Genomic DNA, 55,239 nt, shown 5'->3' on the forward strand with positions numbered 1-55,239 from the left:
TGTTGAGTTCTCAAGGAACGGACGCTTCCTTTGTACTCACCGAGACCCTTCAGTCTCCGGCTTTCCTCCGGGCGCTTCCCTTCGGTGTTTCCAACCTTACCAGATCCGTTTTCCGTTCCGTTTCCGATCGGAATTTGTTTCCGGTACCCGTTGGAGGGGCCTTTGCCTTTCGGCGGTCTTTCGACTGCCCTTCGGCTGGACCGACTTTATCAGAGGATCTGATGTCGGATTTTCCGGCCTGTCGCGGGGCTCCGAGCACATGCGTGCACGGGTTTCCCTCAGGCGGAGCCGTAAACGTACTGGAGCGGGGCGCCGCGATGCAAATCGAGGCGCCCCGCTCCTCACGCGTGTCAGACCTCGACGACGACCGGGAGGATCATCGGGCGCCGACGGTACGTGTCGGAGACCCACTTGCCCAGCGTGCGGCGGACGAGCTGCTGCATCTGGTGCGGCTCGACCACGCCGTCCTGCGCCGACTTCTCCAGGGCGTCCGTGATCTTGGGAAGCACCGCGACGAACGCGGAGTCCTCGATGCCGGAGCCACGAGCCTGGATGTGCGGGCCCGCCGTGATCTTGCCGGTGCTGGAGTCGATGACCGCGAAGACGGAGATGATGCCCTCGTCTCCGAGGATCTTGCGGTCCTTCAGGGCCGGCTCGCCGACGTCGCCGACCGAGAGGCCGTCCACGTAGACATAGCCCGCCTGGACCTTGCCGGAGATCTTCGCCTTTCCGTCGACGAGGTCGACGACGACGCCGTCCTCGGCGATGACGATGCGGTCGTGCGGGACACCGGTGAGGGCACCGAGCTCGGCGTTGGCGCGCAGATGGCGCCATTCGCCGTGGACCGGCATCAGGTTCCTGGGCTTGCAGATGTTGTAGAAGTACAGGAGCTCGCCCGCCGAGGCGTGGCCGGAGACGTGGACCTTCGCGTTGCCCTTGTGGACGACGTTGGCGCCCCACCGTGTGAGGCCGTTGATGACGCGGTACACCGCGTTCTCGTTGCCAGGGATGAGCGACGAGGCCAGGATCACCGTGTCGCCGGAGACGATCCGGATCTGGTGGTCGCGGTTGGCCATCCGGGACAGCGCCGCCATCGGCTCGCCCTGCGAGCCCGTGCAGACCAGGACGATCTCGTCGTCCGGCAGGTCGTCGAGCGTCTTGACGTCCACGACGAGCCCGGCCGGGACCTTCAGGTAGCCGAGGTCCCGGGCGATGCCCATGTTGCGGACCATCGAGCGGCCGACGAAGGCCACCTTCCTGCCGTACTCGTGCGCGGCGTCGAGGATCTGCTGAATGCGGTGGACGTGGCTGGCGAAGCTGGCCACGATGACGCGCTTGCGGGCACCGGCGAACACGCCTCGGATCACGTTCGAGATGTCGCGCTCGGGCGGCACGAACCCGGGGACCTCGGCGTTGGTCGAGTCGGCGAGGAGAAGGTCGATGCCCTCCTCGCCGAGCCTGGCGAAGGTCGGCAGGTCGGTCAGGCGCCGGTCCAGCGGCAACTGGTCCATCTTGAAGTCGCCGGTGTGGACGACCATGCCGGCCGGGGTACGGATGGCGACGGCCAGCGCGTCCGGGATGGAGTGGTTGACCGCGACGAATTCGCAGTCGAAGGTGCCGAGGCGCTCGCGGTCGCCCTCCGCCACCTCGAGCGTGTACGGGCGGATGCGGTGCTCCTGGAGCTTCGCCTCGATCAGCGCGAGGGTCAGCTTGGAGCCGATCAGCGGGATGTCCGGCTTCTCGCGCAGGAGGTACGGGACGCCTCCGATGTGGTCCTCGTGCCCGTGCGTGAGGACGATGCCCTCGATGTCGTCGAGGCGGTCCCTGATGGATGTGAAGTCCGGCAGGATCAGGTCGATTCCGGGCTGCTCCTCCTCGGGGAAGAGCACTCCGCAGTCGACGATCAGCAGGCGGCCGCCGTACTCGAAGACGGTCATGTTGCGCCCGATCTCGCCGAGGCCGCCCAGCGGTGTGACGCGCAGGCCGCCCTTCGGAAGCTTCGGGGGGGCGCCGAGTTCAGGATGCGGATGACTCAAAAGACTCTCCTCACCACACACGCCACGTACCTGTGGGCACGTGGCGCGCGTGACGTTTCGTGCAGTAGCAGTTGTCTGTGGTGGTTCTACTTGCTTGCTTGTTCAGTTGATCGATTCTGTTGATTCAGTTGTGGAGCTTTTTGAAGTCTGTGTCAGAGCTGTACCCCGCCGGCGGCAAGATCGATCTTGAGCTGGGCGGTTTCCTCGGCGGTGAGCCCGACGAGCGGCAGCCTCAGCGGGCCCGCGGGCAGGCCCTGGAGATCGAGGGCGGCCTTGGTCGTGATCACGCCCTGCGTGCGGAACATGCCGGTGAAGACCGGCAGCAGCTTCTGGTGGATCTCCGTGGCCTTGTGCACGTCGCCCGCGATGTACGCGTCGAGCATGGCGCGCAGCTCGGGGGCCACGACGTGTCCGACGACCGAGACGAAGCCGCATGCGCCGACGGAGAGCAGCGGGAGGTTGAGCATGTCGTCGCCGGAGTACCAGGCGAGGCCGGAGCGGGCGATGGCCCAGCTGGCGCGGCCGAGGTCGCCCTTGGCGTCCTTGTTGGCGACGATGCGCGGGTGCTCGGCGAGACGGACGATCGTGTCCGTGTTGATCGGTACGCCGCTGCGGCCCGGGATGTCGTAGAGCATCACGGGCAGGTCGGTGGCGTCGGCGATCGCCGTGAAGTGACGCAGCAGGCCGGACTGCGGGGGCTTGTTGTAGTACGGCGTGACGGTGAGGAGGCCGTGTGCGCCGGCCTGCTGGGCGGCGTGGGCCAGCTCGATGCTGTGCCGGGTGTCGTTGGTGCCGACTCCGGCGACGACATGGGCGCGGTCGCCGACCGCGTCCACGATGGCTCGTACGAGATCGGTTTTCTCCGCGTCGCTGGTGGTCGGGGACTCGCCCGTGGTGCCGTTGACGACCAGGCCGTCGTTGCCTGCGTCGACCAGGTGGGCGGCGAGTCGCTGCGCGCCGTCGATGTCGAGTGCGCCGTCCGCCGTGAAGGGCGTGACCATGGCGGTGAGGACCCTCCCGAAGGGGGTCTGCGGAGTCGAGGTCGGAGCCATGGGTAACACGCTACTCGCTGCTCACGGTCAGGTGCCCCCTCGGGGGACGCGACAAGTCACGACAAAGGTGGAGCCCGGCACTGCCTGCTCGGGGGTTCAAGCAGTGCCGGGTCCGTTTGATCAGGCTAGATGAACTTTACGAAATGCTGCAATACGGACACTTCGGACGGCTCATCCGTACATATGTTGGAACCGGGAGGTCCTACGGCGCCACCCGGCCGTTGGCGTTGAACGCCGCGTACGTGAGCGGCATGAGCCTGGCCCACTCCGCCTCCATCTTCTCGCCGACCATCTCGATCTCACGCTGCGGGAAGGACGGCACCTTGGCGAGCTCGTGCTTGGTACGCAGACCGAGGAAGTGCATCAGCGAGCGTGCGTTGCACGTCGCGTACATCGACGAGAACAGGCCCACCGGGAGCACCGCGCGCGCGACCTCGCGGGCCACGCCCGCCGCCAGCATCTCCTGGTACGCCTCGTACGCCTGGCGGTAGGAGTCCTCCATCACGCGCGACGTCAGCTCCTGCTGGCCCTGCGTGCCCTCCACGAAGCGGTACTTGCCCGGGCGGCCCTCCTGGACGAGCTTGCGGTCGGCGTCCGGCACGTAGAAGACCGGGTCAAGCTCCCGGTAGCGGCCCGATTCCTCGTTGTACGACCAGCCGACGCGGTGCCGCATGAACTCGCGGAAGACGAAGATCGGGGCGCTGATGAAGAAGGTCATCGAGTTGTGCTCGAACGGGCTGCCGTGCCGGTCGCGCATCAGGTAGTTGATGAGGCCCTTGGAGCGCTCGGGGTCCTTCGACAGCTCGTCGAGGGACTGCTCGCCCAGCGTCGAGACACGGGCCGCGAAGAGCACGTCCGCGTCGCCGGCGGTGTGCTTGACCAGCTCGACGGTGACATCGCCTCGGAACGTCGGCTTGAGGTCTTCGGCAGGGGTTTCGGTCACGGCTTGGGGGTCCTTCCCATCATCTCGCTCGGGCGGCGCCCACTCTACGGGCCCGCACTGACAACCGGTCATCGCGCGCTCCTCACGACAATCCGCTGCGAAGACAACGAACTTCGGTGAATTCGGAGAAAGAGGGCACCTTTTGGTGCGTTCGCGCGTCTGTGTAGATGAACACACTTCGTTCGAGTCCGTTGAGGAGAAGCGAGTCCCATGTTTCGTCGGCGCGAGCCCGTACCGTTCGCCTTCGTCGCTGAAGCCGACAAGTTCCGCAGCAATGTGGCGCCACCGGAGCGCGAGCGGCCGTCGGCCGGGCAGATAGCCGGCCGTGCCCTGGTCGGGCTGACGGTCGTCGCGGGGCTCGTGGGCTCCCTGCTCCTTGCGATGCCCGCGCTCTCCTCCGACCCGTCCCCCGCGCACGTACAGCAGTCGGAGGCGGCCGACGGCCGGTGACACGGCGTCGGCGACATACCCCCTTGGCCCGCCCGACTGGAAGGGTGCGGCGGGCCTGGGTAGCCTCACCGGGCACAAGCCCCATCAGCGTGGATCGAGTGAGGACCCGTCGTGCCCCTGCCCTTCCTGACGGCCGACCGTGATTTCGGCGGATCCGATGAAAGCGCCTCCACCGCGCTGCCCTTCGACGACCGTGACCAGTGGCGTCGGCCGTACCGCCCGGGGCCGTACCGCGTCGGTGCCGCCGCCCTCTTGTTGCTGCTCGCCTCGTACGTGCTGTCCGCCGCGGTGATCATCGCCCTCGCCCGGGACGTGCCCGCGGCCGCGCTCTGCGGTGGGCTCGCGGTGGTGATCATCGCCGTGGCCGTGCGCGCGCTGCGGATGGGGACCTGGGTCAACTCCCGCGGGCTGCGGCACGTCGCCTTCTTCTCGACGCAGACGGTCGACTGGGGGCGAGTCACGTCCGCGCGCACGGTCCAGCAGCCGGTGCGCTGGCTCGGGCTGCCGCGCACCGTGCAGGGCCAGGCGCTCGTGCTCGTACGGCGTGATCGGCAGGACGAGCAGACGACGCTGCTCACCACTCACAACGCGGACTTTCTCGGCCGCTTCGAGGCTTTTGACCGCGCCGCCGACAGCGTCGAGGCGTGGGCCGACGAGTACCGGCCGCGCCGCTGACCGCTCGTACCGGTCGCTGCCCCTTTCTCGTTTCCCTCGCTTCCGCCGACCTCGCCGTCAGGCCATCGGCGTGCGACCCTCTTGCAGTGCGATCGCGCGCTGCATCGCCTTGCGCGCGCGTGGCGTGTCGCGGGCGTCCCGGTAGGCGACGGCGAGGCGGAACCAGCAGCGCCAGTCGCCCGGCGCGTCCTCCGTCTCGGCCTTGCGACGGGCGAAGACCTCGTCGGCGGAGTCCCGGTCGATGCGCCCGTACTCGTCGCGGCGGAGCTCGTCGACGGGCAGTCCGCCCTCCGCCTCCAGGAGCCGGGCCAGCCGGTTGGCCTTGGTGACGAACCGGGTGTTCGCCCACAGGAACCAGCTGCCGATGAGCGGCATGACCAGCACGGAGACACCGAAGGTGATGGTCAGCGCCGTGCCCTGCTGGATGAGCATGACGCCGCGGTCGCCGGCCAGGACGAAGTAGACGACCAGGACGGCGGCCGTGACGGCATACGTGATCTTCGCGCGCATCGCTCGGTCTCAGCCGTTCAGGTCGAGGAAGTGTTCCAGGCCGAAGGTGAGACCGGGAGTCGTCACGACCTTGCGGGAGCCGAGCAGGATGCCCGGCATGAAGCTGCTGTGGTGCAGCGAGTCGTGCCGGATGGTCAGCGTCTCGCCCTCACCGCCTAGGAGGACCTCCTGGTGGGCCAGGAGGCCACGCAGCCGGACGGAGTGGACCGGGATGCCGTCCACGTCCGCGCCGCGCGCCCCGTCGAGGGCCGTGGCCGTCGCGTCGGGCATGGCCGGGCTGCCCGCCTTCGCCCGCGCGGCGGCGATCATCTGGGCCGTGCGCGCGGCGGTGCCGGACGGGGCGTCGACCTTCTTGGGATGGTGCAGCTCGACGACCTCCACGGACTCGAAGTAGGGCGCCGCCGCTTCGGCGAACTTCATGGTCAGAACGGCACCGATGGAGAAGTTCGGGGCGATCAGGACGCCCGTCTCCGGGGAGGCCGCGAGCCACTCGTTCAGCTGCGCGAGGCGGTCCTCGGTCCAGCCCGTCGTGCCGACGACCGCGTGGATGCCGTGGGTGACGCAGAACTCCAGGTTCTCCATCACCGAGTCGGGCGTGGTCAGTTCGACGGCGACCTGGGCGCCGGACTCGACGAGCGTCTTGAGGTCGTCCCCGCGGCCGAGTGCGGCGACCAGCTCCATGTCGTCGGCGGCCCGCACCGCCTTGACGGCCTCGGAGCCGATGCGGCCCTTGGCACCCAGGACCGCCACGCGCAGCTTGCTCATGTTCTCCCAGTTCCTTACGTGCGAGGTGTTACGCGACCGCTTCGTGCAGGCGTGCCGCCTGCTTGTCCTTGAGCGGGCCGATGACCGACAGGGACGGGCGCTGTCCCAGGATGTCGCGGGCGACCTCGCGCACCTCGTCCGGGGTCACCCCGGCGATGCGCTCGAGCATCTCGTCGACCGACATCTGCTCGCCCCAGCACAACTCGCTCTTGCCGATACGGTTCATCAGCGCGCCGGTGTCCTCCAGGCCGAGGACCGTGGAGCCGGAGAGCTGGCCGATCGCACGGCGGATCTCGTCGTCGCTCAGGCCGTGCTGTGCGACCTGGTCGAGCTCGTCGCGACAGATCTTCAGCACGTCGTGCACCTGGCTGGGGCGGCAGCCCGCGTACACGCCGAACAGGCCGCAGTCGGCGAACGCCGACGTGTACGAGTACACGCTGTACGACAGGCCGCGCTTCTCCCGGACCTCCTGGAACAGGCGCGAGGACATGCCACCGCCGAGCGCCGTGTTGAGCACGCCCATGGCCCAGCGGCGGTCGTCGGTGCGGGCGATGCCCGGCATGCCGAGGATGACGTGAGCCTGCTCGGTCGTGCGGTCGAGCAGCTCCAGGCGCCCCGCCGCGCGCAGGCGCTTGCTACCGGCGCGCGGGCCGACGGGTGCCGCGTCGGCGCCGTCGAGCGCGCCCGCCCTCTCGAAGGCCGCGCGGACCTGGCGTACGACCTTGGCGTGGTCGACGTTGCCCGCGGCGGCGACGACCAGGTGCCGGGGGTCGTAGTGCTTCTTGTAGAAGCGGGCGATCTGGCCGCGGCTCAGCGCGTTGATCGTGTCGACCGTGCCGAGGACCGGGCGGCCGAGCGGCGTGTCGCCGAGCATGGTGTGCGCGAACAGGTCGTGCACGCAGTCGCCCGGGTCGTCCTCGGTCATCGCGATCTCTTCGAGGATCACGCCGCGCTCCGCGTCGACGTCCTCCTCGGCGATGAGCGAGCCGGTCAGCATGTCGCAGACGACGTCGATGGCGAGCGGCAGGTCGGTGTCGAGCACGCGCGCGTAGTAGCACGTGTACTCCTTGGCGGTGAACGCGTTCATCTCGCCGCCGACCGCGTCGATGGCCGCGGAGATGTCGAGGGCGCTCCTGCGGGAGGTGCCCTTGAAGAGCAGGTGCTCCAGGTAGTGCGTCGCGCCGTTGAGCGTCGGTGTCTCGTCGCGGGAGCCGACGTGGGCCCAGATGCCGAAGGTGGCGGAGCGGACGGAGGGCAGGGTCTCGGTGACGATGCGAAGGCCGCCCGGGAGGGTGGTCCTGCGGACGGTGCCGATGCCGTTGGCGCCCTTGATCAGAGTTTGGGTACGGGCGACGGCCCGCCCCTCCGAAGAGGTGCGGGCCGTCGCCTCGGTGCTACGGGACGTCACTTGTCGGCGTCGTCCTTCTTGTCCGCGCCCTTGTCCTCGCCGTCCTCGTCGTCGAGGACCGGGATCAGGGACAGCTTGCCGCGCGAGTCGATCTCGGCGATCTCGACCTGGACCTTCTGGCCCACACCGAGGACGTCCTCGACGTTCTCCACGCGCTTGCCGCCGGCGAGCTTGCGGATCTGCGAGATGTGCAGCAGACCGTCCTTGCCCGGCAGCAGCGACACGAACGCGCCGAACGTCGTCGTCTTCACGACGGTGCCCAGGTAGCGCTCGCCGACCTCCGGCATGGTCGGGTTGGCGATGCCGTTGATCGTGGTGCGGGCGGCCTCGGCGGAGGGGCCGTCGGCGGCACCGATGTAGATGGTGCCGTCGTCCTCGATCGTGATGTCGGCGCCGGTGTCCTCCTGGATCTGGTTGATCATCTTGCCCTTCGGGCCGATGACCTCGCCGATCTTGTCGACCGGGATCTTCACGGTGATGATCCGCGGCGCGTTCGGGGACATCTCGTCGGGGACGTCGATCGCTTCCATCATCACGTCGAGGATGTGGAGGCGGGCGTCCTTGGCCTGCTTGAGGGCGGCGGCCAGGACGGAGGCCGGGATGCCGTCGAGCTTGGTGTCCAGCTGGAGGGCGGTCACGAACTCCTTGGTGCCGGCGACCTTGAAGTCCATGTCGCCGAAGGCGTCCTCCGCACCGAGGATGTCGGTGAGGGTCACGTAGTGCGTCTCGCCCTCGATCTCCTGGGAGATCAGACCCATGGCGATACCGGCGACCGGAGCCTTCAGCGGCACACCGGCGTTGAGCAGCGACATGGTGGAGGCGCAGACCGAGCCCATGGACGTCGAGCCGTTGGAGCCGAGGGCCTCGGACACCTGGCGGATCGCGTACGGGAACTCCTCGCGCGTCGGCAGCACCGGCACGAGCGCGCGCTCGGCGAGGGCGCCGTGGCCGATCTCGCGGCGCTTGGGGGAGCCGACGCGGCCGGTCTCGCCGGTGGAGTACGGCGGGAAGTTGTAGTTGTGCATGTAGCGCTTGCGGGTCACCGGGGAGAGGGTGTCCAGCTGCTGCTCCATGCGGAGCATGTTGAGGGTGGTGACGCCCAGGATCTGGGTCTCGCCGCGCTCGAACAGGGCGGAGCCGTGCACGCGCGGGATGGCCTCGACCTCGGCGGCGAGCGTGCGGATGTCCGTCACGCCGCGGCCGTCGATGCGCTTCTTCTCCTTGATGACGCGCTCACGCACCAGCGACTTGGTCAGGGAGCGGTACGCGGCGGAGATCTCCTTCTCGCGGCCCTCGAACTCCGGCAGGAGCTTCTCGGCGGCGAGCGCCTTGACGCGGTCGAGCTCCGCCTCGCGCTCCTGCTTGCCGACGATGGTGAGCGCCTGGGCGAGCTCGGGCTTGACGGCGGCGGTCAGCGCCTCGAAGACGTCGTCCTGGTAGTCCAGGAAGATCGGGAACTCACCCTCGGGCTTGGCGGCCTTGGCGGCCAGGTCCGACTGGGCCTTGCACAGGACCTTGATGAAGGGCTTGGCGGCCTCGAGACCGGCGGCGACGACCTCCTCGGTCGGCGCCTGGACGCCGCCCTTGACCAGCTCGATGGTCTTCTCGGTGGCCTCGGCCTCGACCATCATGATCGCGACGTCGCCGTCCTCCAGGACGCGACCGGCGACGACCATGTCGAAGACGGCGTCCTCGAGCTCGGTGTGCGTCGGGAAGGCGACCCACTGGCCGTTGATCAGCGCGACACGGGTGCCGCCGATCGGGCCGGAGAAGGGCAGACCGGCCAGCTGCGTGGACGCGGACGCGGCGTTGATCGCCACGACGTCGTACAGGTGGTCGGGGTTGAGCGCCATGACCGTCTCGACGATCTGGATCTCGTTGCGCAGGCCCTTCTTGAAGGAGGGGCGCAGCGGGCGGTCGATGAGGCGGCAGGTGAGGATCGCGTCCTCGGAGGGCCGGCCCTCACGACGGAAGAAGCTGCCGGGGATCTTGCCGGCGGCGTACATCCGCTCCTCGACGTCCACCGTCAGGGGGAAGAAGTCGAGCTGGTCCTTGGGGTTCTTCGAGGCCGTGGTGGCCGAGAGCACCATGGTGTCGTCGTCGAGGTAGGCGACGGCCGAGCCGGCGGCCTGGCGGGCCAGGCGGCCCGTCTCGAAGCGGATGGTGCGGGTGCCGAAGGAGCCGTTGTCGATGACGGCCTCGGCGTAGTGGGTCTCGTTCTCCACTAGCGTGTTCTCCGTTACTTTTCGTCTGATTTCGTCTTTTGCCCCGCCACCCGTGTGGCGGAGGGGCTTGGTGGAGAAGCGCGCCGTGGTTGCGGGCCGGTCTTCGATCGAAGCACCCGGGGATCCACTTGCGTCTCCGGGGGCCACTACCGAGGACCGGCGGCGGCGCGGGTGCGCTTCTCGCGTATGCGTGTACTCGTGTCTCGCGTACTGGTTGTTCTCGAGGGGTATGCGTACGGCACCAGACTACAAAGCGCCTGTGACAGTGCGCACGTACAGCAAAGGGAGCGGCCCCCTCGAAGTGGGAACCGCTCCCTTCACGGCGTCTTATCGGGCGCCGGCCGCACCACGACGGATACCGAGGCGCTCGACCAGCGTACGGAAGCGCTGGATGTCCTTCTTGGCCAGGTACTGCAGCAGGCGGCGACGCTGGCCGACCAGGATCAGCAGACCACGGCGGGAGTGGTGGTCGTGCTTGTGCGTCTTGAGGTGCTCGGTCAGGTCCGAGATGCGGCGCGAGAGCATGGCGACCTGGACCTCGGGGGAGCCGGTGTCGCCCTCCTTGGTCGCGAACTCGGTCATGATCTGCTTCTTCGTAGCGGCGTCGAGAGCCACGCGTACTCCTCGTAGTGTTCTTCAAAGCCACCGAGTGCCCCTGGTCCACTTCTCAGGGGAGCTTCCATGACTCGGGAGGCGGGGATCCGCTGGGCGCTGCTCCCAGATGCTCCGGGAGCGCGTACACAAACGGCCGTCACCCACAGTACCAGCCGCCGGACGCGCTCCCGACCAGGCGGCCCTCCTAGCTGGTCATGGCCCGCGCCGACGTGTACACGTCGAAGACGGCGAGGGCGAGTGGGATGAGCGTGAGCAGCACGAAGGTCTCGGCGATCTCCAGGAAGCGACCCCAGAACGGGGTGACGCCGCGCCGCGGGGTGACCAGTCCGATCGCGGTGACCAGGGCGGTGGCCGCGCCGATGGCGGCGGTGATCCAGACCGAGCGGATGTCCAGACCGGTCGTGTCGTGCTTGAGCAGGGCGTCGTGCACGTAGCTGTACGGCGGGTGGAGCGCGAGACCGAGACAGAGGAAGATCAGGGCGGCGAGGCCCGCGGCGAGTGTGGCGCCCACCTGCGCCGTGTAGCGGAACAGGTGGGCCCGCATCAGCAGGGCGACACCGGTGGCCAGGGCGAGCAGCTGCGCCCATACGTCGCTGGAGAAGCCCAGGACGATCGAGGCGCCCACGGAGACCAGGGCGCAGCCGCCCACCAGGCCGACGAGCAGCTCGTGGCCGCGGCGCGCCTGCGCGGCGACACGGTCGGCGTCGATGACCTCGTGCGCGCCGGCGGGCTCCAAGGTGGTCTCGTAGCCGGCGCGGCCCTGGCTGGGCGGGTCGAAGCCGATGGGCAGCCGGGCGAAGCGCATGGACAGGCCGGGCAGGAAGGCGAGGGCGCTGACCGCGAGCGGGGCGCAGACGGCGGCCGTCTCGATGGGCCTGAGGTGGGTGAGGATCGCGACGAAGGTCGTGAGCAGGCCGATGAGCGACGCGAAGACGAACGCCACGAACGGCCCGTCGCCGCCGGGCGACACCAGGGTGAGCACCACGGAGGCGACCAGGACGGCCGCGCAGGCGAGCAGGAACTGGAGGCGGCCGATGCCCTGCCCGTCGGCGAGCGGCAGCAGGCCGGAGCCCGCGACCGCCACGTTCGGCAGGGCGCCCAGGCCGAGGGCGACCGCCGAGCCGCGGTCGTCGTACACGCGCGCGCGTACGCAGGCCAGCGTCACCAGGAGGAGACCGGCGACGGCGGCGAGGATGCCCTGGAGGCCGTGCATGTCGTGGCGCACGTGGAGGCTGGTGATCTGCGAGCTCCACGCCACGAAGGCGATCAGGGCGGGCAGTACGCCCCCGGCCACCAGGCCCGCCGCGCGCGTGAGGTCACCGCTCCACAGGGAGCGGTCCTTGGTCACGGCGGAGGCGACGGCCTCGGAGACGTCGTCGAAGACGGCGGGCGGCAGCGACTCGGCGAACGGCCGCAGGGTGAGCAGCTCACCGTCGAGGATGCGCTGCGCGGCGAAGGAGCGGGCGCCGTCGAGGACGGTGCCGTCGCGGCGTACCAGGTGGTAGCCGACGGGGGCGCTCTCGGCGGGGCTCTGCCGGGAGAGCCGCAGGATTTCGGGGTAGAGGTCGGCGACCGGGACGTCGTCGGGCAGTGCCACGTCGATGCGGCTGTCGGGCGCCACGATGGTGACGCGGCAGAAGCCGAGGCCCGTGCCCGCCCCTGCGGGGGCCGTGGAGCCCGATCCGCCGGTCCGGCCGCCCGGCGCGGAGGCCGTCATGCTCACCTGTCTGTTCCCCCTTGTTGTGAAGGCTCGTCTGCTGCGAGAGCTCGTCCGTGCGCATCCGCCTGTAAAGATCCTGTGCACGTTGTACGGTGCGCCCCTGTGGGCCGGTCACACGCACCCTCCCGCCCGGAGGCGGAGGCGACGAACGCGCTCCGAAACCATATGTTTTGCCCGAATTTCCCGGGCCGGACCGCACCTGCTCACGTGTATCCCCGGCACCCTACCGCCCGCCGTTGTCCGTGGTTGTCAGTAGGATCGCGAACCGCGATCGACGTCCGCCTGACACGGGGCGGCGGACGGGAAAATCTCGGTCCGGCAAGGGAATTGGTGCAGAGTGAGCCACATCGTCGTCAAGCGCCCGCCTCGGGCACTGCCGTCCGAGGTGCCCACGGAAGAGGTGGTGCTGCAGCCGCCGCCGGAGCTGCCGCGCGGGCAGCAAGAGGGCGCCCTGATGCAGATCCTGCCCATGCTGGGCATGGCCGGCTCGGTGGTGTTCTTCTTCAACCCCTCGTCTCCGCCGTTCATGCGGATCATGGGCATGGTCATGGTGGCGTCGACCATCTCCATGGGCATCGCCATGCTGGTCCGCTACCGCCGCGGCAACCAGGGGCAGATGGCGGACATGCGCCGCGACTATCTGCGCTACCTGGGGCAGACCCGGCGCGAGGCCGTCGACACGGCGCGCAAGCAGCGCGACGCGCAGTACTACCTGCACCCCTCGCCCGACCAGCTGTGGGCGCTGGTCGCCGAGGGCAGCCGGGTGTGGGAGCGGCGCTCCGGCGACGCGGACTTCGCGCAGGTGCGCGTGGGCCTGGGCGCGCAGGGCCTGGCCACTCCCCTGGTTCCGCCGCAGACCGCCCCGGTCGACGAGCTGGAGCCGCTCACGGCGGGCGCGATGCAGCGCTTCCTGGCCGCGCACGCCACTCTTGACGACCTGCCGATGGCGGTCTCGCTGCGCGCCTTCTACCACGTGACGGTGAGCGGTGAACCGACGACCGTGCGCGGCACCGCCCGCGCCCTCGCCGCGTCGCTCGCCTCGCTGCACTCACCCGAGGACCTGGTGATCGCCGTCGCCGCGGGGCGGCAGAGCGCACCCGAGTGGGAGTGGGCCAAGTGGCTGCCGCACACGCAGGCGCCGGGCTTCTCGGACGGAGCGGGCACCCGCCGCCTGATCACCACGGATCCGATGGAGCTCGAGGAACTCCTCGCCTCGCGCCTGGAAGGGCGGCCGCGCTTCCACCCCGGCGGCCCACCGGTCCCCGAGCAGCCGCACCTGGTGATCGTGCTCGACGGCGTCTCTCCGCCGCCCACCTCGCTGTTCGCCAGCCCCGAGGGCCTGCAGAGCGTGACGGTCGTCGAGATCGTGCCCGGCGACCTCCACACCGGCCGCGGCGACCTGTCCATCGTCGTCCACCCGACGATGCTGCACCTGGAATCGGCGCAGGGCATGGTCTACGAGGGCGTGCCCGACGTGCTCTCGTACGAGGCCGCTGACGCGCTGGCCCGGCAGCTGGCGCCGCTGCGCATGGCGTCGGGCGGTGACAGCGACGACCAGCCGCTCCTCGCCAACCTGGAGTTCACGGACCTGCTCAACCTGGGCGACGCGGCCTCGGTGGACACCAAGCGCACCTGGCGACCGCGCTCGCAGGCCGAGCGGCTGCGCGTGCCGATCGGTGTCGGCGAGGACGGCGCGCCCGTCATGCTCGACCTCAAGGAGGCCGCCCAGGAGGGCATGGGCCCGCACGGCCTGTGTGTCGGCGCCACCGGTTCCGGCAAGTCGGAGCTGCTGCGCACCCTGGTGCTCGGCCTCGCGGTCACCCACTCCTCGGAGACGCTGAACTTCGTGCTCGCGGACTTCAAGGGCGGCGCGACGTTCGCGGGCATGTCCCAGATGCCGCACGTCGCGGCCGTGATCACCAACCTGGCGGACGACCTCACCCTCGTCGACCGCATGGGTGACTCGATCCGCGGTGAACTCAACCGCCGCCAGGAGATGCTCCGCGACGCGGGCAACTACGCGAACATCCACGACTACGAGAAGGCGCGCGCGGCCGGTGCCCCGCTCCAGCCGATCCCGTCACTCGTCCTGGTGATCGACGAGTTCTCCGAGCTGTTGACGGCGAAGCCGGACTTCATCGAGATGTTCGTGCAGATCGGCCGCATCGGCCGTTCGCTCGGCGTGCACCTGCTGCTCGCCTCGCAGCGCCTGGAGGAGGGCCGCCTGCGCGGCCTGGAGACGTATCTCTCCTACCGCATCGGCCTGCGCACCTTCTCGGCGGCCGAGTCGCGCGCCGCGCTCGGCGTCCCGGACGCGTACGAACTGCCGAACGTGCCCGGTTCCGGCTTCCTGAAGTTCGGCACCGACGAAATGGTCCGCTTCAAGGCGGCGTACGTCTCCGGCGTGTACCGCACGGGCTCGGCGACCCAGGTCGCCACGCCCGGCGGCCCGCTGCCGGTGGACCGGCGGCCCGTGCTGTTCACGGCCGCCCAGGTCCCGGTCCAGTACAAGCAGCTGCCGCAGCAGCGGGACGGAGAGGGGGGTGAGGCGGCTGCCGCGGCCAAGGGCCAGAAGGACGACGCCCTCGCCGACACCGTCCTGGACGTGATCGTGCGGCGCCTGGAGGCGCAGGGCCCCTCCGCGCACCAGGTGTGGCTGCCGCCGCTGGACAGCCCGCCGTCGCTCGACTCGCTGCTGCCGGGCCTCGCCCCGGTGCAGGGCCGCGGCCTCACCCAGCCCGGCTACGAGGGCGCGGGCCGCCTGATCGTCCCGGTCGGCCTCGTCGACAAGCCGTACGAGCAGCGCCGCGACCCGCTGTGGATCGACTACGGCGGCGCGGCGGGACACATGCAGATCGTCGGTGGTCCGCAGTCCGGCAAGTCGACGCTGCTGCGCACCATCATCGCGTCGTTCGCGCTCACCCACACACCTCAGGAAGTGCAGTTCTACGGTCTTGACTTCGGTGGCGGCGGCATGGCGGCCGTCGAGGGGCTGCCGCACGTGGGTGGTGTGGCCTCCCGTCTCGACCCGGAGAAGGTGCGCCGCACAGCGTCCGAGGTCTACGGCATCCTGACCCGCCGGGAGGAGTACTTCCGCACGGCCGGGATCGCCTCGATCGCCGACTTCCGGGCACGACGCGCGCGCGGCGAGATCTCGATGACCGACCAGCCCTGGGGCGACGTGTTCCTGGTCGTCGACGGCTGGGGCAACTTCCGCACCGACTACGAGGCGTTGGAGCCGCTGGTCCTGGACATCGCGGCCCGCGGTCTCGGCTACGGCATCCACGTGATCGTCACGGCCTCGCGCTCCATGGAGGTCCGGGCGAACATGAAGGACCACCTCATGAACCGCCTCGAACTCCGTCTCGGGGACACGATGGACTCCGAGTTCGACCGCAAGGTCGCGGCCAACGTGCCGACGGGTGTGCCGGGGCGTGGCCAGACCCCGCAGAAGCAGCACTTCATGGCGGCGGTTCCGCGAATCGACGGCCTGTCCTCCGACACGGACCTCGCGGAGGCCACGTCGGCGCTGGCCAATGAGGTGTCCCGGCACTGGACGCAGCCGGGCGCGCCCGCGGTGCGGCTGCTGCCGCGCGAGTTCCCCGCGCGGCAGCTGCCGCCGGGCGACCGGTTCCCGGAGCGGGGTATCGCGTTCGCGCTCGACGAGGACAACCTTGAGCCGGTGTTCGTGGACTTCGAGCAGGACCCGTTCTTCATGATCTTCGGTGAGAGCGAGTCCGGTAAGTCCAACCTGCTGAAGCTGCTCATCAAGCAGTTGACGCAGCGTTACAGCGGCGACACCTGCAAGCTCTTCGTGGTCGACAACCGCCGCTCGCTGCTCGACGTCACTCCGCGCTCACACCTGGCGGAGTACATCCCGATGTCGAACCAGATGGACCACCACATGAACGCACTGCAGGACCTGATGCAGCGCCGTACGCCCACGGCCGACGTGACGGCCCAGCAGCTGCGCGACCGCAGCTGGTGGCGCGGGCCGACGGTCTACGTCGTCATCGACGACTACGACCTGGTGTCGACGTCCAGCGGCAACCCGCTGTCGGGCCTGACCGAACTCCTCCCGTTCGCACGGGACGTGGGCGTGCGCTTCATCATCGCGCGCTCGACGGCGGGCGCGGGCCGCGCGGGTTACGAGGCGTTCATGCAGCGCATGAAGGAACTCGGCGCGCAAGGCGTGGTGCTGGCGGGTGACCCGAACGAGGGCGACCTGCTCGGTGGCGTCCGCCCGCGCGCGATGCCGCCCGGCCGCGGCACGTTCGTGTCGCGCAAGAGCGGACGGCCGCTCGTCCAGATCGGGCAGGTGGAGCAGGACTACTGACGCCACGCCGCCGACGCGGGAGGCCGCCGACGCGGAAGCACCGAGCGCCACAAACGTGACCGGGACCGACCTGCCGCCGGCGGGTCAGTCCCGGCCGCCGTTTCGGCCGCGCACGGCGAGCCAGACGCACAGGGCGACCAGGAAGATGACGACCAGCCAGAACCACGGCCCGATGTCACCGGACCCACCGGAGCCGGAACCGTAGTGGTGGTGGCTGTGGTGGTAACTGTGGTGGAAGAAGTGATGGTGGTAACCGCGAGCCGCGACGTCCGTGTGCACCTGCAGGAAAGTCATGCGCACGACAGTACGGGGTGCCCTGTTTCCGGAGCGGCGCGGGACACCGGCCAAGTAGTCTGACGCCACAGTTCGTTCGCACGTGGAGCGCGTTTCGCTCGTCAGGAAGGGGCCCGCCACCATGGCAGATGCTCAGGAACAGCAGGAGACTCCCCAGGAGCGCCGGGGGGCCCAGGAGACCCCTGAGGAGATCAAGGCCCGCAAGGAACGCGAGAAGAACGAGCTGTACGCACTGGACATCTCCGACGTGGAGTGGCACTGCGCCCCCGGCACCGAGGAGCACGAGGAGCGGGTCGAGATCGCGTATCTGCCGGGCGGCGCCGTCGCGATGCGCTCGTCGCTGGAGCCGGAGACGGTCCTGCGCTACACCGAGGCGGAGTGGACGGCGTTCGTCCTGGGCGCGCGCGACGGAGAGTTCGACCTGGAGCCCGCCCCGCACAACGGCGGCCTGGCGGCGGACCAGCCGTAACCGCGAACACTCGCACACGTACACACGTACGTGGGGCCCAGGTCGTCTCCGGCCTGGGCCCCACATACGTGCAAGCGGCGGCGGGGTTCAACGCGCGACGCGCATGTCCTGCCACACCAGCCGGTGGTCGGAGCTGACGACGGTCTTCCCGTCGCCGGTCAGCCGGTACAGGTCGCTGTCGGTCGTCGGCCAGAACACACCGTTGTCCCCCGGTTCGAGACCGTGTGAGGGCAGCACCACGTCGAGGCGGAGGTTGCCGGGCGCGGTCGGCCCGTTGTCCCTCGAGTCGATCGTGTCGTAGGCGGGGTTGCCCGACTGCCCCGCGTTGGCGCCGCCCTGCAGCGCCGCGGCCTCGACGCCACCCGCGCTCGCGGGCGGTACGGCGGGCAGGTTGACCCGGTCGCTGTCGAGGAGCTGGCGGATGGCGTGCTCGTAGGAGTCGCCGTCGTACGGGTCGGCGTTGTGGTCACCGGCGACGACGAACAACTCGTCGCGGCACAGCCCGCCCCGGTCGCCCAGATCGTCATAGATGTACGAGGCGGTGCGGCCGCCCCGCACATAGTCCGCCCAGAAGCGGATCTCGTCGTGGTTGCGGTGACCGTTGTGGTCGTCGGGCCCGTCGAACACGGGCGGCGTCGGGTGGTCCACGAGGAAGTGCACGCGCTCGCCACCGATACGGATCGGCACGTCCCAGTGGCTCTTGGACGACAGACGCAGGATCTGGCGGGCGGCGTCGGTGTAGTACGCGTCGGGGATCGCGTTGCCCGGCATGTCCCGCCACAGGAACTTCTGGAAGGTGCGCACGCGGCGGACGTCGATCGGGAACCGGGAGAGCACCGCCATGCCGTACTGTCCCGGGAACAGTCCGTATCCGTAGCAGTCGTCGGCGTACGCGCCCGATCCCGGCGTGGTGACGGCGCCGTTGCGCCCGTCGACGTCGATGCCGGTCGGGACACCGGTGTTGACCGGGGCGAGGAACCGGTGACCGTAGTGGAGCGGGGCGACGCCGGGGTGCTGGGCGACCCCGAGGTAGTGCCGCTCGAAGAGCGCGAGGGCCTCGTGCCCGGAGTCGTAGTCGAACTCCTGCAGCAGGATCACGTCGGGCCGCACCCGCTGCACGATCTCGGCGACGGCTTTCGCCTGCGCGTCGGTCCGGGTGGCCAGGTCCTTGAGGAGGCCGCCCTGGGTGGGCCGGTTGAGCGAGGTGTTGAAGGTGGCGAAGCGAACGCTGGGGCCGCGGCCGTGTCCGTGGTGCCGGGCGGGGCGTGCGGGCTGTGCGAGCTGTGCGGACTGCCCGGACCGGGCCGGGGCGGCGGCGTACGCGGTGCCGTTTCCGGCCGCGAGCGCGGTGAGGGCGGCGCCGGTGGCGAGACCCGTGAGGCCGGTGAGGGTGGCCCGGCGGGCCGGGCGGCCGGTCGGCCCGAGCGGGAGGCGATCATCGGTCATGGGCGTCCAACTCCTGTGGATGGGCGGGCGGTTGCCGCTCGGGATTCTTCGCGCGTAGACGCGGAGCCGACAAGGGATCGGCGGTTAATTCACCGCAAAAAGATCGGCCGCCGGCCACAACCCCGCTGCTCCTCGCCCGCTCCCTTCCCCTTCTCCTTCCCCCGCCGCGGGTGCGGAAGCGCGGTTGTGGCGCGGGCCGTCTCAATCAGCGATCCCGTGGACCTTCCTGTACTCGATCGCGTACGCGAGCTTGCCCGGCTTGTCGTCGCCGTAGAGCCTCGAGAGCTTGCCGAAGGCCCCCTTGCCGGCCGCCTTGCCCTCGTTCCACTCCTTCAGGGCTCCGAGGTCGGAAGCGGTGGCACCGCCGTCGACCACGGCCTGCGGGGAGAGCGCGCTCTGCGCCCGGCTCACCTGACGCACGGTGTCGAGGTAGCTCGCGAAGTCGTCCCGCTTCCAGGTCGACAGGTCGACCTCGGCCGAGGAGCCGCGCAGCCAGTTCGCCCAGTGGAACTTCGCGTACGTCGCCGTCGGCGAGTCGTAGCCGATCCCCTTGGCGAAGTAGACGAGGCCGCGGAGCCGGTCGTCCGTCATGTCGCGCAGACCGAGGTGGGTGGGGAGCTTGTTGACGCCGACCGGGTCACCGTTCGCGTCGCGCAGCCAGACCCAGTGGTGGCGCTCCATCTCGGACCAGAACCGTCGGCGGGGCAGGGTGCTCAGGTTGGCCTGGACGCGTACGCGGATGGTGACGTCCGGTCCGGCGATCTCGTCGAACGCGGTGAGGGTGTGGTGCCCGTCGGTGAGGTACGGGGTCCCGCCCGGACCGATCACCACGGTCTTCATCTCGGCGAGGCTGTCGTCGTTCTCCTGCCCCTTCGGTATCTCGCAGGTGAAGGTGGAAGGGTCGGACAGCCGGGCGTCGGGCCGCGCGGCGGCCGCGCCACCCTGCCCGTTCGCCTCGCACCAGTCGTCGAACCGCTTGTTGACCTTGTCCTTGCCCAGCGTGTAGCGGCCGAGCTTGTAGTAGATCTCGTCGTAGCCGACGGACGTCTGGGTGGGGTGCACGTCCCCGATGCGGATCTTCAGCAGGTCTCCGGCCCGGGCGCAGAGATACCGGGAGTTCGGCGTGTGGCGGTGGTCGTGGTGGCAGAAGGACGGTTTGCCGGTCGGGGCGGTCGGGGCTGCGGCCGCGGGGACGGTGCCTGCGACGATGCCGACGAGTGTGGGCAGGGCGAGGGCGGAGAGGGTCGCACCCAGGTTCCTCGTCTTGCGTTGCTTGTTCGCCTCACCCAACTGGCGCGCCTCACCCGACTCGCGCGTCTCATCCGGGTTGCGCGCCTCGCTCGCCTTGTTCGTCCGCATTGCCGTCGCCCCTCGTCGTCCCCGGTGTCATCCGTCAGTCGCGCACCGCCGGTCAGGCTCCAGCAGATACGTGGCGGAGAAACGGCAGCGATACGAACTTCCGGGGATCAAGGGGTGAACGAGGGCGCGCGAGGCAACGACGCGCCGACGCCCGCCCTTCCTAGTTACCAGTGGTGGCGAACAGCTCCAGGTGCCCGCACTTCGGGCAACGGTGAGCCTCGATCTGCCGCCAGGCCCGCCCCATCCGCTTGGCGCCCCCGAGTATCCCCCGCTCCAAAGCGCCCTCGATCCACCGCGCGTACCCGCGCGAGTTCTGCCCGGCGTCCTCGATGAAACCCTCGGACAGGCCGACGGTGCCGCACTGGGTGCATGTGTAGGTGTTGGTCATCGGGCGAGTCTAGGAGGTGGACGTGCTCGATCAACGAGCCCAAGCCCCGTGTGCGCTGTCAGGTAGCGGACCCGAACCGAGCCCGCACCCCTCGGGCGAACAGCCGGGCCTCGGCAAGGTCATCCTCGTCGGGTCGCCCCTTCCGGATCCCGCCCACAGGCTTGAACGGCGCCCAGGTATCCCACGCCCGGCACGAGAAGGCGCCAACGACGGGAAACCCCTTCTCCTCGAGCACACGCACCAGCGGTCGGGTGTACGGCCGAAACGGAGCCTCAGGAAGCCCGCTGGTGGAGAAGACGAAGGCATCAGGGCGCTCTTCTTCCCGCCGCGGCAGCCCCTGGACGAAATCCCGCAGCCGCGGGTGGAAGGCCATGCGGAAGATCCCGGACCCGATCCCCACGAGGTCGTAGCCCGCGAGTTCTCCTGGGTCGACATCCTCCGGAGCGACGACCGAGGCGTCGAGGACGCGCCCCATCGCATCGGCGACCTTCCATGTGTTGCCGTGCGACACAGATACGCACACGATCAAGGCTTTCATGGTGATGCCCTGCCCTTCACAGACTCCGTTGTGCCGTCAACATGCCCATGGCGTCGCCAGTTGGGCTGCGCGGCGCCACATTCTGTAGAACAGAGCACGGCTTGCGAGTGTGACACCAGCAGGTGTGATGGCAACCACATTCCCCTCACACTCCGGTCAGCGCTTCGACCTCGCTCTCGGGCACGCCGAACACACGCTTCTGGCCGACAGCGGTAAGCAGGCAGCACCTCTCGGCAGGGCCGCACTTCGTGGGCCAGTTCCCCTGCCGCGCGAAGTCCCCCAGCGCTCGTACCAGGAACAAGAGCGGGTCTTCTTGAGGCGCCTCCGGCAGATGAGGCCGCAGGCCACTGAACTTGATTGGGTGATGTCGAAGCCGTTCGCCTGACGGCGGTCGGTCCACTCCGGTAGCCCTGGACCGTGAGATACGCGCAGGGCGGCGGGTTGACCGACGCCGGGAGGGCCGCGAGGGAGCGGGGGCGGCTTCAGGCCGTGGAACGCTTCGAGGGCGGACAGAAGAACAGGGAGATCGCTGCCGCGCTCCGGGTCAGTGAGCGGTCCGTGGAGCGGTGGCGGCGCCAGTGGCGCGAGTGCGGCGACGTGGGTGTCCTGTCGAAGGGATCGCCGGGGCGGCCGAGGCTCAGCGAGCGCAGATCGCGAGGCTGGAGCGGGAGTTGGAGCGTGGGCCGCTGGTCCACGGCTGGGCCGACCAGCGGTGGACACTTGCACGGATCAAGACGCTGATCGGCCGGCTGTTCCACGTGAGCTGCACGGTGGAGGGCACCTGGCTCCTGCTGAAGCGGCACGGCTGGTCCTGGCAGCAGCCCGCCCGGCGGGCGATCGAGCGTGACGATGCGGCGGTCGAGGTGTGGAGGAAGGAGACCTGGCCGCGGGTAAGAGCACCGCGGCGGCGTGTGACGGCTGGATCGTCTTCGAGGACGAAGCCGGGCAGTCGATGACGCCGCCGCGAGCGAGAAGCTGGGGACGCAGGGGCGCAACGCCGGTGGTCCGGGTCCGTGGCCGGGGCTCGGGCCGGGTGTCCATGGCCGGGCTGACCTGCTTCAAGCCGGGGAAACGGTCCCGGATGTTCTACTCGGCCCGCGAGTACCGGGGCCGCAAAGGTGAGCCGAAGGGCGTCGGCTGGCGTGACCTGCGCGATCTGCTGGTCCGGGCTCACATCCAGCTCGGCGGCCCGATCGTGCTCGTGTGGGACAACCTGCGGATGCACCTGGTCGAGCCGATGCGCGACTTCATCGCCGCCCACGCGGACTGGCTCACCGTCTTCCAGCTTCCAAGCTTGCACCGGACTTGAACCCTCAAGAGGGCATCTGGTCGCTGGTCAAGCGCGAGATCGGCAACCTCGCCGCGGCCGACCTCAGCCAGATCACCCAGGCCGTCAAGCGGAGGCTCAAGCAGATCCAGTACCGCCCAGACCTGGCCGGCACCGACCTGATCACGGATGACTGACCGACATCACGAATTCAAGTTCAGAAGCATACGAAGCCTCTGATGGACATGGTTCTCTTAGTCGAAAACGCATCTACCAGGGGCTTCATCTGTCTGTCATTCCACCTTTCCAGCTGACGCGGGAGATTGGAAAGGGCTCAGTGAGCTCACTCTCTCGTATGAACCGGGAGGCGACACCCGCGCCTGGGTGCCGCTACCACGACCGGCCGCCGACGCCTGCCGAGACTGAGCAGAGGGGCAGAAGCCGACATCAATTTCCCGGGCGAACGCATGGTCAACCCGCACGCCCAATACCGAACGCCGTTGTGACCAGTGACGGATCCCCCTTCTTCCCACGTCCTTCAACCGAGTGGGCACCGAAGAAGATTCGGCCGTCCTCAACGATTACATCGCTGAGATTATCGGCATAAGTCAACGGAATATTCTCACTGGAGACAGCGAAGTAGAAATATTCGCGTTGTTTCCCGCTGGCCGGGTCCAGGCTGACCAGAGACTGTGGTGCATAGTTGTCGTAGCTAGACTTGTACGCCAGCAGCTTGTTCCCACTCATGCGGATCGGATGCAGCAGCTGGTCGTCACCAGCATCAAACTTTACGCGACTCTTCCCCGTGGCCAAATCGAACCCAACCACCCAGTTCGTGGCATGCCCAGCACCTACGAGATCATCTTCGCTGGTGATGAAAGCCTGCCCGTCGCCCACTACGACCCGAGAACAGCGGTCGACAAGGAACGTATCGCAATTGACCTTGTAGTGCCCGCCGTCGAGGCGGATAGTCGTGCGATACTTGCCCCGCTCATCGAGTGAAATGAGGTCAGTCACGTCGGCTTCCCCGGCACCGACACCAAGGACAGGCGGATCACTAGAGATCAGAGAAACCCACTGGATGCCTTCGTCCGCCTTGTAAGTCCACTTCACGCGACCAGAGCGCGGCTCTAGCTTCTGCACTCGGAAACGGTCGGAATCACTACCCGACGGCGTGCACTCATCCACGACCAGGATGCCGCGGTCACCTGAAAATCCCCAGTTCGCACAGTCCGGTGCGGTGCGCCTCATCCAGAGTTTCTCCCCACTCTGCATGTCGTACGCTGCGGCTCCCTTGCCCTGCCAAGAAACAAGAACAACGCCGCGAGCCATCGTCACAGTTGTCGGGGTGTCTGTGTAGCCCATTTTTGCGCGACCTGGAAAGGTAGCCTGCCAAGTCTTTTCGCCGGTATCAAGGTCGATCAGAGCAACCTGGTTGCACACGTCTCCATGGTGTCGATCCTTGAAAAGAACAGCCGTCCGGCCATCAACCGTGACCAAAGGCGTGGTCCCACAAATGGGCCCCGGCAGTACTTTGACCCACGCGTCTGTGTCGTCGGATATGTTCTCTGCTTCAAGCTTGTCGTACCTGCCTTTGACAAGCGTCTTGCCAGTAGCCCAGGTCCCAGGCGTCGCTTGACCTTGTTTCGGCTGCAATTCCTTTGTAGTCACCGAGGCAACCAGGTGGCCAGCGCCCCCCTTCGGCGGACCTTCCACAGTCTCTCTAATCGCATCTGACGCCTGCCGAGCAGTCGTACGCTTGGCAATCTCACCCGAAGAGCTTTCCTTTGTATTCTGCGCCCACAGTAGCCAGCTTCCGGCACACACGACAACGGCTACAGCCAGGGTTATCGCACCCCAGATTCTTCGACGCTTCTGCCTGCGCTGTGCGGCTACCTGTTGTGACTGGGTATACAGCGACGGTGGTGGCCCAAAGGTCATTAGCCCTCATCATTCATGATCTGCGACCAGGCTTAGCGACTCCACCGCACCAGCCATACCGCGTTCCAAATCATTCCTGCATCACTAGTATCGAAAAACCACAGGGTGGGTGCCTCCAATTCGGCACCCACCCTGAAAGAAGAAATCCCACAGCTTCTACTCGAAGTAGCTAGCCGCCTTCTTGTCGCCACCCTGGTAGTGACCGTGGGCCTCGTGCACGGCGTGGCCGATCTTGGTGATCGCCTCGTGAATGTGCCGTGCCTGCGTGTCCCACCGCTGCAGCTTGTGGTGGAACTCCTCTGCAGACACACCCTCCCAGTACTGGTGGCTCTTCTTGACGAGCTGCTTCAGCTCCTCAAGGTCGGCTTCGAGAGCCTTACCCTCGTTTCCGATAGTCGTCGCAGCAGAGTCGAGCCCCGCGTAGACTACGTGCAGTCCGTCGGCGTTACGACCGCTCATGTGTCCTTTACCTCGTTTCCCTCGTGCCTATCTGCTGAGTGCTGAAAAACCGGCGACTTCGCCGCAACGGCTCTCAGTAGCTGCTCAGCGAGGACGCACCGTCGTAGGGGTCGATCTTCGACACGGACGCGCGAACCTGGTCCTCGGTCGTGTTCTTGATGTGGCGCGCCTTGTTCATGGCCTCCATGACCTCGGTGAGGATTCCACCGATGTTCCGGAGAGACTCGTTGATCTCATACTGCTTCTTGTCGAACTCTGCGCGTCCGATACCAGCCCACTGACCCTCGAGCCCGTCGATGACGCCCTGAAGGTTGTGTGCACGCTTCCGGATACCGTCGTACTTGTCGGACATCTGCCGCTCAAGCGCGACTACCGCGGCATCTTCAAGCCTCTGCTCGCCAGCCATCCTGCGCCTGCCTTCCTCTGTGTGTTTCTAGATCGAAATTGCACTGGCCCGCGCCCCCGTCGGGGGCTTGAGCCGCTCCCCCGTGGTCCAGCCAAGAAACACAGGGATCCACGGTTGAAAGTCTCATCAGGTGCGTCGAGCCCGCCACACTGCCCATCCCCCGCCTCCAAGCACGACCAAGGCGGCGACAGCTACGAGAGCAGGCCACAACTTGTTACTACCGCTTGAGGACCTCGACTCCGATCCTGCCGCTTCGGTCGAAACGTCTGAAGCCTTCTGCGTGGGCTGTGACGAGCCTGATGCAGAAGTAGGGGGGTCGGTAGCCGGCCTGGAACCGGGCTCTGGTGTCTTCTCGTTGGAGATCGGGTCCACGTCCGCGGCCCCCGGCTTGCCCTCGCCGTGGAGCAGGTTGCGCGCCGGACGGATCAGGCCGTAGCCGAGGTAGTTGCTTGGCTGGCTCTTTGGCCAACTGCGGCTTGCAGTGTCAAGGAGTACGCGCAGAACCTGGTTGGCCGTCCAGCCCGGGTGAGCAGACCAGACCAGAGCCGCAGAGGCAGAGGCGATCGCAGTGGAAACACTGGTTCCCTCGCCCTTGTCGCAGTACGACTTGAATGAGGCATCGCACCAGATGGGCATGTTCTGGCCAGGCGCAGCAAGGTCCACGTAGGCTCCGTGCTCCGAGAACTTTGATACCTTGCCGGACTCATCTGCCGCAGATACGCCCACCACGCCGTCATACGCGGCCGGATAGTCGATGAAGTTGTTTGTTCCTGCGTCGTTGCCGACACCGGCGAACATCAACTTACCTTTGGACGAGGCGTACTTGATCGCCGCCTGCATATCGGGGTCAATCATTTTCTGCCCGAACGACATGTTGATGATCTGTGCATCACTGTCGGCAGCCGCCCTGACGGCTGCGGCAGGCGTAGCGGTCCGCTTCTTCTCCTGCTTGTCCGTCAACTGTTTCAACACAATGCGATAAGGAACAATCTTGGCACCCGGGGCGAGCCCTTTGATACCTCCGCCGTTGCCGGTACCGGCGATGATCTCCGCCATCGAGGTTCCGTGGCCGTTGTAGTCCTTCGTCGCGTGATACGCGATGTCGCCGGAACCCGGGTTCGGAAGCACCTGGCCCTTCAGGGACGACGTGCTCGAGTTGACGCCCGTGTCGACTACCGCGACCTTGACGCCCTTGCCTGTACTGACCTTCCAGATGGCGTTGGCGTCCATAGCATTCAAGTACCACTGCTTCGCCTGGACATCGCCCGCAGCGGCAGCCGGAGCGACTCCTGAGGCAACCGCCACGGCTGTAAGAGCAAGGCCGACCACAGACAGCCGTCTCGGCACACGCCTCGCCACAGGCGTGTCCCATCCACCTCGGTGGCCGATACCTGACTTCATTCTTGTCTACGTCCTCGCTCGCGCTTAGTCGACTACGGGCGGCGCGCTGCGCCGATCGTGTGGCAGGTGCGTTTCCTCATCCTCCACCAGGTAGTCCGGCCGCTGGGCGCCATCCTGGCCACCCTCGTCGCGACCACCTCGAGTGGACCCGCCACGGACCAGCCCTTCACCACCGGGAGTGAATCCCTTGCGCCCGGCACGTGCCCCGGAGTTTCTCTCCGTCGATCGACCGGTGACAGCTTCCGACGTCCCCTGGATCTTGCGTCCGCCAGACGAGGAGCGACTCGCTGATTCGGAACCCTGGGCCCCTATCACGCCACGCTGACTGATCCGGGCCGTGTTTCCCTGCGCGTTGCCGGAACCTTCATCACCCATGACCGTGCCGCGGGGGATACGCGATCCGGTCTGCCCGGTGCCCTTGGCCGAACTCGGCCGACCTCCAACCACACCGTTCTCCCGTGAAGCGCCAGTGGCACCGGGGCCTGAAGGGCGCACGGACTTAACGGTGTTCGCCCGCGCAGTGCCTCCGGTCACTCCACGCGCCGTGGAGGTCGGCCGGCCGCCCTGCGCGCCGCCGCGAGAAACGTTCTCGCCTTCTGTACCAGCACGGCCGGTGGCTGCACGGCCAGCCCCAGCGCGGCCCAGTGGATCGTTCGTCGACCCGCGCCCCAGGCCGCTCCGCGAGGCACCAGCGGTCTCCGAGGCGCCTGCCCGTCCCTGGGATGTGAAGGGACGCCTCGTGCCAGCCCCACCGAGTCCACGAACTGTCTGTCCCGTCGTCGGCCCCGGGAACCCAGTCGGAAGCGGCGAAGTTGGTCCACCACTCGCATTCGGGCCCGTGAGTGTCACCGGTTCCTGAGGACCGGGAGTCGATACAGGCGGGCGCGGAAGCGTGTCAACACTGTCGATCTCCGTTCCAACGGGACTGTGCGGAGTGGTGATCCTCCCGTGAACTTCCTTCGGCGACGGCGTCTGAGTTTCAGAGGACGGCGGGGTTTGCGTGGAGTGATGGACGGCAGGCATCGACGCACCGGGGTGCCCGCCTGGGGCGCTCGCCCCTCCACCGTGCTCGTGCGTGACCGTGCCGTACTGCGGATCGGGCTGCGGCACACCGACATGAGGCATCGCCTCAAAAGTAGGAGCATGCTGATCGAGCTTGCTCAACCCCTCGGACGAGACCGAGTAGAACGACGACAGGCGGTTCATCTGGTTGATCGCCTCTTGGCGATGGCCCTCGACCTTGACCGCGGCCTGGTACTCGGGATTGTTGTCGTTCTGCTGGTGGGCCGGGTACTGCGACGGACGCATCTTCTGCTGATCCACCGGCCGGGTGTCGCGGGGCGGCATCGAGCTCTTGACCTGGGCCAGACCACTGGCCGCTGCGGCGATCTCCACACCCGCCGACTGGACGTACGTACTCAGGGCGTCAGTGTGGTCGGCCAGCCCGTGGCCCCATTTCTGGAAAGCCGTGCCTGCCTCGCCCTGGAAGTCGTCGCTGGCGTGCTTGATGTTCGATCGCAGTTCGGTTGCCGCGTCACTCATCGCCTTGCTGGCTTTCCAGAGAGCCGAACCGGCGTTCTCGAGGTCGCTGGGCTTGGCGTCTTCGACCAGGTCGAGCATCACGTTGAGGTCGTGCTTCTCGAAGTCCGTGCGCTGGCCGTACTGGAATACACGGTCGGGCCCGAAGCCGAAGGCTCCGTGCACAATGCCCATGGCCGTCTGAGCCGCATTGGTGAGTGCGACCTGGCCCTTCACCTGCTCCTGGGGCGTGGGTGGCTTGTCCGGGGTCTTCCCGTGGTTACCGCTCATTACTTGAAGCTGCCCCCCTTCACCTGCTTCGCGTCGCTGCGCTTCTGGTCATGCTTCTTCTCGGCCTCGGCCTGCTGATGCTCACGGTCGATCTTCGTCTGGATCTCCCAGAAACGACGGCGCTGCTCTTCTTCCAGATTGCCGAAGCCGACCTCCGCGCCGTGCGAGGCGATGCTCATCGCTTCGATCTGCAGGCCCAGCATCTTGGAAAGCGACGTGATCCGTTCATGGACCTGCTCGTACTGCGAGTGCAGAGCATCGGCCTCATGGAACGGGCTGGAAGAGCCACTGATCGAAGCTCGACTGACGCGCTGATCTCCGACCTTGGACGAGCTTCCCGGGGAGCTCTCGAAGTCGTGGAGGATCTTGTCCACGCGCTGCTTGAAAGTCTTCAGAACCCCCGCACTGACCTTGAGGTCAGCCGCCGTGGCCTTCGACACGCCCCCCACCATGTCCGCCGGAATCACGACGCGTCCTCCCCGTTTCCCCGTGTCCAACCCATCTGGCGCGACTCGTCAGCCCGCCGACGCGTGGTCGCAAAGCCAGTCGGGCCTTACAACGCGCTTACCACTGTAGTCACCCCGCGCAGGCACTCCAACCGAGCTGTGTCCAAACTCAGTTACGAGACGACACCGAGCTGTCCAATTCGGACCAGTTTGGTCAGATTCCGGGTATGAGCCTCCGGGGGGCGCGCAGACCGCCGCTCACCCATACCCACCGCAACCACCCCGGCCACCCATCCGATCACCACAGCATGCCGCGCAAGGCTCGCCCACCCGTAACCTCCGCAAGACCTCCACACCACTCCGCGGCGCTCCACACCGTCCGATCGGCCACCCCGGAACCCTCACGCCGAGGCCAAGCCCGCGGGCCCCGCAGACGCCCGCCTTGATGTACCCATTACCTGATCTTGCTACCTTGCCTCCCGCGCCCACGGACCGCGCGCTCCGCTAGCCGGCGCAGCCCCTCGCGGCCCTCCCGGAAGCAGGGGACGCGCAGCCGCGGAACCGGTCGAGCAGTACGCGCGCGGGCGCTTACGGGGAGGCGGCACACCACGGCATGGGACGAGTGGGAGCTCTGAAGGCCGAGGTCGCGCAGCGGCGACAGAGCGGCTCCGGTGACGCGAACCCAAACTCGCAGGCGAACTCCACGACCTCTCCCGCGCACGCCGACCACCGGGCCTACGCCCGCCTCGGCCTGAGCCACGGCCCCGCAGGCGGCATCGTCGCGGTGAGCGCCCCGGCGTGCGGCGGCGGTGGCGCCCCGACATCGCGATCAGGACCCAGGGCGTACACGGAGCGGCGGACAACACCGAGTCCATGTCGCGGCACGCGATGAAGCGCCTGGAGCACGCGCTCGACGGCAGCGACGCCGTCTACGGCTCGCACTTGGGTGATGGCTGGCAGAGCCCCGTCGAGCTTCGAGCCTGCGCCCTGAACCGGGAAGACCGCCTGGTGTCCCTCCCCAGGCAACTCGGGGATCCGAGTGCCAAGTCGAAGGACTCCGCCAACGGATACGACAGTGCGGACGCCGAGGCCCGGGCCCGCCCGCACGCCGCCGTCCAGGACCTCGGGAAGGCGTGAGCATGGTTTCGTACGAAGACGTCAACGGCGCACTGCCCAAGAAGTGGGCCACGGCCTCCGCGGAGTGGCACTCGCCGGCCAAGTACGCGCTCGACTCCGCGAAGGACCTGCGCGACAACGGCGTCAAGCCCCTCGCCGACAACTGGAGGGACGAGGTCGGTGCCGCCGCGGCGAAGAAGTTCGCGAAGCTGGCCGACGAGCTCGAAGTCGCCTACGGCATCCTGCTCTCGGTCCACATGGTCGTCGACGGCATGACGACGCCCCCGCAGACCGCCCGGAGCACCCTGCGCGAGGCGTGCGAGCTCGCCCAGCGGTACGGACTGGACATCGGGCGACGAAGGTAGGGTCGCCGGGCCTCAGCGCCACAACCGTGCGGGGCGGAGGACATGGGCCCGTGCCGGTCACAGGTCCAGGACCTCATCGACCGGGCCGTCGAAGCAGGTGACGCAACCCGACCAGCTGGCGAAGCAGGACTGCGCGAAGCTCGGTCGGCGGACGGCCTTGTCCGACCCGGACAAGGCCCTGAAGATGCAGAACCAGGCTCCGCACGCCCAGACGCGCATGCTGGCCGCCGACGTACCGGTGAACGAGAACCCCGCGACCGTACGGAAGTGGTGGGACGGCCTCACGCCGAAGCAGCGCAAGGACATGATGCGGGCCGAACCGGTGCTCATCGCCAACCTCGACGGGATTCCGCCGGACGTGCAGACGGAAATGCGCGGCAACGGCAAGTACGACCGCGTGAAGCTGGTGCAGTACGCCCTCGACAGCTGGAACAAGGACGACCCGACCGACTTCGGCAACAACTGCACGAACTTCGTCTCCAACGCCCTGCACGCCTCGGGCATGAAGGAGAAGACGTCACCCTGGGGACGGCCGACTCCGACAGCTGGATGATCGGTAACCCGAGCGGCATCGACGAGGTCGACAAGAGGCCGGCCTACTCCCACACGTGGAGCGCTGCCGACAACCAGCAGCGGTTCATGCTCAAGCACGGGGGTTCGGTGGTGCCGCGTTCGGACGTGAAGCCGGGCGAGATCCTCCACTTCGACCAGTCGGGGCCGAGCGACTACCTCGCGCGCACGGCAAGGCCCGTCACGCGGCGATTGTGACGGCCGTGATGCCCGACGGTGAGATCAAGTACACACAGCACACCGATTCGTACCAGAACGTCAGCATCGAGGGGCGCCTGCCGGCAACCGAGGAACGCGAAGGCGCCCAGAGTGTCACCATCGTTCGCCCCGACCCGGACTGCTACTGAGGACCACGCCTTCCACCCCGCCCGTGACCCCCATCAGGTCCCGCACCCGCGTCGAGCTGCTCGTGCCCGCCCTGACGATCGCCTCGGCCGTACTCCTGGTCGCCCGCTTCGCCTTCGGCTCCGACACGTTCCAGCACTGCCAGTACCTGGGCCCGTCGACCCGCGTGTACGTCACCGGGTGGGCCGGACCGGTCTGTTCGCTGGTGGCGCTGGTGCTGTACTGGGCCCTGCTGCGCCGCGTGAACGCGGTCACGCCCGGTCGGCTGGTGCCGGGTGACAGCGGGGGCGCGCGGCTGGCCGCGGCCTTCGCGTTGGTCGCCCTGTTCCTGCTGCTGGTCCAGGCTCTGGCTCTGTACTGGGTGTACGCACCGGATCAGGCGGGCGGGGACGGCTGCGAGGGGCCGGCGGTCCTTAGGGCCTCGTTGGCCGCGTAGGGCCCCGGCACGGCGGGACATGGGGAAGGGTGTCGTAAGTCTCGGTTCGGCGACGCCCTGGTCACACATTCGGGGTACTGCGACTACGCCCGCGCAGGCGGCCCCGGCGCCCCCGTCGGCGTGAGGATCGCACGCGGGAAGCGGGCACCCTCCGCCGAGGACAACCCTTGAGCATATGCCAATCGCATCAGGCCGAGAATCCTTCAAGAATCCGGTCGCCAACAGCGCCACTACTGTGTCCGCCTCCTGCACACCCGCTCCCGGAGGCTCTGTGACGGACGAAGGACCGCGGCGGCTCGACCGGCTCGCGTACATGGACCTGAGTGACGAGGCGCCCCAGCAGCGTCTGCTCCGCAAGAGCCTTGAGGTCTTCCGGCATGACGGCGGAAACCCCGTCCTCAGGGAAATGGCCCAGGAGGTCATCGCCGGACGTGTGACGCTCAGAGAGGCCGTGCGTATTCCCGCCTACGCGGACGCGGTGGCAGACCAGGCGCAGGTCTTCAGAAGGCGCTGGGAGCGCATGCCGAGCGACGAGCGGCGCGCACTCGTCGGCGAAGGAGTGAAGCAAGCAGCCGACGAGCGGTCCGCCGCAAGGGCGGAACGTGTCGACGCGGCCCGGCGCTGACGGCGCCGCGCTCCCGACCAGACAGGACAGGAAGACGGGCCCCCACCATGACACTGGCCGTCGAGCCGAACGACCTGACCGGATATGCGGGTCAAGTACGCAGGGCGCACGAGGACTTCACCGCCGCCACGTCATACATGAGCAGCAACACGACCATCGGATTCTCCTGCTCCGGCGGCCTGTGGGACAAGTTCTTCATCGATCATGTGGAAAAGACACGGCAGACCAAAGACATCATCAGCCGGTTCAGCACCGTCCTCGGCTCCTCCGAGAAGGAGCTCGGGAAGACAGCCACGTGGTACCAGACCGTCGACCTCGCGCAGGCGCGGAAGCTGGACGCCACGTACCCGGGCACGAGTCGGCCCTCTCCCGTGCATCGCACCCGGCCCCGGCCGGGCAGCGGGAGCACCTTCCAGGATGTCTGCGACGCCACCGGACAGCTGAAGCCCGCCGGGAGCGCGAACGGCTGGATTCAAGGGCATATGGCGGAATTCGACTTCGCCCCCGCCAATAAGACTGCGGGAACCCTCCTTGATATCGCGAGTCCGACATCGCTGGTGAACGAGGGCCTCAAGCTCGCCTTCGACATCGATATTCTCGGAACGGCGTCGAACTGGTTGACCGGTGACTGGCAGAGTTACGCGAGCTGCGCCGACGCCTGGCACTGCATGGGTAACTTCTGCGCCGATGTCGCCGCGAACCTCATGCACGGGAATCAGGTGCTGGCGACGACCTGGCGAGGGAACGCCGCGGACGCCGCGTGGAAGTACTTCGACAATCTCGCACGGAAGCTCGACGCAGCGAGGGACGCGTTCCACTCTCTTCGTGATCATTACAAGGACGTCGCAGCCGCGGTCTTCTCGTTGGCCGACGTCGTCAAGGGGGCGATCGTCAACATCTGCGATCTGGCGGCGCAGGCGGCGATCGGCGCCGCGGCCAGCACGGCCACGGCCGCCACCGGTGTAGGACTCCTGGGCTCCTTCGTCGGGGCGGCGTTCGTAGCGGAACGCGTTTCCGCGATGGTGGAGGAGTACGGCAGACTCGTCGCGAACTACGAGAAGGTGGTGACTGCGCTCACCGGTGCCCTCGGGTCCGCCGGATTCATCGCGGAACTCTGCACCGATCTCAAGAAATTCCCTGTGGTCGGCAATGCGTACGACAATGCGCTCGTATAGCGTCATATCGGCCGGGGTGAGCTCTTACGGAAGAGGAACGTGTGGAACTCGACGACCCGAGTCGCGCGCAGACGGACCGGCTGCATGCCCGTATGAGGAGCAGCCTGGTCACGATGGCGTCGATGACGACGTTGTTCGTCTTGGCAATGGCGGTCCGGGGCCGATTCTCCGTCTTCGCCATCGGACTGAACGTGATCTGCACCGGCGGCGCGATCCTGGTTCATCGCTGCTGGCGCAGCACATGAGCGGGGAGAATCGTGCGCGGTGCCGATTCTCGGCGTACAAGTGCGAGGCTTGGGCACTTCAGCGGCCAGCAGGCCGACTGCGGCCGGGACGGCCTGAACGGTCTGAACGGCCTGAACGGTCCGAACGGCTCAGCCGGCCGCAGGCGACGGCGTCGCGTCGGCCTGGATGTCGAAGTTGATGTCGGTGCCGTCGACCTTGGTGACCTTGACGTTCACGCCGAGCGTGCTGCCGTCCTTTGCCGTCAGCTTGCAGCGCGTCGTCGTGCCGACCTTGCCCACCAGATCCTCGGGACAGGTGACGTCCGGCTTCGGTTGGCCGGTCGTGTCGGCCAGCTTCTGGGCGACCGCGTCGGCCAGTTTCCCCTTCGACATCTTCGGGGCGGAGCTTCCGACGTGGACCGAGCCCGAGCACCCGGCGAGCAGGGCGACTGCGGCCACCGTCGAGAGGACCCACGTCGCTGCGGTCGTACGTGCGTTGATCATGAAGGATCCATTCCGAGTGATCGGGAGCGATCGGGCGGGACGTCGGTTCACTGCGTGCCTCCTCCGCTTTCGGTGTGGCACGCGAGGTCAGCATATGGCCCGTTCATGCGGCGACGCTGGGTGCGCTTGTGGAGCAGCCGGGCAAAGAGGGCTGCTTCATCGAGCCTTCGCCTCGCATGCGAACGATCTTCACCTTTGGGCGCCCCGCCACAACCACCAGGTCCGAGCCGCCGCTACGTCCGCCATACTCAGCTCCATGGAGCAACTGGCAGGCATTGTGATCAAAGTTCTTCTCTTTGCGGTCGTCGCCGGAATCTTCACCTTCGTCATCCGCGCGTTCATCAGCAGCAACAAGCAGGAATCGCGCATCAGCGAGGGGTGGGCCGGGCTTCAGCGGCTTGCCTCGGAGCGGGGGTGGACGTACGAGCGGCGTGCGCCCGGGCGGGCCACGCGGTACTGCGGTGTGGGCACCATGCCGGGGAGCGGGGAAAATCTCACCGCGCACAACTACGTGACCGGGGAGTTCCGGGGGCGGTCCTTCGTTTGTTTCGAGTACGCGCATGTCGGATCACGGTCGGACGGCGGGGACCGAAAGCGGCCGGTCATCGAGTCGTTCGTGCTCGTCGCCGCGCCCGGCCCGGGGGCCTGCGTGGAAATACTGCGGCCGAGCATGTTCAACGTGCTGCTCGACCGGCGGGAGCGGATGCTGGTCGGTTCGGCCGCGTTCGATGACAGGTTTCGGGTTGTCACCAAGGATGAAGGGTTCGCCAGGGAGCTGTTGGGCTGTGGGCTCATGCCCTTCCTGCTCGACGATTCGCGCGCCGAGCACTCTCCGCTGCAGCTGCGCGACGGTGACCTTTTCACCTGGTACACCGGGACGCTCTCGGCCGAAAGCCTTGAGGAGAAACTTGGCTTTCTGTGCGACGTGCTCGATCGTGTTCCGGCGGGGGTGTGGAGGTAGGTGAGTGGTGGCGGGCGGTCGGTGTGCCTCTGGAGCTCGCCGTCCACTCGCCTACTCGCCTACTCGCCCGGACTGTCCGCGATCTCGTCGTCCGTCGGGCGTACCGTCCTGAGGAATTCCTTGAAGTCGTCGATGACCTCGGCCAGTTGGTTCTGCTTGGCCGTGAGGACGATTTCGATGACGGCGCGCTTGGCCGGGTTCTTGACGTCCTCCACGCCGAGGTAGAACTGGCTCTGGCACAGCTCCGCGGGCTCGCCGCGCAGCGTGGTGGAGAGGACCAGGTTCTGCACCACGCCCGGGGCGTCGGTGAGGCCCGGGATGTCCGGCGTGCCCACCTCGGTCTTCTTCAGGACCCGCACGGTCCCGCCCTGTTCAAGGCGCGGGATCGATTCGTCGGCGATCTGCGACATGGTCGCGCCGTCGTTGCGCATCTCGCCCGAGATGGTGATGTTCGCGGTGAATCCGCCGTCGACGGACTCCGGGTGGAGTGCTACGAAGGCGACGTTCGGGGCGCCCACCTCGTCCGGCGGGGCCGCCTGCCAGCCGTCCGGCAGGGAGAACGAAATCTTGACCGGCAACGTGGCCGTCATGGTGGATCCAATCCTTCTGTGGTGTTCGGCCGACTCTAGGCGAGGTTCGCGGGGGCGCGCCGGATTCGGTGAGCCCCCGTGGCGAGTTCGACGCGACCTGATCGCGTCGCGGGGCACCTGGCGGGCTAGAACCAGCTGCCGACCGTGTCGTCCCAGGCGTCGCCCACCGCGTCGGCGGCGTCACCCACGGAGTGGACGACCTTGCCGGGATCGATGGTGATGTCGACGCCGACCTTGGCGCCGAGACCGAGACCGAGGCCGACATCTCCGCCGATGGTGAACTTGCCGTCCTTCATGCCCAGGTCGACGTTGGCCTCGGCGCCCACTCCGGCCCACGCCTCGCCGTTCACACCGGCGCCCACGCCGCCGACGTCGGCGGAGGCCGAACCGGTGGCCTTGGCCCCGGCGAACGCCTCGGCGCCCGCGTGCACCCCGTCCTTGCCGACGGACGCCTTCACCGAGCCGTCCGCGCCCGCGAAAGCCTTGCCTTCGGCATTGACGCCGACGATCCCGTAGTTCGCACTGCCGCTCGCCGTGGCCTGCGCCAGGTACGCCGTGCCCGAGGCACCGACCTGCGCCTTGCCGTTGGCGATGCTCGCGCCGACCGAGCCGTCCACGCCGAGCACCGATACGCCGGCCTGGCCCTTGAGGTCGACACCGCCCAGGTTCGTCTCGCCGGAGACGCCGCCCGTCCAGACGCTCGCGCTTCCGGACCACTCGGCGATCTTGACGCTGACGTCGGCCTTGCGGCCGGGCGTCGGCGTGGTGGAGTCGTCGCCGTCATCGGCAGCGGCCTTGTTGCGGTAGTACCAGTTGCCCTCGTCGTCCTTGCCGAACTCCTTCTCCCGGCGGCGCCAGTGACTGTTCTCGTCAGTCACCCACTTCTTCTCTTCCTTCTTCCACGCCTCAGGGGAGATCGCGCTCTTGGCGACGTTGTGGTCGCTGGCCCACTTCTGGGCGTTCACGCCACTTCTGACCGCCACGAGCCAGTCCGGGCTGTCGGAAGCGCTGCCCGACAGATCGGCGAGCTTCTTGGCCAGGGTCCCGGCCTCGGTCTTCAGCTGCGAACGTGCCGTCTTGAGCAGGTGCTCCGCCGCCGCGTGATCGCCCGAATTCCATTTGTCGATCGCCGTACCGGCTTGGCCCTGCGCCCAAGTGAGCGTTCCGACGTACGACTTGACGGCCTTGGCAGCGTCGGTCATCGCGTCGCTCGCGAAATACCAGTTCTTCTTCTCTTTGCCCAGCGTCGGCCAGAACGCGTCGTGCGCCTTGCCGTGCCAGCCGTTGATACGCAGGTCGCGCAGGCCGTTGCCGACTCCGTCGAACGTCTTCGCCCACTTGGTGAGTTCGGTCTCGAGCTGGCCGAGCTTGCCTGCGTCGCCCGGGATGAGTTCCTTCGGGTCGTTCGTGGACCCGAGTTCGCTTGCCATGACTACGGATTCCCCGTCCCTGTCCTGTGCGTCCTGTGCGCCCTGTGCAACCTGCGCACGTGCGCGTGCGCGTGCGCGTACGTCGTCGAGTCCGTGTCCGTGTTTGGTCTCAGGTCAGGACCGTCTTGACGGACCGCACCGCGTCACGGATGGCCTCGTCCGTGTCGTTGAAGTCGCCGTCGGCCTTGTTGAGGCCCTCCGCCAGGGTCGCCGCGCAGTTCGCGAGGAAGCTCGCACCCGGCTCCCACGTCGCGCAGAACGTCACCAAGGCCGTGGAGGCGTCGTCGTCCCCGATCGACGAGGCATAACCGGCCGCGGCACCGAGGTCCACCTTCTTGACCGGTTTGAGCACATCCAGAATGTCCGAAGCGCCCTTCTTGAGGACGCCGGGGCCTACTCCGAGATCACCGGACATGACGAGATCCCCCCGATTCAACTTCACCTGAAACAACGCGCAAAAGCGCCGAGAGTGCGCACAGTACCACCGCGCACACGTCCGAAAACCGTTGCTCACCACCTCTTCACGAGCCACGTCCCGCATCGGCGCGAGTGCCCGGTTCGCGCGGCCGCCGTCCCGCGCAGCGTGGTCTCCTACGCTTCAGTCCTCACCCCACGACACGTCACCCGTCGCGTTGCACGCGCGCGCGGCGTCGTCGGGCGTCGCGGACCGCCACCGCGGTGCCGCCCAGGCCGGCCACCAGGACCAGGCCGCCCACCAACACGTACGTCGCCAGGCGGGAGTTGCGCTGGTCGGCTGTTTCGCCGAAGTGGACGGGGACGACGGCGGGAGGCTTGGCGTCGGTCATGCCCTCGTCGGCCTTGGGGGTCTGGATGGGGTGGTCGGGGTCGGGGATGTCCGTGACCGCCTTGACCGGGTCGACCACGCCCCAGCCGACACGACTGTCGTGTCCGGCGACCGAGCGTTCCGCGGTCTGTTCGATCTGGGCGACGATCTCCTTGCTCGTCCAGTTCTTGTGGTGCTGCTTGAGCAGGGCCGCCACGCCCGCCACGTACGGGGCGGAGAAACTCGTGCCGTTGTCCGAGCAGTGGCCGCCGCCGGGGACGGTGGAGACCATGTCGACGCCGGGGGCCGCGACGCCGACCCAGTCGCCGGACTGGGAGAAGACCGCGCGTTCGTTGTTGCGGTCCGAGGCCGCCACCGCGAGGACGCCGGGGTACGAGGCGGGGTACGTCTTCTTGAGCTTGCCGCCCAGACCGTCGTTGCCCGCCGACGCCACCACGACCACCTTCTTCGCGATGGCGTTCTCCACCGCCTTCTCGAGGTTGTTGTCGGCGGTGAGGGCCTTCTCGGTGTCCTGGGAGATGTTGATGACGTCGGCCTTCGCGGACACCGCGTAGTTGATCGCCTGGGCCAGCTCGTCCGACGTCCCGTGGCCCTCCGCGTCGTTCTGCTTGATCGGGATGATCGTCGCCTCGGGGGCCAGGCCCGCGAAGCCCGTCTTCTTGCTCCTTCGGGCCGCGATGATGCCCGCCACGCGCGTGCCGTGCCCGACGGTGTCCGTCGTGCCGTGCGCGTTGCCCCGGCCCTCGATCTTCTTGCCCTTGTCGTCCTTGGTCGGCAGGAAGTTGCGGCCCTCCGCGACGTCCACGGCGTCTGTCAGCTGCGGGTTCTTGGTGTCGACACCGGTGTCGATGACGGCCACCCGTACGCCCTTGCCGGTCGCGGTCGCCCACAGGTCGTCCAGGTTGACGCGCTGCAGGGCCCAGGGGCGGCCCTTGTAGTCCTTCGACGGGAAGGTGCACTGGCCCGTGTCGGCGGCCGCGGGCGTCGCGGGCAGGGCCAGGGCCGAGCCCGGGAGGGCCACCGCCGTCAGTACCGTCACCGCCGCGACCGCCCTCAGGGCGCCGGAGCGGTACGCGCGCTTTCCCGTGTGCCGCGTCTGTTGCGTCTGTTGCGTCTGCCGCGTCTGTTGCGACGGCCGGATCTGCCGCGACCGGCGCCTGGACTGCGTGTGCTCCACGTGTCGCGTGTCTCGCGTGTGCTGCCTGGTCACTTCGAGGTGCCCCCTTCCGGTCCGGCGTGCGCTGTCACGAGCCCTGCGGCTGACGCGCGTCGGTCTGGTCGAGGCGAGGTCCTGTGGGCAGGAAGGTGGACCAAGTCGCCGGGACGGGGGCCGGGTCGACCTTGTCGTAGCCGAGCAGCTTCTGCGCGACCTTGGACTCCTGCTGCTCTTCCTTGCGCTGCTTGGCGGTGGTGCCGACGCCGTTGCCGGTGGCGCCGCTGTCGCCGTTGGCCTGCAGGGCGTAGCGCAGTCCGGTGTCGGTGACCAGGAAGATGCCGCCGGTCTTGGTCTCCGTGCCCTGGACCTGGCGGAAGACCTGGCCGGAACCGGGGGTGACGTAAGCACTGGAGGAGCCGGTCGGCAGGTCGGCGGGGAAATCCGTGCCGGCCCATGTGGTGACCGTCGTGCCGTCGCTGCCGCCGACGTGGTTCAGGGTGTTGCACACGGTGTTGCGGCCGCTGGTGGCGCTGGTGCCGTCGTTGACGGTCTCCGGACGGGCCGTGGGCCAGTGTGCGCCCTCGCCGTCGAACGCCACGCTGTTCTGCACGGCGGCGTGACTGACCTGCTGCGCCCGGCCGGAGAGGTTGACGTTCAGGAGCGGCTTGCTGTTGAGCAGCAGGCGCGAGGTGAACTCGGAGACGCGGGCGACCTTCCCCTGGAGCACCACGTAGTACTGCGTCCGGGTACCGTCGTCCGACTTGAGTACGGTGCCGACCTTGTCGTACTTGGCGTTGCCCGCGCCCGCGACGGCGTTCGCGGTCCGGCCGACTCCGGAGATGGCCGGGATGGCGACCGGCGAGCCCTTGTGCAGCGTGGCCAGCCACTCCGGGGAGACCCGCTGCGGGGAACGGCCCCGGGTGTCCAGCGCGCTGAGCAGGCCGGGCTGCGCCGGGTCGGCGATGGGGTACGCGGTGCCGTGGGCGTCGACGACGTACTGCTTCTTGTTCGTCGAGTCGGCCACGTACATCAGCTGGCCGCCGGAGAGCTTGTTCTTGCCCTCGGTCCTCTTCCAGTCCTTCTTGGCGAAGACGAACGCCGCCTTCTGGATGGCGCGGCCGCCCGCGCTGGGGCGCTCGCAGACCATCCAGCGCTTGGGGGCCTCCGCCTCGGACGCGCTGGGCAGGCGGTCGGGGGCGTAGGGGATGCCGAGGGTGGCGCCGTGCGGGGGCTTGCCGGCGTCGAGGACCTTCTCGTCGACCGTGACCACCTTGTCGGTGTAGTCCTTGAGGAGAAGCTTGGCGGAGGCCATGTTCAGGACCGGGTGCAGCTGCTTCTGGTCGCCCGTCTTGAGGACGACGTAGCGGGTGGTCGACCTGCTCGCGACGATCACGTTGGTGGCGGTGTCGTCCCAGCCCTTGGGCGCGGTGGGACTGAACATCCCGATTCCGCCGAAGACCGCCAGAACCACCACACCCACGATCGTGCCGGGCAGTACCGCCCGCAGCGGCCGCGGGGCGCCCTCTTCCGAGCCCGTCACCGAGGGCTGCAGGAAGGACGCCAGCGTGCGGCGCTTCGCGAAGGTGTAGGCGTTGAGTTCGTCCCGCCGTGATGCCATCTGTGTCCGCTCTCTCCCCGTGCGGAGCCGTGGGGGCGAGTTCCCCCCGTCTTCGGTCGGCCGGTGCCGTCGACCGGTGTCGTCGACCGGTGCCGTGTTCGTCGCCGGGCCCGCGCGCCGGCTCGCCGTGCGGCTGCTCTGGCTGTCAGACCCGGCCCCTACTATGCCTGTTATGACGTCGTGCGTGTGGCACGGGTAGGGTGCAGAGCCCTTCCAGGAGCCTTGTAAGGGGCCTTTGCGCATGGGATTTCGGAAGAGTTCGGGGGATTTGGTGTGATGGCTTCCGCAGCGCGCGCCCGATCGCGGTCGCAATCGGGGTCACGATCGGGTGACCGTTCTGGTCGGGGTTCGCGACGAGGGTCCTCGAATCCTTCACAGATGCCACAGCAAGCACAACAGATGTCACAGATGCCTCCACAGAATTCGGGCGACGCGCGGGGCCCGCGCGGTCGGCGTCAGCGCCCGCTCGACTCCCGCGATTCCCGTACGTCCGCGTCGGTGGCCGCGCCTCATCTCGGGCCCGTCACGCCGCATCTGAAGTCCCGCTCGGGGCGCGGCGGCTCGTTCAAGGCGCAGCGGCTCGTACTGATCGAGATGGCGGCGGCGCTCGCGCTGTGCGGATGGGTGATCGGGACGGTCGCGCTGATCGCCACCGGTGTCGTCGCGGTCGTCCTGGTGCTGCTCGCCGTGCTGCGCCGCCGCGGTCGTTCGCTGCCGGAGTGGCTGGGCAGCGTGCTCGCACTGCGGGCCAGGCGGCGCAGGGCGGCGAGCACGCCGGTGCCGCCGGGGACCGAGCCGGGGCTCGCGCCCGCCGTGGAGTGCGATCCGAGCCTGCGCACGTACAGCCACCACAGAGGCGACGACCGCGACCAGCGTCCCGTCGGCATGGTGGGTGACGGCGGGTTCCTCACCGCGGTCCTCCAGGTCGAGTCGGACGCGACGGCGCTGCGGGCCGAGCGCAGCCGCCGCCCGCTGCCGGTCGCGCTGGTGCGGGACGCGCTCGAGGTCGACGGGATCCGTCTGGAGTCGGCGCAGATAGTGCTGCACACGCAGCCCGCACCCGCGCTGCATCTGCCCCAGCAGTCGGTGGCGGTGAGCAACTACGCGCCGCTGCAGGCCCAGACCGGTTCGCCGGCGGTGCGCATCACGTGGATCGCGCTGAAGCTCGACCCGGAGCTGTGCCCGGAGGCCGTCGCCGCCCGCGGAGGCGGTGTGGTGGGCGCGCAGAAGTGTCTGGCGCGGGTCGCCGAGCATCTGTCGAGCCGGCTCTCGGGCGGCGGGTTCCGTACGACGCTGCTGACCGAGGAGGAACTGGTCTCCGCGGTGGCGACGTCCGCGTGCGCCAACCCGATGGTGACGGCGCAGGCCGGGCGGAGCGAGGCGCCGCAGCGGCGGACCGAGGAGTCGGGGCGCAGCTGGCGCTGCGACAACCGCAGACACACGACGTACTGGGTGCGGCGCTGGCCCCAGCTGGGCGGTGGCGGCATGTCGTTGCCGCAGCTCGTCGCGCAGCTGACCGCGGTGCCCGCGCTCGCCACCACGTTCAGTCTGACGCTGGCCCAGGGCGAGCGGCAGGATGTGACCGTCACCGGGCACATGCGCATCACCGGCCGCAGCGACAGTGAGCTCACCACGGCGCGGCGCGACCTGGAGCGGGCCGCACGTCAGGCGCGCACCGGTCTGGTGCGTCTCGACCGTGAACAACTGCCCGGCGTGCTCGCCACGTTGCCGCTCGGAGGTGCGCGCTGATGGCCATCACCGCCATGCCCCAGGGACAGGGGCCGGGACAGGGCCAGGGTTACGGGCCGGGGTACGGACAGGGCCAGGGGTACGGGGCCGGCCCGGGAGCGGGCCAGTACGGCCAGGGCGGGTCCGCCGCGCCGGGGCTCGGGGCGCGCCTTCGTACGGGGTTCGGTCTGCTGGGGCCGCGCCACGAGCGGCACTCACTGAGCGCCGAGCACCTCGACGCGCTGGCGCTGCCCATCGGGGACGACGGGGTGGTGGTCGGTGTGGACGCCGAGAACCAGCCGGCCGTGATGGGCGTCAACCGTCCGACGCCGTACGACATCGTGCTCATCGGCGGCCTGTGGACGGCACAGGTGCTCGCGCTGCGCGCGGCGGCGACGGGGGCGCGGGTGGCCGTGGAGACGGGCCGCGCGCAGCACTGGTCGCAGCTGGTGCAAGCGGTGGGCGGCGGACAGTCCGGCATGACCGTGCACGACGTGGGCCGGGTGCCGCCTCAGGGCGCGTCCGCGGGCGGGCCCGTGCTGGTGATCCGGGACTGCGGCATGCGTCCGCCGCGGGGGCGGGTCGCGTCGGCGCCGTGGCAGTCGGTGCTCACGCTGCTGCCGTATCTCAGCCCGGTCGCGCCGCGGCTGATGCGGCAGGCGCGGCTGGTGGGGATCCAGCGGGTGTCGCCCGACGAGGCGTCCGAGATCGGTCGCGTGATGGGGCTGCCGCGGGCGGAGTACGAGTCGTTGCCGACACTGGCCGACGGCGTGACGCTCTGGTGCACCGACCGGGACCGGCAGTACGTGATGACCCAGGCCACCGATGCGGAGATCGGGCTTCTGGGAACGGCCCGGCGCATGGACTAGCCAGGGCCTGTCCGGCGGATCAGGTCGGACTCGGTCGACCGTGCCGATCGGTACCGCTGGGCGGGGTCCGGTGTGTGCGGCCGGAAGGCGGAGGCGGGCGGCGACGCGAAGGGGTGCCTCCCGGCCTGGCCGAGCGCAGCTCGGTTCGGCCGGGGGCCCAGGGGCCGACTCGGCGGGCGGCGCGACCAGAGGGGCGAGCAAAAGACCGGGCGAAACGGGCAACTTGGGCGTCAGTGGCGGGCTTGTTCGTCACGTTTTGGTGTACGTCCACGGTTTGTACGGCTCATTCTCGCCCGGCGTGACGCAGCGGACAGAGGTGAGCGGCGGCCGGGCCTGCCGTGCAGCCAGTTTTCGTGATTAGGCTGGGGCAGGACGTGTTGCAGTCGGCCGTGCGCGGATGGCTGGTACGTCAGGGGGGCCAGGGGACGCTCGTCGGCCCGGCGGGTCCCTGCGGATCAACGACAGGAACGGTCGCCCCCAGCACGACACGAGGGTGCTCGACCACACCAGGAGGCATTGTGAACAGCGATCGGGACGGTATCCACGGGGGCTGGGATTCACCCGTCGATGATCAGTCCGACGCGGAGTCCAGTGTCGAGATGACGGGCGAGTTCACCATCGACTACGCCCCGCCGGCCTGGTACACGCAGAATGCCGCCGAGTCCGGTGGCGTTCCCCAGCCGCCCACCCCTGCCGCCGCTCCGCCCGCGGCCCCCGCTCCGCCGGTTCCCCCGGCGCCGGGCGAGGGCGCCGCGGCGTCCGAGTCCGGTGCCGGGAGCGGTGACTTGGAGAGCGGCGCCACGATGAAATTCTCGGCGGCGTCGCTGAAGCGGGAGTTCGCGGAGCTTGCCGCGCTCGGAGAGCCCAGCGGGGCGCAGAGCGAGACGGACGACGCGTCCGGGGCCACCGGAGCCGGCCCGGATGCCGGTGCCGGCGCCGGTACCGGTGCCGGTGCCACTGCTGGTGCGGAATCGGGCTCCGACGGTGCCTCGGGCCCCGACGCCCCCGCTGACGCCGTGGATGCGGAAGGCGACGCCGACGTCCAGAGCGGCGGGGCCGAAGCGGCTCCTCAGTCGTGGGTCGACGCCTCGAAGGACGAGCCGGGCGACAGCGCATGCTCCACCGACTCCTCCGGGTCCTCCGGGTCCTCCGGGTCCTCCGGCGCACCCGGCTCCCCGGGGTCCTCGGGGTCCTCCGGGGGCAGTGACTTCACGCTGCCCGCCGCCGCGAGTGACGGCAACGCCGACACCGCCGCCGAGGCCGCCGCCGACAACGGCGGTGCCGGTGCTGGTACCGATGCCGCGGAAGCGTCGGGTGACGGGGACGGTGAGCCCGGACAGCCCGGACAGCCCGGTGCTGCCGCCGCCTGGACTCCGCCGCCCGTTGCGCAGGGGGACGTTCCGCCACTGCCGCCCGCCTACCAGCCCGCCGCGCCCCCCGCCGCACCTCAGTGGACCGAACCCACGCCGGGGCAGCCGACGCCCCACGGGGCACCGGCCCCGCAGGCCCCCCAGGCCCAGCCCCCCGCCCCGCCGCAGCAGGGCGGCTACGGCTTCCCCCAGCAGCCGCAGCCCCAGCCGGGTGGTTACGGGTTCCCGCAACCGCCCCAGCCCCAGCCGGGTGGCTACGGCTACCCGCAACCACCCCAGCCCCAGCTGGCCCAGGCCCAGGGCCAGCCGCAGCCCCAGCCTCCGGCCCCCGCCCCGAACCCGCAGGGCGGCTACGGCTACTCGCAGCCCCAGCCGCAGTTCCAGCCGCAGCCGCAGCCGCAGCAAGCCCAGCCGGGCCCCCTGCCCCCGCAGAACCCCAACGCCCAACCGCCCCAGGCCCCGCAGGCCCCCCAGCAGCCGCAGGCCCCTCAGTCCTACGCGCCGCAACCCCAGCCCCCGGCCCCCGCCCCGAACCAGCCGCAGCCCGGCCCGGCGCAGCCCGCCCCCGCCGATCCGCGGTACCAGGGGGCGTACCCGCAGTCCGTCCAGCACGACCAACGGCAGCCGAGCTCCAACGTCGGCGGCGCCCCCCTCGGCTACACGGCCGCCGTGGAGCTGTCGTCCGACCGGCTGGTCAACAGCAAGAAACAGAAGGCGAAGAGCAGCCGCCCGGGAACCGGCAACCGCTTCAAGATCGGCGGCAAGAAGGAGGAGGCCGAGCGGCAGCGCAAGGTCGAGCTGATCCGCACCCCGGTGCTCTCCTGCTACCGGATCGCCGTGATCAGCCTCAAGGGCGGCGTGGGCAAGACGACCACGACCACCGCCCTGGGTTCGACGCTGGCCACCGAGCGCCAGGACAAGATCCTCGCGATCGACGCCAACCCGGACGCGGGCACGCTCGGCCGCCGCGTGCGGCGCGAGACCGGTGCGACCATCCGTGACCTCGTGCAGGCGATCCCGCACCTGCACTCGTACATGGACATCCGCCGGTTCACCTCGCAGGCCCCGTCCGGTCTGGAGATCATCGCGAACGACGTGGACCCGGCCGTCTCGACGACGTTCAACGACGACGACTACCGGCGCGCCATCGACGTTCTGGGCCGCCAGTACCCGATCATCCTGACCGACTCCGGCACCGGTCTGCTCTACTCCGCCATGCGCGGCGTTCTCGACCTCGCCGACCAGCTCATCATCATCTCCACGCCCTCCGTCGACGGCGCGTCCAGCGCGAGCACCACGCTCGACTGGCTCTCCGCGCACGGTTACGCCGACCTCGTCTCACGCTCCATCACGGTCATCTCGGGTGTCCGTGAGACCGGCAAGATGATCAAGGTGGAGGACATCGTCAGCCACTTCGAGACGCGTTGCCGCGGTGTGGTCGTGGTGCCGTTCGACGAGCACCTCGCGGCCGGTGCCGAGGTCAACCTCGACATGATGCGGCCCAAGGTGCGGGAGGCGTACTTCAACCTCGCGGCGATGGTCGCCGAGGACTTCGTCCGCGCCCAGCAGCAACAGGGCCTGTGGACACAGGCGGACGGTCAGCAGCCGCCGACCATGGCCCCTCCCATGCCCGGCATGCCCGGCCAGCAGCAGCCGTACCCGCCGCAGCCCGGCCAGCCGGGCCAGGGCCCCTACCCGGGCCAGCAGCCGCCCGCCCCGTACCCGCCGCAGCAGGGCCAGCCGCCGCAGGGCCCGCCGCCCGCCCAGCAGGGCTGGGGCGCTCCGCCGCCTCCGCAGCAGCCGGGCCAGCAGCCGGGACCGCCGCCCGGCTGGCAGCAGCCCGGTCCCCCGCAGCAGTAGCAGCGCCCCCGTCGAGCCAGGAATGGCCCGCACCGTCCCCGTACGGTGCGGGCCATTCGCATATCCGTCCGCCCAGTCCTCCCTCATTCCTCCATTCGGGCGCCATCCTCTGGCCTGCACAGCGTCAGAGGTCCACACCAATGGGCGAAAAATGCAGGTCAACTCGTTATTTCCGCAGGCCACATGGGGTTCATGCGCCGTTGACGGGTGTCAACAGCCGCTGATAGACACTCACTTCATTCAGCCAAGCTGTGCGAGCGATGCGCGAGGTCACCACGATGAACGAAACGCGTCAGCAAGATCAGCCCGACGGAAAACGCCATTCCCCACACCGCGGCGCGCGGGTCCTCCTGGCCGCGGGCGCCGCCGCCCTCGCCCTGACCGCCGCCCTGGCCACGCCGCTCAACCCGGCCCCCCAGCAGGCGTCGGCCCAGGACGACGGGGGCAAGAAGGTCCTCACCGTGGCGGTCTCGCAGAGCGTGGACTCGCTCAGTCCGTTCCTGGCCCAGCGGCTGCTCACCACGAGCATCCACCGGATGATGTACGAGTTCCTGACCAACTACGATCCGAAGGACAACCACGTCATCCCGGGTTTCGCCACCAAGTGGCAGGCGTCCCCCGACAAGTTGACGTGGACGTACACCATCCGGTCGAACTCGAAGTGGTCCGACGGGGTGAAGGCGACCGCCAAGGACGCGGCCTTCACGTTCAACAAAATCATGACGGATTCCGCCGCGGCGACCGCCAACGGCTCGTTCGTCACCAACTTCGAGAAAGTCACGGCGCCCAGCGACACCAAGCTGGTCATCAAACTGAAGAAGCCACAGGCGACGATGACGGCGCTCGACATCCCGATCGTGCCCGAGCACATCTGGAAGAACGTCAAGGACTTCTCGAAGTTCAACAACGACAAGAGGTTCCCGGTCGTCGGCAACGGCCCGTTCATCCTCACCGACTACAAGACCGACCAGTACGTGAAGCTGGAGCGGAACAAGGACTTCTGGCGCAAGACCGGAACGCCCCAGTTCGACGAGATCGTCTTCAAGACGTACAAGGACCAGGACGCCGCCGTCGCCGCGCTGCGCAAGGGCGAGGTCTCCTTCGTGGCGGGCTCCCCGGCCCTGACCCCGGCTCAGGCCGCCTCCCTCAAGGGCGTGAAGAACATCAAGCTCAACGAGGGCCCCGGCCGCCGCTTCTACGCCATCGCCACCAACCCGGGCGCGCGCACCAAGGACGGCACGAAGTTCGGCGACGGCAACAAGGCGCTGCTCGACAAGCGGGTGCGGCACGCGCTGTTCGAGGCGGTCGACACCAAGACCATCGTCGACAAGGTCTTCCAGGGCCACGCCGTGCAGGGCGAGGGGTACATCCCGCCGCGCTTCTCCCAGTACTTCTGGAAGCCGTCCGCGAGCCAGAAACTCTCCTACGACCCGCAGGCCGCGGCCCGGCTGCTCGACCAGGCGGGCTACCCGCTCAAGAACGGCAAACGCGTCGGCAAGGACGGCAAACCGCTGAACTTCCGCATGCTGTGCCACACCACCGACCCGAACGACAAGGCCGTCGGCAAGTACCTGAAGGAGTGGTGGGGCAAGCTCGGCATCGGCCTCAAGCTCGACTGCGTCAACGACGTGTCCGTGCCCTGGTACCGGGGCCAGTACGACCTCGCCTTCGACGGCTGGTCGGTCAACCCGGACCCGGACTTCGTGCTCGGCATCCACACCTGCGCGGCCCTGCCGGACAAGACGGGCGGCGAGAGCGCGGCGACGGACAACTTCATCTGTGACAAGAAGTACGACGACCTGTACGCCAAGCAGCTCGCCGAGTACGACCCGGCCAAGCGGGCCGGCCTCGTCAAGCAGATGGAGTCCTGGCTGTACGACTCCGGCTACATGAACATCATGGCCTACCCGAACGCCGTGGAGGCATACCGCACCGACCAGATCAAGTCGATCGAGACGATGCCGACGGCCGCGGGCAACATCTACGGCCAGGACGGGTACTGGAGCTGGTGGTCGGCCGTTCCCGCGTCCGGCTCCCAAGGCTCCGGCTCGGGCTCGTCCAGCGGCAGCTCGACGGGGATCGTGGTCGGCATCGTCGTCGCAGCGCTCGTCGTCATCGGCGGCGGTGCCTTCGTGGGCGTGCGCCGCCGCCGGACCGCCGACGACCGCGAGTAGCGACTCGAGGCAGTGGACCATGACACTCGAGGCAGTGAAACATGACAGCTGACAGCACTCCGGCCCTCGCGAAGTCCGCGGACGCGCGACCCGGTTCCGGTCCGGCCGCGGCGGCCGGGCCGGAGCCGGGGGCCCGGCCGGGAACGCGCGGCCCCCGTGCCCGTAACCTCAGGGCGTACCTTCAGTACGCGGCGGCGAAGATCGTCGGCGCGGCCGTCTCGCTCTTCGCCGTCCTCGTCACCAGCTTCTTCCTCTTCCGGCTGATCCCGAGCGACCCGGTCAAGCAGATGACCGGCGGCCGGCGCGTCTCCACGCAGCAACTCGCCGCGCTGCGCCACCAGTACGGCCTCGACCAGCCGATGTGGAAGCAGTTCACGTCGTACATCGGGGACGCGCTCAGCGGCGACTTCGGTATCTCGTACCAGTACCACACCCCGGTCATCGACAAGATCACCGGCGCCCTGCCCGCGACACTGCTGCTGACCGGCACGGCGTACGTGCTGTACTCGGCGCTGGGCATCTGGCTCGGCACGCGCTCCGGCTGGCGCAGCGGGTCGCGCTCCGACCGCTTCCACACGGCGTTCGCGCTGACCCTGTACTCGGTGCCGTCCTTCTGGCTGGGCCTGCTCCTCATCATCGTGTTCGCCGTCGGGATCGGGCCGATCCCCGGCATGTTCCCGACGGGCGGGCTCGAACAAGGGGGGCTGCACGGATTCTCGTACGTCGTCGACGTCGCGCACCACATGGTCCTTCCGGTCGTCACACTGGTCGCCGTCGGATACGCGCAGACGCTCCTGGTGATGCGGTCGTCGCTGCTCGACGAGATGGGCAGCGACTACCTGACGACCGCGCGGGCCAAGGGGCTCCGCGACGACCTGGTGCGGCGCAGGCACGCGGTGCCGAACGCGTTGCTGCCGACGTTCACGCTGATGTTCGTGAACCTGGGGCATGTGGTCGCCGGGCAGATCCTCGTCGAGACGGTGTTCTCCTGGCCGGGGCTCGGCGGGCTCTTCTACCAGGCCCTGTCCGTTCCCGATCTGCCGCTCGTGCAGGGGCTGTTCTTCGTCTTCGCCACCGCGGTGATCCTCGCGAACACCCTCGCCGACATCCTCTATCCGCTGCTCGACCCGAGGGTGGGCCGATGACCACGTCCGAGACCAGGAAGGCGAGCGGGCCGGGCGCGCCCGGATCCGTCGTCGACGCGCGCGCCCTCGCCCGCGCCCGCCGACGCGCGTCGCTCGCCCGGTTCTGGCGCTCCTACCGGGCGCACCGCGGCGGCCTGTGGGGGCTCGGGCTGCTGATCGTGTTCGCGGTCGTCGCCGTCACGGCGCCGCTGCTCGCCGGCGCGGACTCGCAGAGCGTCACCGACGCCGAGGGCGGCCCGCTGGAGGGGCCCAGTGGGCGGTTCCCGCTCGGCACCGACCAGTTCGGCCGCAGTGTGCTGGCGCTCCTGGTGTACGGGTCGCGGATCTCGCTGACCGTGGGGCTGCTCGCGGCGTTCCTGTGCGTGGCGATCGGCACGGTCGTCGGGATCGTCGCCGGACACTTCCGGGGCTGGTACGCGACCGTGCTGATGCGGATCACGGACTGGTTCCTGGTGATGCCGACCCTGGTCCTCGCCATCGCGCTCGCCACGGTGATGAGCCGCTCCATGTGGACCGTGATCATCGCCATCGGTGTGACGACCTGGCCGACCACGGCGCGGCTCGTGCGCGCGCAGACGCTGTCCGTGGAGTCACGCCCGTACATCGAGCGGGCCCGCGCGCTCGGCGGCGGCCACGGGCACGTCATGGTCCGGCACGTGCTGCCCAATGTCATGCCGCTCGTCCTCGCCCAGACCACGATGATCATCTCGTCCGCGATCCTGACCGAGGCGACCCTCGCGTTCCTCGGCCTGTCCGACCCGACGATCACCTCCTGGGGCGGCATGCTGCAGGACGCGCGTGAGGCGGGCGCCGTCAGTGCGGGCGACTGGTGGTACCTGGCGCCGCCCGGCATCGCCATCGCGGCCGTCGCGCTGGCCTTCACACTGTGCGGCCGGGCCGTGGAGTCCGTCCTCAACCCGAAGCTGGGGGTGCGGTCATGACGCTGCTTCAGGTGCGCGACCTGACGGTGACGTACGACGGCGGGGCGCGGGCCGTGCGCGGCGTGGACCTCACCCTGGCGGCCGGGCAGAAGCTGGGCGTCGCGGGCGAGTCGGGGTGCGGCAAGTCGACGCTCGCCCTGGCCCTGCTGCGGCTGCTGCCCGCGAGCGCGAAGGTCACCGGCGAGGTCCTGCTGGGCGGCGAGGACGTGCTGACCATGAAGTGGGGGCGGGTGCGCGCGGTGCGCTGGGCGGGCGCCTCGATCGTCTTCCAGGGCGCGATGCACTCGCTCAACGCGGTGCACAGGGTCGGCGACCAGATCGCCGAGCCGATCCTCCTGCACAAGCGGGCCACGCGGGAGGGCGCGCGGCGCAAGGTCGCCGAGCTCCTGGAACACGTGGGCCTCCCGGCCGCCCGCGCCGCGTCCTATCCGCACGAGCTGTCCGGCGGGCAGCGCCAGCGCGTGATGATCGCCATGGCGCTGGCCTGCGACCCTGAGCTGATCGTGGCGGACGAGCCGACGACCGCGCTCGACGTGATGATCCAGGCGCAGATCCTCGGCCTGATCTCACGCCTCGTGGCCGAGCAGGACCTCGGCCTCGTCATGATCAGTCACGACCTGGCGGTGCTGGCGGACACCTGCGACCGGCTCGCGGTGATGTACGCGGGCCGTGTCGTCGAGGAGGGCCCGGCCGCGCAGGTGTACGCGGACGCGCTGCACCCGTACGGCAAGGCGCTGTCCGGTTCCTTCCCCACGATCGGCGACCCGGCGTCCCGGTTCGCTCCGCGCGGTCTGCCCGGCGACCCGCCGGACCCGGCGGCGCTGCCGCCCGGCTGCACGTTCCATCCGCGCTGCCCGGTGGCGCTCGACGTGTGCGCGCGGGACGACCAGGAGTTGCGGCCGGCCGGGGCCGGGAGGCGGGCGGCATGCGTACGGGTCGGGCGGACGGGCGCGGCCGAGGACGTGCGGGCGCGGGTGCGGGGACAGGGCCGGGAGCCGGAACATTGACGCGGACATAGCGGCAGAGCATTGCGGCGGGGCAGAGAGGCAGGGCATGGAGCGGGGCCCAGAGGCGAGGAGCACGACGGCATGACGGAACCTCAACCACTGCTGAGCGCGGCGGAGTTGCGCCTCACGTTCCCCGGACGGCGCGGCGCCCCCGACGCGCGCGCCGTGGACGGGGTCGACCTGGACATCGCGCCCGGCGAGATCGTCGCCCTGGTGGGCGAGTCCGGCTGCGGCAAGACGAGCCTGGCCCGCACGCTGCTCGGCCTCGAACGGCCGACCGGCGGCCGGGTCACCTTCGCGGGCGCGCCCCTGAGCTACACGGCGAGCGCCCTGAAGACCTACCGCAAGCGCGTCCAGCTGGTCCTCCAGGACCCGAGCGGCTCGCTCAACCCTCGCCACACCGTGTACGACGCGGTGGCCGAGGGGCTGCGCATCCACCGGTACCCGGGCGACGAACGCGAGGCCGTGGCCGGTGCCCTGGCGCGCGCCGGGCTGCGCCCGCCCGAACGCTTCTTCCTGCGCTACCCGCACGAACTGTCCGGCGGGCAGCGCCAGCGCGTCGTCATCGCGGGCGCGCTCGTCCTGGAGCCGGAGCTGATCGTGGCGGACGAGCCGGTGGCCTCGCTCGACGCGTCGGTGCGCGGCGAGATCCTGGCGCTGCTGCTCAGGCTGCGCGAGGAGATGGGCCTCTCGGCGCTGGTGGTCACCCATGACCTGGGGCTCGCGTGGAACATCGCCGACCGGGTGGCCGTGATGTATCTGGGCCGGATCGTGGAGACGGGCACGGTGGAGGAGGTCCTGACCTCCCCCCGGCACCCGTACACGCGGGCCTTGTTGTCAGTGCTCCCGGAGGCGACCGGCGATCCGTTGGTGCTCGCCGGGGAGCCGCCGGACCCGTCCCGCATTCCGCCCGGATGCCGGTTCCACGTGCGCTGCCAGGTGCTCGCGAGCGGGGAGGCGGAGCGGGCCGGGGTGGCCGACGCCTGCCGCTCGCGGGACCTGCCGCCGCTGTCCGGCGGGGGCGGGGCGCAGGTGGCGTGCCATTGGGCACGCGCGCGTCACTCCAGCGGCGAGGCCATCCCGACCTCGTAGTGACCGGCCGGCTGCCGCAGCATCACGTTCAACCGGTTGAACGCGTTGATCCCGGCGATCAGGCAGACGAGCACGCCGAGCTGCTCGTCGTCGTAGTGCTTGGCCGCGCTCGCCCACGCCTCGTCGGTGACGCCGCCCGCGCCGTCGGCCAGGCGCGTGCCCTGCTCGGCCAGTTCGAGGGCGGCGCGCTCGGCCTCGGTGAAGACCGTCGCCTCCTGCCAGGCCGCGACGAGGCTGAGCCGGACCGGCGTCTCCCCCGCCGCGAGCGCCTCCTTGGTGTGCATGTCGAGGCAGGCGGAGCAGCCGTTGATCTGGCTGGCGCGGATCTTCACCAGTTCCTGCGTGGTCGCGGGGACCGTCGATTCCGTGATCGGCCGGTGTGCCCCCACGAGCCGCTTCACGAACCCGCGCGCAGCCTGCTGGGAGAACATGTCGAGACGGGCTTCCATGGCGAACTCCGTATCTGTCGGCGCGTTGCCGCGTCAGCGCGTTGATGCCTGACGCTTGATGCCTTGCACCTACATGACGGAACCGGGCGCCCGTTCATGACACTTCAGGGGTGTTACCTACGCCTCACTCGCCTCGATGATCTCCCGCGCCCGCTTCACGTCGTCCGCGATCGCCGCCACGAGTTCGTCGAGTGAGTCGAACGTCGACATGCCGCGCACGAACGCGAGGAAGTCGACCCCCACATGGAGCCCGTACAGGTCGAGGCCCTCGCGGTCGATGGCGTACGCCTCCACGGTGCGCTCCGTGCCGTCGAACTGCGGGTTCGTGCCGACGGAGATCGCCGCGGGCATCGCCTCGCCGTTCGCGTGCAGCCACCCCGCGTAGACGCCGTCCGCCGGGATCGCGGTGTGCGGCAGGGTCTCCACGTTGGCGGTGGGGAAGCCGAGTTCGCGGCCGCGCTGGGCGCCGCGGACCACGATGCCCTCCACGCGGTGCGGCCGGCCGAGGATCTCCGCGGCGCCCGCCACGTCTCCCTCGGCGACCAGGCGGCGGGTGAGCGTGGACGAGAACGGCTCGCCGCCGCCCGCGGTGCCGCTGACGTAGAGGTCGACGATCTCGACCTCGAAGTCGTACGTCCCGCCCTGCTCGGTCAGGAAGCCGACGGTGCCGGCGGCCTTGTGGCCGAAGCGGAAGTTGGGGCCCTCGACGACCACGCGCGCGTGCAGCTTGTCGACGAGTACCTTCACCACGAAGTCGGCGGGCGACAGCTTCGAGAACTCGGTGGTGAAGGGGAGCACGAGGACGGCGTCGACGCCGAGTTCGGCCATCAGCTCGGCCCTGCGGTGGTGCGGGGCGAGCAGCGGCGGGTGCGAGCCGGGTCGCACGACCTCGCTGGGGTGCGGGTCGAAGGTGACGACGACGGTGGGCAGGCCGAGCTCGCGCGCGCGCTCCACGGCGCGGCCGATGATCAGCTGGTGTCCGCGGTGGACTCCGTCGTAGGAGCCGATGGTGACGACGCTGCGCCCCCAGTCCTGGGGGATGTCCTCCAAGCCACGCCAGCGCTGCACGGTGATTGCTCCTCGCAAACCTGTGTACGACGGGTTTCGTCTGTCCGGTGTCCGATATTCCGCAGGTCTAAGAGTGCCATGCCGACCGCGCGCCGCTCGCATCGGGCGGGTCAGGCGGGCACGCCCTGCCCGGACAGGTTCTCGACCATGCGGCGGGCGCCGGGTCCGACGAGGGCGGCCCACTCCTGCGGCTGGGCCGCCAGCCACCGCGTCACCAGCGCGGCGAATCCCGGTACGGCCCGTGCGAGGTCGACGAGGCGCCGGTCGAAGCAGGCGGCGCCCTCCGGGGTGCGGACGAGTAGTTGCCCGGTCCTGTGCACGAGGTCCCGCGTGCGCGGCCGGCCACGCCGGGCGGCGCCGCGGGCGGCCTCGGTCAGTACGGCGTCCAGGACGGCCGGGTCGCGCTCCTGTGTGAACAGGAGGTCCAGCAGTTCGGTGCGCAGCGCCCTGGACGCGGGGGTGCCCGGCTCGGCGAGCACACCGGCGAGCGCGGCCCGCACGGACACGGACGGGCTGTGCAACAGGGCCACGACGAGCGGCCGCAGCACGGCACGGTCGCCGGGGCCGTGTTCGAGCCTGCGCCCGACGAACACGGCCACGTGCGCGGCGGCCGTCCGCGGCCGCTCCTGGGCCAGCTCCCCTACGAGTGCGACGGCCA

General features: G+C 69.0%; 49 protein-coding genes and 3 pseudogenes. 23 read left to right on the forward strand and 29 right to left on the reverse strand.

Annotation, left to right across the window (positions count from 1 at the left end):
* Nucleotides 1–350: 350 nt before the first annotated feature.
* The 3 genes from OFY01_RS18665 to thyX form a co-directional block, all read right to left on the reverse strand.
* Nucleotides 351–2,036 (reverse strand): ribonuclease J, encoded by a 1,686-nt coding sequence (locus tag OFY01_RS18665; RefSeq protein WP_266601344.1) that lies wholly within the window; start codon nucleotides 2,034–2,036, stop codon nucleotides 351–353.
* Between the two features lie 152 nt (nucleotides 2,037–2,188).
* On the reverse strand, nucleotides 2,189–3,088 hold the full coding sequence (gene dapA, locus OFY01_RS18670) for a 4-hydroxy-tetrahydrodipicolinate synthase (protein ID WP_266601346.1): 900 nt from the start codon (nucleotides 3,086–3,088) through the stop codon (nucleotides 2,189–2,191).
* A 202-nt stretch (nucleotides 3,089–3,290) separates the two neighbouring features.
* Entirely contained in the window at nucleotides 3,291–4,031 is a 741-nt protein-coding gene (thyX, locus tag OFY01_RS18675) for an FAD-dependent thymidylate synthase (protein WP_266601348.1), read from the reverse strand.
* Between the two features lie 210 nt (nucleotides 4,032–4,241).
* Here thyX and OFY01_RS18680 point away from each other — a divergent pair, with 210 nt between their 5' ends.
* Nucleotides 4,242–4,481, forward strand: coding sequence for a hypothetical protein (locus OFY01_RS18680; protein ID WP_266601350.1), 240 nt, complete (start codon nucleotides 4,242–4,244; stop codon nucleotides 4,479–4,481).
* A 111-nt stretch (nucleotides 4,482–4,592) separates the two neighbouring features.
* The gene (locus tag OFY01_RS18685; protein WP_266601352.1) at nucleotides 4,593–5,156 is read left to right on the forward strand and encodes a hypothetical protein; all 564 of its coding nucleotides are present in this window, start codon (nucleotides 4,593–4,595) and stop codon (nucleotides 5,154–5,156) included.
* 57 nt (nucleotides 5,157–5,213) lie between these two features.
* Here OFY01_RS18685 and OFY01_RS18690 read toward each other — a convergent pair whose 3' ends face one another.
* The 6 genes from OFY01_RS18690 to eccD all read right to left on the reverse strand — a co-directional run bounded on the left by OFY01_RS18690 (nucleotide 5,214) and on the right by eccD (nucleotide 12,396).
* Nucleotides 5,214–5,666 (reverse strand): hypothetical protein, encoded by a 453-nt coding sequence (locus tag OFY01_RS18690; protein WP_266601354.1) that lies wholly within the window; start codon nucleotides 5,664–5,666, stop codon nucleotides 5,214–5,216.
* 9 nt (nucleotides 5,667–5,675) lie between these two features.
* Nucleotides 5,676–6,431, reverse strand: a complete 756-nt coding sequence (gene dapB, locus OFY01_RS18695) for a 4-hydroxy-tetrahydrodipicolinate reductase (RefSeq protein WP_266601356.1) — start codon at nucleotides 6,429–6,431, stop codon at nucleotides 5,676–5,678.
* A gap of 28 nt (nucleotides 6,432–6,459) precedes the next feature.
* A complete protein-coding gene (locus OFY01_RS18700) occupies nucleotides 6,460–7,839 on the reverse strand; it encodes a M16 family metallopeptidase (protein ID WP_266601358.1) in 1,380 nt (459 codons plus the stop codon).
* Nucleotides 7,836–10,064: a polyribonucleotide nucleotidyltransferase gene (locus OFY01_RS18705; protein ID WP_266601360.1), complete on the reverse strand. Its 2,229-nt coding sequence runs from the start codon at nucleotides 10,062–10,064 to the stop codon at nucleotides 7,836–7,838. Before OFY01_RS18705 ends, OFY01_RS18700 begins: the two co-directional genes overlap by 4 nt.
* Before the next feature lie 327 nt (nucleotides 10,065–10,391).
* A complete protein-coding gene (rpsO, locus tag OFY01_RS18710) occupies nucleotides 10,392–10,679 on the reverse strand; it encodes a 30S ribosomal protein S15 (RefSeq protein WP_266601362.1) in 288 nt (95 codons plus the stop codon).
* A 184-nt stretch (nucleotides 10,680–10,863) separates the two neighbouring features.
* Nucleotides 10,864–12,396: a type VII secretion integral membrane protein EccD gene (gene eccD / locus OFY01_RS18715; protein ID WP_266601439.1), complete on the reverse strand. Its 1,533-nt coding sequence runs from the start codon at nucleotides 12,394–12,396 to the stop codon at nucleotides 10,864–10,866.
* A gap of 340 nt (nucleotides 12,397–12,736) precedes the next feature.
* Here eccD and eccCa point away from each other — a divergent pair, with 340 nt between their 5' ends.
* A complete protein-coding gene (gene eccCa / locus OFY01_RS18720) occupies nucleotides 12,737–16,735 on the forward strand; it encodes a type VII secretion protein EccCa (protein WP_266601364.1) in 3,999 nt (1,332 codons plus the stop codon).
* Nucleotides 16,736–16,819: 84 nt separating this feature from the next.
* On the opposite strand, the gene OFY01_RS18725 is transcribed toward eccCa, so the two are convergent.
* On the reverse strand, nucleotides 16,820–17,029 hold the full coding sequence (locus OFY01_RS18725) for a hypothetical protein (protein WP_266601366.1): 210 nt from the start codon (nucleotides 17,027–17,029) through the stop codon (nucleotides 16,820–16,822).
* 121 nt (nucleotides 17,030–17,150) lie between these two features.
* On the opposite strand from OFY01_RS18725, the gene OFY01_RS18730 reads away from it, so the two are divergent.
* A complete protein-coding gene (locus OFY01_RS18730) occupies nucleotides 17,151–17,498 on the forward strand; it encodes a DUF397 domain-containing protein (protein WP_266601368.1) in 348 nt (115 codons plus the stop codon).
* A gap of 87 nt (nucleotides 17,499–17,585) precedes the next feature.
* Here OFY01_RS18730 and OFY01_RS18735 read toward each other — a convergent pair whose 3' ends face one another.
* The 4 genes from OFY01_RS18735 to OFY01_RS18750 all read right to left on the reverse strand — a co-directional run bounded on the left by OFY01_RS18735 (nucleotide 17,586) and on the right by OFY01_RS18750 (nucleotide 21,229).
* Nucleotides 17,586–18,944 carry an endonuclease/exonuclease/phosphatase family protein gene (locus tag OFY01_RS18735; protein ID WP_266601370.1) on the reverse strand — a complete coding sequence of 453 codons (1,359 nt, stop codon included), beginning with the start codon at nucleotides 18,942–18,944 and terminating at the stop codon, nucleotides 17,586–17,588.
* Between the two features lie 201 nt (nucleotides 18,945–19,145).
* A complete protein-coding gene (locus OFY01_RS18740) occupies nucleotides 19,146–20,303 on the reverse strand; it encodes a ParB/Srx family N-terminal domain-containing protein (RefSeq protein ID WP_266601372.1) in 1,158 nt (385 codons plus the stop codon).
* Between the two features lie 160 nt (nucleotides 20,304–20,463).
* Complete coding sequence (locus OFY01_RS18745; RefSeq protein WP_266601374.1) at nucleotides 20,464–20,691, reverse strand: hypothetical protein; 228 nt, start codon at nucleotides 20,689–20,691, stop codon at nucleotides 20,464–20,466.
* A gap of 58 nt (nucleotides 20,692–20,749) precedes the next feature.
* Complete coding sequence (locus tag OFY01_RS18750) at nucleotides 20,750–21,229, reverse strand: flavodoxin family protein (RefSeq protein WP_266601376.1); 480 nt, start codon at nucleotides 21,227–21,229, stop codon at nucleotides 20,750–20,752.
* Nucleotides 21,230–21,646: 417 nt separating this feature from the next.
* Between OFY01_RS18750 and OFY01_RS32815 the strand changes: the two are divergent.
* Nucleotides 21,647–22,693 (forward strand): annotated as a pseudogene (locus tag OFY01_RS32815) (IS630 family transposase).
* Between the two features lie 274 nt (nucleotides 22,694–22,967).
* Here the strand turns inward: OFY01_RS32815 and OFY01_RS18770 are convergent.
* The 6 genes from OFY01_RS18770 to OFY01_RS18795 form a co-directional block, all read right to left on the reverse strand.
* Nucleotides 22,968–24,167: an outer membrane protein assembly factor BamB family protein gene (locus OFY01_RS18770; protein ID WP_266601382.1), complete on the reverse strand. Its 1,200-nt coding sequence runs from the start codon at nucleotides 24,165–24,167 to the stop codon at nucleotides 22,968–22,970.
* 426 nt (nucleotides 24,168–24,593) lie between these two features.
* Nucleotides 24,594–24,896, reverse strand: coding sequence for a WXG100 family type VII secretion target (locus OFY01_RS18775; RefSeq protein WP_266601384.1), 303 nt, complete (start codon nucleotides 24,894–24,896; stop codon nucleotides 24,594–24,596).
* Nucleotides 24,897–24,969: 73 nt separating this feature from the next.
* Nucleotides 24,970–25,302: a WXG100 family type VII secretion target gene (locus OFY01_RS18780; RefSeq protein ID WP_266601387.1), complete on the reverse strand. Its 333-nt coding sequence runs from the start codon at nucleotides 25,300–25,302 to the stop codon at nucleotides 24,970–24,972.
* A 126-nt stretch (nucleotides 25,303–25,428) separates the two neighbouring features.
* Nucleotides 25,429–26,532, reverse strand: coding sequence for a S8 family serine peptidase (locus OFY01_RS18785; RefSeq protein ID WP_266601389.1), 1,104 nt, complete (start codon nucleotides 26,530–26,532; stop codon nucleotides 25,429–25,431).
* Between the two features lie 195 nt (nucleotides 26,533–26,727).
* Nucleotides 26,728–28,512 (reverse strand): hypothetical protein, encoded by a 1,785-nt coding sequence (locus tag OFY01_RS18790; RefSeq protein ID WP_266601391.1) that lies wholly within the window; start codon nucleotides 28,510–28,512, stop codon nucleotides 26,728–26,730.
* Nucleotides 28,512–28,979, reverse strand: a complete 468-nt coding sequence (locus OFY01_RS18795) for a hypothetical protein (protein ID WP_266601393.1) — start codon at nucleotides 28,977–28,979, stop codon at nucleotides 28,512–28,514. The genes OFY01_RS18790 and OFY01_RS18795 overlap by 1 nt, the downstream gene beginning before the upstream one ends.
* A gap of 777 nt (nucleotides 28,980–29,756) precedes the next feature.
* Between OFY01_RS18795 and OFY01_RS18800 the strand changes: the two genes are divergently transcribed.
* The 9 genes from OFY01_RS18800 (at nucleotide 29,757) to OFY01_RS18840 (ending at nucleotide 33,835) form a co-directional block, all read left to right on the forward strand.
* Nucleotides 29,757–30,095 (forward strand): hypothetical protein, encoded by a 339-nt coding sequence (locus tag OFY01_RS18800; protein WP_266601395.1) that lies wholly within the window; start codon nucleotides 29,757–29,759, stop codon nucleotides 30,093–30,095.
* A 2-nt stretch (nucleotides 30,096–30,097) separates the two neighbouring features.
* A complete protein-coding gene (locus OFY01_RS18805) occupies nucleotides 30,098–30,439 on the forward strand; it encodes a hypothetical protein (protein ID WP_266601397.1) in 342 nt (113 codons plus the stop codon).
* A 97-nt stretch (nucleotides 30,440–30,536) separates the two neighbouring features.
* Nucleotides 30,537–30,992, forward strand: a complete 456-nt coding sequence (locus tag OFY01_RS18810) for an amidase domain-containing protein (protein ID WP_266601399.1) — start codon at nucleotides 30,537–30,539, stop codon at nucleotides 30,990–30,992.
* Nucleotides 30,989–31,207 carry a hypothetical protein gene (locus OFY01_RS18815; protein ID WP_266601401.1) on the forward strand — a complete coding sequence of 73 codons (219 nt, stop codon included), beginning with the start codon at nucleotides 30,989–30,991 and terminating at the stop codon, nucleotides 31,205–31,207. Before OFY01_RS18810 ends, OFY01_RS18815 begins: the two co-directional genes overlap by 4 nt.
* A gap of 5 nt (nucleotides 31,208–31,212) precedes the next feature.
* Nucleotides 31,213–31,356, forward strand: coding sequence for a hypothetical protein (locus tag OFY01_RS18820; protein WP_266601403.1), 144 nt, complete (start codon nucleotides 31,213–31,215; stop codon nucleotides 31,354–31,356).
* Nucleotides 31,357–31,379: 23 nt separating this feature from the next.
* Nucleotides 31,380–31,790: a hypothetical protein gene (locus tag OFY01_RS18825; protein ID WP_266601405.1), complete on the forward strand. Its 411-nt coding sequence runs from the start codon at nucleotides 31,380–31,382 to the stop codon at nucleotides 31,788–31,790.
* A gap of 271 nt (nucleotides 31,791–32,061) precedes the next feature.
* On the forward strand, nucleotides 32,062–32,415 hold the full coding sequence (locus OFY01_RS18830) for a hypothetical protein (protein WP_266601407.1): 354 nt from the start codon (nucleotides 32,062–32,064) through the stop codon (nucleotides 32,413–32,415).
* Nucleotides 32,416–32,462: 47 nt separating this feature from the next.
* The gene (locus OFY01_RS18835; RefSeq protein WP_266601409.1) at nucleotides 32,463–33,590 is read left to right on the forward strand and encodes a hypothetical protein; all 1,128 of its coding nucleotides are present in this window, start codon (nucleotides 32,463–32,465) and stop codon (nucleotides 33,588–33,590) included.
* A gap of 41 nt (nucleotides 33,591–33,631) precedes the next feature.
* The gene (locus OFY01_RS18840; RefSeq protein WP_266601411.1) at nucleotides 33,632–33,835 is read left to right on the forward strand and encodes a hypothetical protein; all 204 of its coding nucleotides are present in this window, start codon (nucleotides 33,632–33,634) and stop codon (nucleotides 33,833–33,835) included.
* Between the two features lie 129 nt (nucleotides 33,836–33,964).
* Here the strand turns inward: OFY01_RS18840 and OFY01_RS18845 are convergent, their stop codons facing one another.
* Complete coding sequence (locus OFY01_RS18845) at nucleotides 33,965–34,318, reverse strand: DUF4333 domain-containing protein (RefSeq protein ID WP_266601412.1); 354 nt, start codon at nucleotides 34,316–34,318, stop codon at nucleotides 33,965–33,967.
* A 256-nt stretch (nucleotides 34,319–34,574) separates the two neighbouring features.
* Between OFY01_RS18845 and OFY01_RS18850 the strand changes: the two genes are divergently transcribed.
* Nucleotides 34,575–35,279 carry a hypothetical protein gene (locus OFY01_RS18850; RefSeq protein WP_266601414.1) on the forward strand — a complete coding sequence of 235 codons (705 nt, stop codon included), beginning with the start codon at nucleotides 34,575–34,577 and terminating at the stop codon, nucleotides 35,277–35,279.
* Between the two features lie 59 nt (nucleotides 35,280–35,338).
* Here OFY01_RS18850 and OFY01_RS18855 read toward each other — a convergent pair whose 3' ends face one another.
* The 5 genes and pseudogenes from OFY01_RS18855 to eccB all read right to left on the reverse strand — a co-directional run bounded on the left by OFY01_RS18855 (nucleotide 35,339) and on the right by eccB (nucleotide 40,878).
* Complete coding sequence (locus OFY01_RS18855; RefSeq protein ID WP_266601416.1) at nucleotides 35,339–35,869, reverse strand: hypothetical protein; 531 nt, start codon at nucleotides 35,867–35,869, stop codon at nucleotides 35,339–35,341.
* 125 nt (nucleotides 35,870–35,994) lie between these two features.
* Nucleotides 35,995–37,392 (reverse strand): annotated as a pseudogene (locus OFY01_RS18860) (putative T7SS-secreted protein); the annotation flags it as partial.
* A gap of 16 nt (nucleotides 37,393–37,408) precedes the next feature.
* Complete coding sequence (locus tag OFY01_RS18865; protein ID WP_266601420.1) at nucleotides 37,409–37,714, reverse strand: hypothetical protein; 306 nt, start codon at nucleotides 37,712–37,714, stop codon at nucleotides 37,409–37,411.
* Nucleotides 37,715–37,919: 205 nt separating this feature from the next.
* Nucleotides 37,920–39,143 carry a type VII secretion-associated serine protease mycosin gene (gene mycP / locus OFY01_RS18870; protein ID WP_407700377.1) on the reverse strand — a complete coding sequence of 408 codons (1,224 nt, stop codon included), beginning with the start codon at nucleotides 39,141–39,143 and terminating at the stop codon, nucleotides 37,920–37,922.
* Between the two features lie 205 nt (nucleotides 39,144–39,348).
* Nucleotides 39,349–40,878: a type VII secretion protein EccB gene (gene eccB / locus OFY01_RS18875; protein WP_266601422.1), complete on the reverse strand. Its 1,530-nt coding sequence runs from the start codon at nucleotides 40,876–40,878 to the stop codon at nucleotides 39,349–39,351.
* A 408-nt stretch (nucleotides 40,879–41,286) separates the two neighbouring features.
* Between eccB and eccE the strand changes: the two genes are divergently transcribed.
* From eccE to OFY01_RS18915, 8 genes are all read left to right on the forward strand, one after another.
* The gene (gene eccE, locus OFY01_RS18880) at nucleotides 41,287–42,627 is read left to right on the forward strand and encodes a type VII secretion protein EccE (protein WP_266601424.1); all 1,341 of its coding nucleotides are present in this window, start codon (nucleotides 41,287–41,289) and stop codon (nucleotides 42,625–42,627) included.
* Entirely contained in the window at nucleotides 42,627–43,475 is an 849-nt protein-coding gene (locus OFY01_RS18885; RefSeq protein WP_266601426.1) for a hypothetical protein, read from the forward strand. The genes eccE and OFY01_RS18885 overlap by 1 nt, the downstream gene beginning before the upstream one ends.
* Before the next feature lie 518 nt (nucleotides 43,476–43,993).
* Nucleotides 43,994–46,705 carry an SCO5717 family growth-regulating ATPase gene (locus OFY01_RS18890; protein WP_266601428.1) on the forward strand — a complete coding sequence of 904 codons (2,712 nt, stop codon included), beginning with the start codon at nucleotides 43,994–43,996 and terminating at the stop codon, nucleotides 46,703–46,705.
* Between the two features lie 278 nt (nucleotides 46,706–46,983).
* Nucleotides 46,984–48,879, forward strand: a complete 1,896-nt coding sequence (locus OFY01_RS18895; protein WP_266601429.1) for an ABC transporter substrate-binding protein — start codon at nucleotides 46,984–46,986, stop codon at nucleotides 48,877–48,879.
* Nucleotides 48,880–48,920: 41 nt separating this feature from the next.
* Nucleotides 48,921–50,024, forward strand: coding sequence for an ABC transporter permease (locus OFY01_RS18900; protein ID WP_266601430.1), 1,104 nt, complete (start codon nucleotides 48,921–48,923; stop codon nucleotides 50,022–50,024).
* Nucleotides 50,021–50,965 (forward strand): ABC transporter permease, encoded by a 945-nt coding sequence (locus OFY01_RS18905; protein WP_266601431.1) that lies wholly within the window; start codon nucleotides 50,021–50,023, stop codon nucleotides 50,963–50,965. The genes OFY01_RS18900 and OFY01_RS18905 overlap by 4 nt, the downstream gene beginning before the upstream one ends.
* Entirely contained in the window at nucleotides 50,962–51,972 is a 1,011-nt protein-coding gene (locus tag OFY01_RS18910) for an ABC transporter ATP-binding protein (protein WP_266601432.1), read from the forward strand. The genes OFY01_RS18905 and OFY01_RS18910 overlap by 4 nt, the downstream gene beginning before the upstream one ends.
* 81 nt (nucleotides 51,973–52,053) lie before the next feature.
* Nucleotides 52,054–53,064, forward strand: a complete 1,011-nt coding sequence (locus OFY01_RS18915) for an oligopeptide/dipeptide ABC transporter ATP-binding protein (protein ID WP_266601433.1) — start codon at nucleotides 52,054–52,056, stop codon at nucleotides 53,062–53,064.
* Here OFY01_RS18915 and OFY01_RS18920 read toward each other — a convergent pair.
* The 3 genes and pseudogenes from OFY01_RS18920 to OFY01_RS18930 form a co-directional block, all read right to left on the reverse strand.
* The gene (locus OFY01_RS18920; protein ID WP_266601435.1) at nucleotides 53,031–53,513 is read right to left on the reverse strand and encodes a carboxymuconolactone decarboxylase family protein; all 483 of its coding nucleotides are present in this window, start codon (nucleotides 53,511–53,513) and stop codon (nucleotides 53,031–53,033) included. The genes OFY01_RS18915 and OFY01_RS18920 overlap by 34 nt on opposite strands.
* A 117-nt stretch (nucleotides 53,514–53,630) precedes the next feature.
* Entirely contained in the window at nucleotides 53,631–54,581 is a 951-nt protein-coding gene (locus tag OFY01_RS18925) for a bifunctional riboflavin kinase/FAD synthetase (protein WP_266601437.1), read from the reverse strand.
* Between the two features lie 110 nt (nucleotides 54,582–54,691).
* A pseudogene (locus tag OFY01_RS18930) lies at nucleotides 54,692–55,239 on the reverse strand (serine protease); the annotation flags it as partial.

It is taken from the genome of Streptomyces beihaiensis (assembly GCF_026274175.1).
Lineage (GTDB): Bacteria > Actinomycetota > Actinomycetes > Streptomycetales > Streptomycetaceae > Streptomyces > Streptomyces beihaiensis.

What these genes read in the sequence shown, in the direction of transcription:
- dapA (WP_266601346.1), bottom strand. Translation starts at nt 3,088, where the DNA reads ATGGCTCCGACCTCGACTCCGCAGACCCCCTTCGGGAGGGTCCTCACC.
- OFY01_RS18680 (WP_266601350.1), top strand. Translation starts at nt 4,242, where the DNA reads ATGTTTCGTCGGCGCGAGCCCGTACCGTTCGCCTTCGTCGCTGAAGCC.
- OFY01_RS18690 (WP_266601354.1), bottom strand. Translation starts at nt 5,666, where the DNA reads ATGCGCGCGAAGATCACGTATGCCGTCACGGCCGCCGTCCTGGTCGTC.
- dapB (WP_266601356.1), bottom strand. Translation starts at nt 6,431, where the DNA reads ATGAGCAAGCTGCGCGTGGCGGTCCTGGGTGCCAAGGGCCGCATCGGC.
- eccD (WP_266601439.1), bottom strand. Translation starts at nt 12,396, where the DNA reads ATGACGGCCTCCGCGCCGGGCGGCCGGACCGGCGGATCGGGCTCCACG.
- OFY01_RS18725 (WP_266601366.1), bottom strand. Translation starts at nt 17,029, where the DNA reads ATGACTTTCCTGCAGGTGCACACGGACGTCGCGGCTCGCGGTTACCAC.
- OFY01_RS18730 (WP_266601368.1), top strand. Translation starts at nt 17,151, where the DNA reads ATGGCAGATGCTCAGGAACAGCAGGAGACTCCCCAGGAGCGCCGGGGG.
- OFY01_RS18735 (WP_266601370.1), bottom strand. Translation starts at nt 18,944, where the DNA reads ATGACCGATGATCGCCTCCCGCTCGGGCCGACCGGCCGCCCGGCCCGC.
- OFY01_RS18740 (WP_266601372.1), bottom strand. Translation starts at nt 20,303, where the DNA reads ATGCGGACGAACAAGGCGAGCGAGGCGCGCAACCCGGATGAGACGCGC.
- OFY01_RS18745 (WP_266601374.1), bottom strand. Translation starts at nt 20,691, where the DNA reads ATGACCAACACCTACACATGCACCCAGTGCGGCACCGTCGGCCTGTCC.
- OFY01_RS18750 (WP_266601376.1), bottom strand. Translation starts at nt 21,229, where the DNA reads ATGAAAGCCTTGATCGTGTGCGTATCTGTGTCGCACGGCAACACATGG.
- OFY01_RS18775 (WP_266601384.1), bottom strand. Translation starts at nt 24,896, where the DNA reads ATGAGCGGTCGTAACGCCGACGGACTGCACGTAGTCTACGCGGGGCTC.
- OFY01_RS18780 (WP_266601387.1), bottom strand. Translation starts at nt 25,302, where the DNA reads ATGGCTGGCGAGCAGAGGCTTGAAGATGCCGCGGTAGTCGCGCTTGAG.
- OFY01_RS18785 (WP_266601389.1), bottom strand. Translation starts at nt 26,532, where the DNA reads ATGGACGCCAACGCCATCTGGAAGGTCAGTACAGGCAAGGGCGTCAAG.
- OFY01_RS18790 (WP_266601391.1), bottom strand. Translation starts at nt 28,512, where the DNA reads ATGAGCGGTAACCACGGGAAGACCCCGGACAAGCCACCCACGCCCCAG.
- OFY01_RS18805 (WP_266601397.1), top strand. Translation starts at nt 30,098, where the DNA reads ATGGTTTCGTACGAAGACGTCAACGGCGCACTGCCCAAGAAGTGGGCC.
- OFY01_RS18815 (WP_266601401.1), top strand. Translation starts at nt 30,989, where the DNA reads ATGATCGGTAACCCGAGCGGCATCGACGAGGTCGACAAGAGGCCGGCC.
- OFY01_RS18835 (WP_266601409.1), top strand. Translation starts at nt 32,463, where the DNA reads ATGACACTGGCCGTCGAGCCGAACGACCTGACCGGATATGCGGGTCAA.
- OFY01_RS18845 (WP_266601412.1), bottom strand. Translation starts at nt 34,318, where the DNA reads ATGATCAACGCACGTACGACCGCAGCGACGTGGGTCCTCTCGACGGTG.
- OFY01_RS18850 (WP_266601414.1), top strand. Translation starts at nt 34,575, where the DNA reads ATGGAGCAACTGGCAGGCATTGTGATCAAAGTTCTTCTCTTTGCGGTC.
- OFY01_RS18855 (WP_266601416.1), bottom strand. Translation starts at nt 35,869, where the DNA reads ATGACGGCCACGTTGCCGGTCAAGATTTCGTTCTCCCTGCCGGACGGC.
- OFY01_RS18865 (WP_266601420.1), bottom strand. Translation starts at nt 37,714, where the DNA reads ATGTCCGGTGATCTCGGAGTAGGCCCCGGCGTCCTCAAGAAGGGCGCT.
- eccB (WP_266601422.1), bottom strand. Translation starts at nt 40,878, where the DNA reads ATGGCATCACGGCGGGACGAACTCAACGCCTACACCTTCGCGAAGCGC.
- eccE (WP_266601424.1), top strand. Translation starts at nt 41,287, where the DNA reads ATGCCTCCACAGAATTCGGGCGACGCGCGGGGCCCGCGCGGTCGGCGT.
- OFY01_RS18885 (WP_266601426.1), top strand. Translation starts at nt 42,627, where the DNA reads ATGGCCATCACCGCCATGCCCCAGGGACAGGGGCCGGGACAGGGCCAG.
- OFY01_RS18895 (WP_266601429.1), top strand. Translation starts at nt 46,984, where the DNA reads ATGAACGAAACGCGTCAGCAAGATCAGCCCGACGGAAAACGCCATTCC.
- OFY01_RS18900 (WP_266601430.1), top strand. Translation starts at nt 48,921, where the DNA reads ATGACAGCTGACAGCACTCCGGCCCTCGCGAAGTCCGCGGACGCGCGA.
- OFY01_RS18905 (WP_266601431.1), top strand. Translation starts at nt 50,021, where the DNA reads ATGACCACGTCCGAGACCAGGAAGGCGAGCGGGCCGGGCGCGCCCGGA.
- OFY01_RS18910 (WP_266601432.1), top strand. Translation starts at nt 50,962, where the DNA reads ATGACGCTGCTTCAGGTGCGCGACCTGACGGTGACGTACGACGGCGGG.
- OFY01_RS18915 (WP_266601433.1), top strand. Translation starts at nt 52,054, where the DNA reads ATGACGGAACCTCAACCACTGCTGAGCGCGGCGGAGTTGCGCCTCACG.
- OFY01_RS18920 (WP_266601435.1), bottom strand. Translation starts at nt 53,513, where the DNA reads ATGGAAGCCCGTCTCGACATGTTCTCCCAGCAGGCTGCGCGCGGGTTC.